This is a genomic window from Bacteroides sp. 11BF (assembly GCF_019633765.1).
Classification (GTDB): domain Bacteria; phylum Bacteroidota; class Bacteroidia; order Bacteroidales; family Bacteroidaceae; genus Bacteroides; species Bacteroides hominis.
Map to the genome: position 1 here is coordinate 230,687 of NZ_JAFKPJ010000002.1, position 57,671 is coordinate 288,357.

Below are 57,671 nucleotides of genomic sequence, written 5' to 3' on the forward strand. Positions count from 1 at the left end.
CCCACCATTTCTGTGTTGTCGATAAAACTTCGGAAATGATCTGTCCCTTCCTGCGGATAGTCTGGTCCTTCAAATTCGATAAATACTTCCCAGGCAAGATCCATCGCCATCCTTTTTTCTGATTGCGTTAACTTTTTGATTTCCATTTCATTTGTGCTTTGTAAAGTCAAGGTGCAACAAAAGTACAAATAAATCCGTGATTCGAAAGAACTTCTTTACTTTTGTGCCGTACAACAAGAATACATCCATAAAACAAACCCTGCTCCCCGCACAAAGGATATGAAAGAAGAAATAAGAAAGTTACTTGCCGGAAAAATACTTATGGTAAAACCAAGCCGGGATATGATACGGTGGATTGTAACCGATGCCGGACCATTTGTTCCATGCGGCTGGGACGTTAAAAGATCCACCAGAGTAGGAGTGCCAGTACTGCCAACACAGCCAGAAAGATCAGTGTGGAGCGGAGATAGTATTGCGTTTCCGCTTTCTCTTTTTCCCGGGTGGCTTTTTCTATCTTTTCCAGCTCCTCAATAGTAATATTCGGATTCTGAAGCGTTCCTTTCCGGTACATTTTACCTTGGAGGTCCTTCATCCGTTCCCGGCGCAAAGTAAGCAGATCCCTGTTTTCCTTATTGCGCCTGATCATATCAAAAACAAATCCCGAGAAGCTCATATACAGCAGTTTTTATTAGTGAAGTAGCATTACGAATACAAAAATAGAAAATAATTCGGGATTCTCTTTACTTATCCGTAACCTATTGCTTTTTAGGCCTTTTTAAATCTTGCTGTCTTTTTAAGGTTCGGCTGTCTTTTAGCCCTATTACCTTTTTAATTTAAGCTCTCTTGCTTTTTAAATCTCCTGCTTCTACTGCTTATCATTCTTTAATACCCAAATCTCTGTTGTCTCCTGTTATTTCTCCGCCCACTCCAGAATGGTCGGACTCTTTACATTCACCCCGAACAGGTGTGCTTTGGCGAGAATATTCCGTGCCAATTGCGCTTTATATTCTTCGGGTGCATACCTGAAATAAGCTTCTGCCGCACGTACATGCGCAGCGTCATGGATAGGAAACTCCCTCAACTCAGGAATACCGAACTCAGAGGTATCTAACTCTTTACGTTCATTGCTCGTCAGCTTATCGGACGGCTTTCGGATGAAATCGGACATAATACATAATAATAAGGATTTGATGTTAAACTTAGAGATAGTAACAAAAAAGAGAGGATTATGATTACATAGAGGTCGGGATTTACGGTTAATTTACTATGTCTGCAACCGTTAACTCTGAAAATCACTATCTTTGCGGTTCTTTATTAGACTTCATTATGGACAAAGCGAAAAAGATCAGATACGTCTTCTCTGCCTTCATGGTTATTCTGATGGTAGGTCTGGCGGAATGGGCAGGGGAGAAAGAAATTATTTTTCCGGAGATGGCAGCACTCACTATAGGTATGTGGGTGATTGATAAGAGAGTTTGGAAAGTCAGGCGTTGGCAAATGATATGGATGATGACGGCAGGAGCCGTTGCAGGAGTTTGTATCGTGCGTTATTCTCCTTTGCCGTTGCTCTGCAATTTATGTATGGCTTTTACCTTTGCTGCCTGTTGCCTGATGTTCAGCCGGACCACATTGATCCCATTGATTTCGGCTTGCATGCTGCCTGTGTTGCTGCATACTGAGACATGGATCTATCCGACAGCCGTATTTTTCCTTACCGTGATTCTTGTCAGCGGGCAGAGACTTATGGAAAAAGCTGGTTTGCGTAAAGAAACCAATTATGCCGTACCGGAGCGTGAGTGGAAAAAAGAGAGTTGTCGTTGGGGAGCTTTGCTATTTTTTGTTTCTCTGGTCGCTGCCTTTTCGCTTTTCTGCGGATATGCTTATTTCATTATTCCTCCGTTGATTGTCACCTTTACCGAGATTGTCAATTCTAAAGCGGGCTTCAGAAACCGTCCCATGCAGGTGTTTCTGTTTTTGGTGACCGGAGCCAGTCTGGGTACTGCCTTTCAGATCGTCGGACACTCTTATTTGCATTTGCCTGAAACGATTGTCGCCTTGTCTGTCATCTGTTGTTTGTTTGCCATCTTCGAATGGACCGGAAAGTATTTTGCTCCTGCCGGTGCGTTGGCACTGATACCGTTGATTATCCCACAGGAAGGAATACGTTGGTTACCTTTGCAGGCTGCCATAGGTGCCGCTTTGTTCATTACTATTGGCATGCTTGTTTTTCAGCAATGTTATAAATGGAGCAAGGCTCAGTTAGTGTTTTGCTTTACACCTACCCTGTTGCGGAGGTATCTGAACCGTAGAAGGAAGGAATGATGGGGGGATTGCAGGCCCGGTACGGACAATTATCGCCCCATCTTGTCACGGCGGCAAGCCAGCATTTCGGCAAAACGACGCATATGCTGCTGGTTAGTGCCGCAGCAGCCCCCGCAGATTTTTAACGGGAAATCCCACAAAAGTGTCATCAGCCTGTCTGCCAGTTCTTCCGGCGGAGAGGAAATCAGATGTTCACACCCGTTCAGTTCTTCCGGACTGAGGTTGGCCGCATTGGCCTGGATACCTTGGAAGCGCTGACGCACCAGAGGAGTGTCATTCCGGGGATGGAGCAATGCCTGATGCAGGATATCGGGGTGTATACAGTTGGCCATATAACATAGAGGCCGGGTGGAAGTCTCCTTTTCGATAGCATCAATGGCGTCATGGATAAAGGTTCCGTCTATCAGGCGTCCGTCACGGCATACCATAAAACTGATAATATAAGGTAACCCGGTTGCCGCCATGGCATTCGCCATTCCGATGGCTTCTGTCAGCTGAGGCATGATGCCGGCAAACAGATAGTCTACTCCTGCCTCCGCCATCATGCGGACTGCCGGAAAATGAAATTCCATCGCTTCTTCAACGGACAGGCAATAACGTCCGTCGTACGCGTCGCCGCGGCATCCGGCTAACCCACCGATGTAAACCGGAATGGAAGTTCCGGTGCGGAACCTGGAAAGGAAAGATACGTTATCTGCCAATACATTCTTATGCCGGTAGTCCGATTCTGCGATTTGTTCCATATTGGCTCTGCGGGTAGGAGTCATCAGCATCAGCGGCAGGCGGAAGTCTGCGGCAATTTGCAGATACTGGCGATAGATTTCCGCCAGTATCTCACGGTAAGAGTCGTTGTAAATCAGTGCGGCATGGACGATATGTTTGTCCAATGGGATCTGGAATTCGTGACGCAAACGTTCTACAATAGCGCCTTCGGTGAGAATGAAAGGAGAAGTCCGGAATGATTCTACAAAAGATAGCTGATCCATAAGAATGACTTTAGAAGTTTTACTTTACATCCGGAGACAAATATAGGATTAATCAGCTCATTCCGGTTATCTGTTCCTGCTGTGTTCACATCCTTTTGTAATCTTTCAGAAAAACAAGAGACTCGGCTTTATTTATAGTCCTTTATAAACCCTTCCATCAACCATTTGGCAAGTGCCTGCCGATTGGAAGGGATCACCAGACGACGCTGGTCGAGAGTATTCTGGATGTTGCCCAGCTCAACGAATACAGAGGCGGGTGTGGTGTGTGCCAGAACATACAGGTTGCGTCCGCTTACGGTGCCCGAGAAGCCACGGTTGGGTTGGTGCTTGCCGTATTTGGATTCGAAGGTTGCTTTCATATTCCTGGCGAGACGTTTGCTTTCGGCCTTGCGGTTGGAGTGATAGAAGAAGACGTCGGTTTGGGTGCCTTTGCTGCGGCTGTCTACATGGATGAAGATGGCCCGGCAGTACTTGAATTTCTTGCGATCCTTCCGGTAGAGGGTGTTGATTTTATCGCAACGCTGCTGAAGGCGTTGTACCTGGTTCAGAGGGATGGGAGAGCCCATGCAGGTTTCCCGTTTGCTGTTGGACAGGTAGGCCTCGTCGCGGATACCGTCTTTGGCATCCTGAATGATGATGCGTACCTCAGCACCTTCCTGCATCAGGTTGCGTGCCAGGCGCAGGGCGATGTCATAGGCATATTCGTCTTCGTGAAGTTCGTGTTTACCAACACGGCCTATGGCACCGGGGTCGGGGCCGCCGTGTCCGCTGACCACATAGAAACAGGCACCGGCAAGGCGGTCGGAGGTTACCTTGACATTAGCCAGCCATTTCCCGAACAGCGGTTCGTTGACTTCCGTACGTTTGGACCGGCGTGCAGACCCTGTTTCGGATTCTTTCTCAGGGGTGGTGTCCGATGCCTTTTTGACGGGAGGAATCAGATAAGTGACACCCATCTTCAGAGTTCTGCTTTTGCCTAATCGGGTTTTGTTGAGTTCGATAAAGTCATCATAATATTTCTTTGGAGCACGGTTGTGGCGCAGGAGGAAGGAAGAGATTCCCTCACCGGATTTAGGAGTGGCTTTCTGCTGTGCCCATAAAGCAGGGGCAGTAAATAAGGAACAGAAGAACAGGAGAAGACAGAGTTTCCTTTTCATATTGCTACGTATAAAAGATGCAGGCTTGGCTGCTGTACCTAATTGTTTGACTTCTATGGTGAATTTTTGCTTTTTCGCCCGCAAAGATAGCCTTTTAAACCAATAATTTTCTCTACTTTTGCGTCGATATAACTTTTTTAAGGCAATATAATCGTAAACTCAATAACATTATGGCAAAACAATTCAAGCCCGAAACCCTGTGTGTACAAGCAGGATGGACTCCGAAAAAGGGCGAGCCGCGCGTGCTGCCCATCTATCAAAGTACTACTTTTAAATACGAAACCAGTGAGCAGATGGCCCGTTTGTTCGATCTTGAAGAGAGCGGTTACTTCTATACCCGCCTGCAAAATCCGACGAACGATGCCGTAGCTGCCAAGATTGCCGCCCTTGAAGGAGGTGTGGGAGCCATGCTGACTTCCAGTGGCCAGGCTGCCAATTTCTATGCCATATTCAATATCTGCCAGGCAGGCGATCACTTCGTCTGTTCGTCGGCCATCTATGGCGGAACGTTCAACCTCTTTGGGGTGACAATGAAAAAACTGGGCATCGACGTCACATTCGTCAGCCCCGATGCCGGTGAAGAAGAGATTTCGGCTGCTTTCCGCCCGAACACGAAAGCGCTGTTTGGTGAGACAATTTCCAATCCATCGCTCGAAGTGCTCGACATTGAGAAGTTTGCCCGCATTGCCCATAGCCACGGAGTGCCCCTGATCGTTGATAATACCTTCCCGACACCGATCAACTGCCGTCCGTTCGAATGGGGAGCGGATATCGTGGTGCACTCTACCACCAAGTATATGGACGGACACGCCACCAGCGTAGGCGGCTGTATCGTGGACAGCGGAAACTTTGATTGGGAAGCCCATGCCGATAAGTTCCCGGGACTTTGCACACCGGATGAATCGTATCACGGACTGACTTATACAAAGGCTTTCGGCAAGGGTGCCTACATGACTAAGGCAACTGCTCAACTGATGCGTGACCTGGGCAGTATCCAGAGTCCGCAGAATGCCTTCTTGCTGAATTTGGGTCTGGAGACATTGCACCTGCGTATGCCCCAGCACTGCGGCAATGCACAGAAGGTGGCCGAATACCTTGCACAGAACGATAAGGTGGCTTGGGTGAACTATTGCGGTCTTCCGGGTAATAAATACTACGAACTGGCGCAGAAGTACATGCCGAATGGTTCTTGCGGTGTAATCTCTTTCGGGTTGAAAGGCGGACGCGAGTTGTCCATCAAGTTCATGGACTCGTTGAAACTGGCCGCCATCGTCACCCACGTGGCCGATGCGCGTACCTGTGTGCTCCATCCCGCCAGCCATACGCACCGGCAGCTGACAGACGAGCAGTTGATCGAAGCCGGTGTCCGTCCGGACCTGATCCGTCTGTCCGTAGGAATCGAAAATGCGGATGACATTATAGCGGACATCGAACAGGCACTGAACGCATAACCCCTTTTCCTTGTCTTTTTTTACATCCTGTTTTATCCCTGTCCGATGAAGCAGGATGTTTTTGTTTCTTCTTCTCTTTCCTTTTTACTGCTTCCTCACTTTCTTTATCGGGTCTTTACAAACATTCTTATCTCAGTGCCGTTGTTCTGAGACCACATGGCGTGGTGACTAAAAAACATAATTGATTTATGAATGCAATGAAGAAGAATGGAGAAGAGGGGAAGGTTGTTTCCCCAGAGAAGGGCTTGTCGCCGGAGGTTGGTCAGGCGGAAGCGTTTGGCGCGCGAACGGGAGCGAGGAACATTGCCCCGGAGGTTTGCACGCTCCCGGCAGCGGGAGCAACCGACCTGCCGGCTTACATGCAAGCGGTGATCGAGGGATTGGAGGAGAAGAAGAAGTATGCGGCGGTGCACACGTACCAGTGCACGCTGAACTCGTATACCCGCTTTGCGGGCGGGGAGGGGACGCCGATGCCGATGGAAGAAGTGTTCAGTGCGGGGCGGCTGAAGGGCTACGAGGAGTGGCTGGTGAGGGTGAACGAGCGGAGCTGGAACACGGTGTCGACGTATATGCGGACGCTGAGGGCGGTGTACAACCGGATTTCGCCGCCGGGAAGCGCGGGGCACGACCCGAAGCTGTTTGCCGACGTACATACGAAGGTGGAGTCGAGGACGAAGCGGGCACTGACGGGGCGGCAGGCACATGCGCTGATGAATGCCGACTTTGCGACGTTGCCGGAGGAGCAGCGCCGCGTGCTGGCTTATTTCTTGCTGATGTTCCTCTTCCGGGGGATGCCGTTCATCGACCTGGCGCACTTGCGGAAAAAGGATGTGCGAGGGGGCGTGATCGTCTACCAACGGCACAAGACGGGGCGGCAGATAACGGTGAGGATACCGAAGGAGGCCGTGCCGCTGATGAAGAGGTTCCGGGGGACGGGGGACGAGTCGGTCTACCTGTTCCCGATACTGCCGGGAGCGAAGGAGGAGGGCAGGGAGCTCTACCGGAGCTATCTGCTGGCGCTGAGGGAGTTCAACAAGGGATTGGCGAGGCTGGCGGCGGAGTTGCTGCCGGGGACGAAGGTCAGTTCGTACACCGCCCGGCATACGTGGGCGACGTTAGCTTACTATCAGGGCACGCCGGTGGGGATCATCAGTGAGGCGATGGGGCACTCTTCCGTCCGGGTGACGGAGACGTATCTGAAACCTTTCGGAAACAAGCGCATCGACAGGGAGAATAATAAATTAATTTCTTCTGTTGTCCGGTGGAAAGAGAAAGGAAGAGAGACACGCAGTGCTTTGTAAAGCAACGGATTGGACAAAAATTACTTTCTAAGTAACGGCAGACGTTGTCTGCAAAAGTGCTAAGATTATCGCATATGCACAAATATTATCGACATTTTTTGCTACGAACCATTAAAATTTATCGGAAAAGGTAACACCAGGAACGTTAGAACACATATTGATACAACACTTGCGCTGAAAAGCACACAGACGTTTCCCTCCATTTTTCAGAACTTAAAAACGGATAGCCACCTTATTGTGGAAATGAACCGGCACCGGTTCCGGATGCACGGTATTTTTGATACATCCCTCTTCATTTCTGCTTCATTCGTGCCGCCGGAAAACGCTTTTTCCCGCACGATGGCCTCCCCGTCTGCCGTTACTTAGAAAGTAATTTCCCGGAACGGTCAAAGATTTAGAATCATGAACCAACTCAAACAGTCTATCAGTAAAACCGCTTGCCGGCATCGCCCCCTTGCATTCCATCGGTTCCTTACCCCTCCGGTTGAACTCTCACAGACGCAGCATCCCATCAGTATAATGAACCTTTTAAAAACGACTTGAGACTTATGAAGACAAGAAACTACAAGATGGACTTGGCCCTGATGGCCTATCCAAACGAATTGACACCGGATATCGATACGGATTATATCGTAAAAGTAAAGACCCAGAGCCAGAGCCTGACGCTGGAAGACATAGCGGCGGATGTGGCCACCCGTTCGGGGAAATTCGAGGCCTCGGAGGTGAAAAGCCTTTTCGAGATGGGCTTTGAGGCCATAGCGCAAGCGGTGGCAAGCGGCTATTGTGTCTCCACCCCTCTCTGCTACGTGCGCCCGATGGCGAGCGGCGTGGTGATGGAAGAGGAGCTTTCCCTTTCCGTAGACCGGGAGAAGGTAAAAATCTACGCCAGTTTTAGCCAAGGCCCGGCCATGAAGGAGGCGATGGGGCAAGCGCATATCACTCTCTTTACGCAGCCGGCCGTGACCGGGCCGTACATCGCCGGCATGACGAGCACCGGCTATACGGACGCTGCCGCCACCACCCGCGCCCCGATGGAAGCCGGAAAGATGGTGGTCATCACCGGAGAGGGATTGAAGGTGGTGGGCACAGACCCGTCGGTGGGCATCACGCTGACTTCCGTCTCCACCCCGTCGAAATCGTTTACCATCAGCATGGCAGACATCAGCCCGAACACGGCAAAGAGATTGCAATTCGTCCTTCCCGCCGGGATTACGGACGGCGACTGGAAGGTGAAAGTCACCACCCAATATAGCAAAGGCAAGGTTCTGACGAAAACTCCACGTACTTTTGAGTTGGCACGCCCCATTACGGTGGGAGACGAAGGGTATGTAGAGGATCCTACAGCATAATGAACGCCCGGCTCTCAAGCGATAATCCGGTACGCCCCCAAACAGTACATCCACCTATACCCCCCTTTAGGCAGATATCGGGGGCGCGCCGGTTATTTATACGAAGCAGGTTCGCCGGGCTGTTTACACGAAGCAGGTTCGTCCGAGGCTACGAAGTAAGTTCGTCCGAGGCTACGAAGCAGGTTCGTCCGAGGCTACGAAGCAGGTTCGTCCGAGGCTACGAAGTAAGTTCGTCCGGGGCTACGAAGCAAATCCGTTTCTCCGCCCGTCGGCCGTTCGCGCAAATACACTTATTAAGCTACTAAAAACATATATCAAACCACTAAAAACATATATCAAACTACTGAAAGCCTATGTCAAACTTACCCCCCTTCCTCTTTCCCGCCGTGCTTTGCGCCGTCTTCATCCTGTCCGTCTTCCTGGTGCTGCTGGCCAGATGCCGCCGGCGTACGACCCGCGCCCTGAGGGAAGCCCAGGAAATACTGAACCTGCAAAAGCTGCGGACAGACACCATTTTTGGCGACCTCCCCGTCGGCATAGAAGTCTATTCGAAAGAAGGTATCCTGGTGTGGATGAACGAGCGCACGTGCCAGACTTTCGGAGTGGTGGACAAGAGGGCGGTCATCGGCTCCACGCCCATCATGGACAATCCCGTCATCCCCGACGCCGTAAAGAAGGCGTTCCAACGGCAGAGGAAGATACAGGTAGACTTCGACTACGACTTCTCCATCGTATGCCGGACGGGATTCTACAACACCCGGTGCACCTCGGAGGTGAAGCGGATCAGCTGCAAAGGCACACCCGTCTTCGGCTCCGACGGGAAGATGCAGAACTACGTTTTCATCATGAACGACATCAGCCGGGAGCACGAATACAGCGTGAAACTGAAGGAGAGCGCCCAACTGGCACACCAGGCCATACAGGCCTCAGGGCTGGTGCACTGGCGGTACGACAACCGCATCCGCCGCTTCTCGTCCTACAACGACCCGGTGACCAACTTCGACAGCAGCGTCTGGCTCACCCCCGAAGACTACCTCGGCACCGTCCATCCCGACGACCGGCCCGGGATCATGGACTACCTCCGGATGATGGACGATGGCGCCGACTTCTCCGACGAAGCCCCGATGCGGGTGAAGACCACCTACGACGACGGGTGGCAGGACTGCGTCGTCACCGGAACCTCTTTCCTGAAAGACCACGCCACGGGCAAAGTGCTGCTCTACACCGGCTTCCGCCGCAACGTCACGTCGTGGAAAAAGATGGTCAACGAACTGAGCGAAGCCAAGGAGCGCGCCGAACGCTCGGACAAGCTCAAATCGGCTTTCCTCGCCAATATCAGCCACGAGATACGCACGCCCCTCAACGCCATCATCGGCTTCTCGAACCTCCTCACCAATACGGACAAGAAGGAGGAGATAGCCGAATATCAGCGGATCATCGTGACGAACAGCGACCTGCTGCTCCGGCTGATAAACGATATACTCGACCTGTCGAAGATCGAAGCCGGGTTCATAGACCGGCAACTGAGCGAGTTCGACCTCTCGGTTTACTTCGACGAACTCTACGGCTCCGTCCGCCAGGCGATGGCCAATCCGTCCGTGGAGCTGGTCTGCGACAACCCCTACGAATCTTGCCTGGTGCGGATGGACGCCAACCGCCTGGCGCAGGTGGTGCTGAATTACGCCACGAACGCCATCAAATGCACCTATCGGGGAGAGATACGCATGGGCTACCGGCGTCAGGGAGAGGGCATTTACTTCTACGTTTCCGATACGGGTATCGGCATTCCGGACAAGGATAAGTCCCGCTTGTACCACCGTTTTGAGAAGCTGAACGAGTTTACCCAAGGCACGGGGCTGGGGCTGGCCATCTGCAAGGTGGTCACCGAATCCGCCGGCGGGCAGGTGGGATTTGAGTCGGAAGAAGGAGTCGGGTCTACGTTCTGGTCGTGGGTTCCCTGCGAGATCATGCGTGTATGCGGAGAGGCGGAAGCAGGCGGACAGGAAGCTGCGCAGCTTGATGCCGGTCTTGACAACGGTCTTGATGCCGGAGAGGGGACGGAAAACCTGTCCGCTTCCACCGACGAACCCTCGCCCGCGGATCCGGACAGCGAACCGTCGTCCGGCGGGCATACGGATAAAAAAACGATCCTCGTGGTTGAAGACATAGAAAGCAATTACCATCTGATGAGCGTCCTCCTGGGCAACTTGGGCTACCGGTTCACCCGTGCGGCAGATGGCGTAGAGGCGGTGGAAAAGGTCCTGTCGGAACACTTCGACCTGGTGCTGATGGACATCAAGATGCCCCGTCTGGGCGGCCTGGAAGCTACCCGTGAAATCAGGAAAACGAACCGGGAAGTTCCCATCATCGCCTTGACGGCACATGCCTTCAACTCTGATAAGGAGGCGGCGATAGCCGCCGGCTGCAACGGTTTCCTGGTGAAGCCCATCGACCGCAATGCCCTGGCCGGGACACTGCGCAGGTTTCTGTAAGGGGACGTAGAAAGACAAGTGTTAATAATGTGATAGAGTGAAATATAGGGAGAAGAGAAAAAGACGAGGGAAGAAGCGCTGAAGTACGTGATATATAGGGATGGAGCAAAGGACCGGGAGAAGAAGGCCGCGCTCATAGAGTTGAGACAGGATTTGTCGGGAGACACACCCTTGCGCCCCATCCCCTTCTCATCGGTCCGGCTCCATTAGCTTCTTTCCCTCGTTCTTGTTTCTCCCGTATTTTTTCACTACAGCGTAACACAGAGGGAGTCAAGCCGATAACCAACGGCTTGACTCCCTCTGTGTTACGCTGTGTTACTCTGTGGTGAGTTCCGCTTCTTAACTCCTCTCTCTTCCTCCCCCCAATGCCTGATACAAGGTGATGACCCCCTGGATTTCAGTAAACCGGTTGGCCACTTGCGAGAGTTGCGCATTGAGCAACGTCTGCTGTGCGGTGAGCACTTCCAGATAAGTCGTGTTGCCATGCTTCATCAGCAGTTGTGTGCTGCGGGCGGCGTTTTCGAGGGAAGCCACCTGCTTCTCGAAGTAGTTTGCCTTGTCCCGTGCCGTCTGATATTGCACCAGGGCATTGTTGACCTCGCTTCCGGCGTTGAGCAACGTCTGTTCGAAGCTGAGGCGTGCCTCCTCCTGTTGCGCTTTGGCTATGCGGAGCTGGGCGATGTTCGCTCCCCGGTTGAACAAAGGCTGTGTCAGCGAGGCCACGGCGGTGGCAAGGAACTTGCCCGGGTTGACGATCATCGCACCTGCCGAGTTTGTCCAGCCGGCGCTGCCGCTCAGCGTGATCGAGGGGTAGAAGGCGGAACGGGCGGCGTTGGTAGTGTAGAATGCCTGTGCCAACGACTGTTCGGCACTGCGCACGTCGGGGCGGTTGGCAAGCATCTGCAAGGGCACGCCCACCGAAAGGTTCTCCGGCAGGCGCTGCTCGGCGAGGCGTCCGCGGGGAAGGGTGCGGGGGACGTCGGCAAGGAGCAGCGAAAGGGCGTTCTCCACCTGGTTGAGCTGTTCGCGCAGGTCGAGCAGGGTGGTACATATATTGTAGTATGTGGCCTCAGTCTGCGAGAGGGCGGCTTCGGTCACCATTCCGGCAGCTTTCATGGCGCGGGTGGTGGCAACGCTCTCTTTCCAGGCGGCTTCGGTGGCGGTGGAGATCTCGATCTGGGCGTCGAGCATCAGCAACGTATAGTAGTTGTTGGCGACGGCGGCAATCAGTTGCGTCTGTACCGCCTGTTCATAGTCACGGCTCTGCGCCACGACAGCTTGTGCACGCCGCTTGGCGTTCGTCAGCCGGCCGAAGATGTCGATCTCCCAACTGGCGCTGACGGGCAGTGAGTAGGTTTGCGAGGCTTTCCCGCCGTCGAAGCTGCTGGCCGTTCCCTGCGGGGAGAGGGAGAAGGCGGGCAGATAGGAGAGTCGGACGGAGAGCAAGGTGGCTTCGGCCTCTTTCACACGGAGGTGGGCCGTACGCAGGTCGGTGTTGCGCACGAGGGCGGTGTCGATCAGCGTGCGGAGGCAAGGATCGGTGAAGACCTCCTGCCAGGGGAGGCTGCCGAGGTTGGAGGCGGAGTCGGAAGGATTCGCGCCTTCTTGGCCGTAAAGGCCGTCGGGAACCTCGGTAGCGGGTTTGTATTTGGAGTAAATGCCGCAACTGCTGAGTGCCAGCGTGGCGGCAAGGGATATGATTAACTTTTTCATGATTGCTTGTTTTATGGGAGCCTCCCTCCCCCGGTTCCTCCGGTGGAAGAGGAGGGGAGGGGGCTGCTAATGATAAATAGGGTTGAACGGGGGAAGAACTCTTTTCACCGCAGAGTAACACAGAGTATCACAGAGTGATATGGAGTGGTACGGAGTCATACAGAGCGATACGAAGTAAAGTATGGCGGAGTAGTACAGAGTATCACCGGGTAGAGTATCACCGGGTGAATCTTGCTCCTTTGATCGTTCATACCAATAACCTGTCTTCCTCTGTGTCACTCTGTGTTCCTCTGTGGTGAAAAGAGTCCTTTATTCCTTCAAAGCCCCTCCTTTCGCTTCCTTCTTTTCCCGGTCGCTCGCTACGATCTCTTCCTCGATCTGCCAGTCGTGCGTCGGTTCGGCCTGTACCGGACGAATGCGTTCCTGCAACCACTGGAAAGCGATGAAGAGCGACGGCACGATGAACAGCAGTGCCAGCGTACCGATGACCATACCGCCCACGGCGCCCGTTCCCAACGAACGGTTACCGTTTGCCCCTACGCCACTTGCCACCATCAGCGGGAACAACCCGAAGATCATCGTCAGTGCCGTCATCAATATCGGGCGCAGACGGGCTTTGGCGGCGCTCAGCGCGGAGGCTATCAGCCCCATGCCCGCTTTGCGGCGTTCGGCGGCATACTCGGTGAGCAGGATCGCCGTCTTGGCAAGCAGACCGATCAGCATAATCAGTCCCGTTTGCAGGTAGATGTTGTTCTCCAGACCGAACAGGCGGGCGAAGAGGAACGAACCCATCAGTCCGCACGGCACGCTCAGGAGCACCGCGAAGGGGATCAGGAAGCTCTCGTAGAGCGCGCTCAGAATCAGGTAGATCATCAGGAAGCAGATGCCGAAGATGATCGCCGTCGTGCCGCTCTGCTCCGTCTCCTCACGGGTGATGCCTCCGTAGTCGTAGCCGTAGCCCTTGGGCAGGGCGGTGGAGGCTGTCTCCTGTACGGCACGGATGGCGTCACCCGTACTGTAACCGTCGGCCGGCATGGCGTTCACGGCGATGGAGTTGTACATGTTGAAGCGGCTCAGCGACTCGGCTCCGTACGTGCGGGTCAGCGTCACGAACTGGCTCAGAGGCGCCATCTCGCCGTTCGACATCCGCACGAAGGTGTTGCCCAGCGAAGCTTCGTCGAGGCGGTATTGCGGGTCGGATTGGATCATCACCTTATATACTTTCGAGAAGCGGTTGAAGTTGGACACGTACTGCCCGCCGTAGTAGCCCGAGAGGGTGCTCAACACCTGGTCGGGGGTGATGCCCGAGCGCTTACATTTCGACGGGTCTATCTCGACCAGCCATTGCGGGTAGCGGACGTCGAACGTGGAGTAGGCCATGGCGATCTCCGGACGCTGGTTCAGCGCGCCCAGATACTGCTGCGTGGTCTGGAAGAAGGTGTTCACGTCGCCTCCCGTCTTGTCCTGCATGTGCATTTCGAGGGCGTTACCCATACCGTAGCCGGAGATCATTCCCGGTGAGATGGCAAATACGGTGGCGTCCTTGATGTCGCCCGTCCGCCCGTATACCTGGCCGATGACCGACTGCACGTTGTCTTCCTTTCCGGGGCGTTCGTCCCACGGTTTCAGCTTCAGAACCAGCATACCGAACGAGCTTCCCTGGCCCGCCAGCAGTCCGTAGCCCGTCACTTTCTGCACGTGCTCCACTTGCGGGATCTGTTCCATGCGCTGCTCGATGCGCTTCATCACCTCGTCCGTCGTGCGCAGCGAACTGCCGGCGGCGGTGCTGACGTTGACAAACACCACGCCCTGGTCTTCGTCGGGCACGAGGCTGGTCTTCGTCGTGTTCATCAGCACCACCAGCAGGGCGATACTTGCCACGAGGAGTCCGCCCGTCAGCCAACGGTGTTTGATGAAGAAGAGCACGATGCCCTTGTAACGGTCTATCACCACGTCGAACGCTGCGTTGAATGCTTTGCGGAAGCGGGCGGCGAAGTTCTGCTTCTGCGTGCCGTCCTCGTTGATGTACGGTTTCAGCAGCAGCGCGCAGAGGGCGGGGCTCAGTGTCAGGGCGTTCACGGCGGAGATACCTACCGCTACGGCCATCGTCAGTCCGAACTGCGTGTAGAACGTCCCCGATGTGCCGGACATGAACGATACGGGGATGAACACCGCCATGAACACCAGCGACGAGGTGATGACGGCATTCGAAATACCTTTCATGGCGTCGATGCTCGCCATGTAGGACGATTTGTAGCCCACGTCGAACCGTGCCTGCACGGCCTCGACCACCACGATGGCATCGTCCACCACCGTACCGATGACCAGTACCAGCGCGAACAGCGTGATCAGGTTGATACTGAATCCCGCCATCGCCATGAAGGCGAACGTACCGACGAGCGACACGATGATGCCCACCAGCGGGATCAGCGTCGAGCGGATGTCCTGCAAGAAGATGTATACGACGAGGATCACGAGCAGGATGGCTTCGAGCAGCGTCTTCACCACCTCGTGGATGGAGGCGTAGAGGAAGTCGTTGCTGGACATCAGTTGCGTCAGTTCCACTCCGCGGGGGAGGTCTTTGCGTGCCTCTTCAAGGAAGTCGTTGATGCGGTTGTTCACCTCCGTAGCATTGGAACCTGCAGTCTGGAAGAGCATGCACGAGATACCATTATGCCCGTCCGTCGTTCCGCTGTAGGCGTAGCTTTCCTGTCCTAACTCGATGGTGGCGATGTCCTTCAGTTTCAGCACCTGCCCGTCGTCGGTGGAGCGGATCACGATCTCGCCGAACTCTTCCGGGGTGATGCGGCGGCCTTTGTACTTCATGGTGTATTGGTACGTCTCGTCGGAGTTCTCGCCGAACGATCCGGTGGCAGACTCGATGTTCTGTTCCGCCAGCACCGCCGAAACGTCCGAGGGGATCAGGCGGTATTGCGCCATCACGTCCGGTTTCATCCAGATGCGCAGGCTGTAGTCGCCTCCCATGATCATCATGTCGCCCACGCCCGAGATGCGGAGAATCTCCGGCTTGAGGTTGATACTGATGTAGTTGGCCAGGAAAGCCTCGTCATAAGAGTCGTCCGGGCTGTGGAGCGAGAACATTTGCAGGATACTCGTCTGCCGCTTCGAGGTGGTGACACCCACCTGGTTCACCTCCGAGGGGAGCTGTCCCGTGGCTTTGGAGACCCGGTTCTGCACGTTCACCGCCGCCATGTCCGGGTCGGTTCCCTGTTTAAAGTAGACAGTGATGGAGACCGTTCCGGCGTTGGTGGCGCTGGAGGTCATATACGTCATGTCCTCCACTCCGTTGATGGCCTCTTCGAGCGGGGCGATGACACTCTTTTGCAACGTCTCCGCGCTGGCTCCGAAGTAGCTGGTGGAGACCATGATGGTTGGCGGGGCGATATCCGGGTATTGTTCGACGGGCAATGTAAACAGCCCGATGATCCCGACCACGACGATGGTGATGGAGATAACGGCCGATAGGACGGGCCGTTCGATGAATGTTCGTAAGTTCATAATTATAGGGTTATATGTTTCCTTTGTGCCACTCTGTGGTGAGCCTTGTTCTTTGTTTTATTGCATACGATGAGCGTTCACCGTTCCTCGTTCACCGCTTTGATCTCCGTTCCTTCCCGGAGCAGTCCGACGCCTTCGGCCACGATCACGTCACCGGTCTGTAGCCCGCTCTCCACGATGTACTCCTGTCCGCCGTTGACGCGCGTCACCTGTACCGGAGCCGATTGCGCCTTGCCGTCCACTACCTTATATACAAATACCTTGTCCTGTACTTCGAATGTGGCCGCTTGCGGAATCACCAGCGCTCCCGTCTTCTCCGTCGGCACGATCACGTTTCCGGCGCCGCCGCTATGCAGCAGCCCTTCCCGGTTGGGGAACACCGCCCGCAGGCTCACCGTTCCCGTCGTGCGGTCTATCACCCCGCTGATCGTCTCGATCCGTCCCGCCTGCGGATAGTCCGAACGGTCGTTCAGTTGCAGGCCGATTTCCGGCATCTGTTTCAAGGCTTCCTCCTTCGATCCGTAACGGCGGATCAGTCCTAAGAGCTGGTTCTCCGTCATCGAGAAGTAGACGTACATGTCCGAGTTGTCCGAAACGGTAGTCAGCGGTTCCGGCAGGCTGGCGCTCACCAGTGCTCCCACCCGGTAGGGCAGCGTGCCCACTACTCCGTCCGCCGGACTCTTCACCAGCGTATACGATAAGTTGTTGCGTGCGTTCACCTCCTGTGCCTTCATCTGCGCCAGTTGCGCCTGCGCTGCCAGGAGAGAGTTCTTTGCCGTGCTCAGGTCGAAGGCGGACACCACGTTCTGCCTGTACAATTCCTGCTTGCTGTCATACGTCAGTTGTGCCGTGGCCAGCGACGCCTTTGCCGCCTCCACGTTTGCCAGGGCAGTCTGCAAGGCAGCCTCGTAAGGCACTTGGTCGATGACGAACAGCGACTGTCCCCGTTTCACCCGTTCCCCCTCGCTGACACACACCTGCGTCAGCGTACCGCTTACCTGCGGATAGATCTCGATGTCTTGTCGTCCGCGTATCGTTGCCGAATACGTACTCGATAGCGTCCGGTCGGCAGGCGCGAGGGTCATCACTTTGTATCCCGACTCCACGTTTGCCTGTGGTGCTTGCTTGCATCCCCCGACGGCCAGACAGCAGGCCAGTATCACGGCCTGTTTCACTTTACTTACCTTTTCAATCATAGTTCCTATTTAATTTTGTCGCGGCAAAGGTAGAGCGTTTTCCCCTTCGGCAGCTTTTCATACCCACCTCACTATTGTTCATAATCGGAACAACTTTTCGCCTAATTCACTAAAAAGACCTACCTTTGCAGGCGAAATAAAGAACACGATATGGAAAAAAGTAATCTGCTCACTCTCACTCTCGACCAGCCCTTCGTGGCAGGAACCGACGACTTCGCCCCTTTCTACAACCGGTTGCACAAGCTCAACTGTGCCATCATTCTCTACTGCCGCAGCGGTCGTGCCACGCTTGCCATCGACCTGAAGAAATACGAGATCACCCCCAATACCCAGGTTGTCCTCCTGCCCGGCTCCGTCATCACCCTTGAAGAGAAGAGCGACGACCTGCAGATCTCCTTTTTCGCCTCCCACATCGAGATGTTCCGTGAAGCCTGCATCCGCTTCGAACCCTCCTTCTTCCGCTTCCTCAAGGAGAAGCCCTGCTATACGCTCCCTCCCGAATTTACCGCCCCCATCAATGGTCTTCTGCACGCCACCGGCGCCATCTTCGCCGACACCGACCACCGCTTCCGCAACCAGATAGCCCGCAACCACCTGCAAAGCTTCCTGCTCGATGTATACGACAAAGTGCACCGCCTTTTCACCCATAAAGAGATCGAAGGCGGCAACCGTCCGAACGAGCTTTTTCATAAGTTCGTCACCTTGGTGCACGAGCATTGTTGTTCGCAGCGCGACGTTGTCTTCTACGCCGACCGTCTCTGCATTTCTACCAAATACCTGACGAGCATCTGCCGCTCCCTTATGGGCGGCTCAGCCAAAAAAGTGATTGATGATTTCACGGCCTTGGAGATCAAAGTCTTCCTCCAGTCCACCGATCTCAGTATCCAGGAGATAGCCGACCGCCTGAACTTCCCCGACCAATCTTATCTTGGCCGGTATTTCAAACGTCACGAAGGGGTTTCGCCGATGGAGTACAGGGCGAGGTTGGCGGGTCTAAAATAGGAGTTCTCTGGGAAATGCGTAGTTGCGACATCCGTCCCGGTAATCTTGATAATCAGCAGATTGTATTTACCTATATTTTTCTTTCAATGTAAGACCGTTTACCCCGGCACGTAAAGCCATTTACCCCGGCATGTAAAACTGTTTACCCCGGCACGTAAAACCATTTACGCCGGCACGTAAAACCGGTTATCCCGGCACGTAAATGAAGTCGGCATTCAAGGTAACAGATGTCCCCCTGTAGGATGCGCATCCAAACGACGCATTCTCCGGATGGAACCGAAGTATCCGGCTCTTGTGTGTGATTGAATAAAAACAGGAAAGGCGGTTGCTTATGTATACCAGATCTCGTTATACACAGGCTTTGTCCGGCTTTCTGCCGGAGTCGCCTTCCATGCCTGTGAAGAGGCATCTCCACATCCTTTTTCAATTGGCGACTGTTCCAACAGAGTCGATTCCAGAACAACTTTTCTGCCCGGTACGCTGTTGATAATGACTTCGAAATGACTGAAACTGAAATTCCGTGTAGTTTTCATTCCGGAGAATGCTTTCATTTCCTGTGACATAAGAGGTAACTATTTATAGTATGGTAATGAATAACACCGGAGGTACGAAAGTGTTTGCTAAATGGCGTTGTTTTCTGTTAATTTAAAAGCAGGGATGCCGGTTTTGGGTTAAATCTATAAGGAAAGCATGACGTAGTCCGGTTTGTATTACCTTTGCCGGTGAACTAAAGAAATCAGGCTATGTCTGTATTGTCAGAACCTTTGGGCATATCCGATACCGCCTTGCAGCAATATGCCGACCAACTCCGGAAAGGGGGACATACGTTTGAGACTTATCAATAATATCCGTGCCTGAATGGACGGACGGCAGAAGAATAGGATACTGTGAAGGGATAATTGAAAAAAATACCCCTGTCCCTGTCACATAATTAAAAAGAAAGATGTAATTTTGCATGCCAAAAAACAACTTATCTTATGGCAGTTTACGTAGAAGAAGTATCAAGAACTTTCGGTGAATATTTACTTATTCCCGGTCTTACCACCAAACAGTGTGTACCTTCCAATGTATCTTTACGCACCCCGCTGGTGAAACATGCGGCAGGCACACAAGCAGCAATCGAATTGAACATTCCTTTCGTTTCGGCAATCATGCAGTCGGTTTCCGGTCCCGAACTGGCTATCGAGCTGGCACGCAACGGAGGACTCTCGTTTATCTTCGGCTCGCAACCCATCGCCAGTCAGGCGGAAATGGTGCGGAAAGTGAAGAAATTTAAAGCCGGTTTCGTGACCAGTGACTCGAACCTGACACCGGAACATACGTTGGATGATGTACTTCGCCTGCTTCGTCAGACCGGACACTCTACCATCGGAATCACGGATGACGGCACACCGAACGGGCATCTTCTGGGATTGGTAACCAGCCGCGACTATCGCCTTTCCAGAGATCCGCTGGACAAAAAGATCAAAGACTTCATGACCCCTTTCGACAAGCTGATTGTAGGCGAAGTGGGACTGACACTGAGCGAAGCGAACCAGATTATCTGGGACCACAAACTCAACACTCTTCCCATCATCGACAAGGACGGCCGTCTGGCTTATTTCGTTTTCCGCAAAGATTACGACAGCCACAAGGAAAACCCTAACGAGGTGTCAAGCCCCGACAAGAAATTGCTGGTGGGTGCCGGTATCAATACCCGTGACTATCAGGAACGTGTACCTGCTCTGGTAGAAGCAGGAGTGGATGTGCTTTGCATCGATTCTTCGGACGGCTATTCGGAATGGCAATGCGAGACTCTGCAATGGATCAAGCAGCAGTATGGGGATAAAGTACTGGTAGGTGCCGGTAACGTGGTAGATAAAGAAGGCTTCCTCTATCTGGCGGAAGCTGGTGCGGACTTCGTGAAAGTGGGTATTGGCGGTGGATCTATCTGCATCACCCGTGAACAGAAAGGTATCGGACGCGGACAGGCGACTGCTTTGCAGGACGTGGCTCGTGCCCGTGACGAATATCAGGCACGCACAGGCATCTATGTGCCTATTTGCAGCGACGGCGGACTGGTGCACGACTATCATATGGTGCTTGCCCTTGCCATGGGGGCCGATTTCCTGATGATGGGCCGTTACTTTGCCCGTTTCGACGAATCGCCTACGAAGAAGCTCTGCATCAAGAACAATTATGTGAAAGAGTACTGGGGAGAAGGTTCGAACCGTGCCCAGAACTGGCAGCGCTATGATATGGGCGGGACGGAATCTTTGAAGTTTGAAGAGGGAGTCGATAGTTACGTGCCTTATGCCGGTAAGATGAAAGATAATCTGGCTGCCACACTGAGCAAGATCAAAGCTACGATGTGCAGTTGCGGTGCCGTTACCATTCCCGATTTGCAGCAAAACGCCAAGATTACGTTGGTTTCGTCTACCAGTATCGTAGAAGGCGGGGCACACGACGTGATTCTGAAGGAAAAAGGATAATAAACTTTTCACTATCCGCACACAGACCATCCAATAAGTGCGACTAATATAGGACAGGCGGACGGATACGGGGTTTGAGATGACTGTATAGTTGTTGAAACTCGTTTCGGTCCGCCTGTTTCGTAGGTCTGACCTTATTTCTCTGCGTTCCGGAACTTCTGTGGGGTCATCCCCACTTGCTTCTTGAAAAACTTATTGAAGAACGCCGCATTGTTGAATCCCAGGTTCAGGGCGATGTCTTTCACCGGAGTGGGTGTGGTTCGCAGCAGGGTTCGGGCAGCCAGGATCAGGATACTGTTGATGATTTCCATTGCTGTCTGTCCGCCCGATTCTTTCTTTATGATGTGGCAGAGGGTAGTTGATTTCATTCCCATTTCGGCCGCATAAAACTGTACCTGATGTTGGTGGGCATGATTCTCCTGTACCAGTCGGACAAACTGGCGAAAGACGGCGGAATGTTTGTTGGCAGGCGCTACCTGCGACAACGCTTTTCGCTGACTGAGCTCTGTGAACCCCTGTAGGAGTGCTTCAAGCATAGACTTCAGTGTGGCATGGCTGAAGAGGAACGGTGCATCTTTATGGATGTGTGTCAGAAGCGCGAAAGTCTGGACGTAGATGCCGAAAATTCTCGGGGACAATGGGAGCAGGGGGTGTTCGTTGATGATGTAGAACGTATTGATGATCGATCTGTCCAAGTGGGTTTCGTGAATGAATGCAAGTGAAAAGAGTACCGCATGCATCTGCACATCGTCCGATGTCTTCTGCACTTGTATGAAACTTTCTGAGGGGATAGCGATCATCGTACCGGGACCGATATTGTATTGCACCAGGTTGATCATCGCTTTGACACGTCCCCGCATACAGAGGGCAAAAATAACAGCTTTCGTCTTTTTGAGTTCGGCGCAATATGTCCACAGTGTTTCGCTGCTGATGCGGTCGGCAGTGGTGAAATTGTCTGATATATGTAACTCCGGAGTAAGCATGTTCTTTTGTTTGCTATAACGCTGAGATCCCTTTTTGGTTGCAAAAGTCATTATATTACGGTCTATTATAGTTAATGACTTGTTAATTCTGTCCGGGGCTTTTCTTGTCATAGTTAAAAGTGGTCAATCCGTACATGATGGAATGTTTTGTGAGAATAATAGAATATCGTTTCCAACCCGATTCGTTGCCGGTGACTGATATTAGTACGATCTTTGTGTTCTGACACAACTGAATTTATATGAACCGATTTTCATTCAACACCTTTGTTTTTCCTGTCTTTTTTTCTTCTTTGGCTATTGGGGACAATAGTCTGATTACGGTTATTGTTTTGCTGCTTATTGTCGTGTTTGCCTTGTGTGTGGCGGTGAAGTGCCTCTACGGGCAGAGGCGGGCGCTCAAAAAGGCGCTGGTGGGAGATGCCATATGCAGGCAACTGTTTGATGTGTGGCCGCTGAGCATTCTTGTCCTCGGCGCTGACGGGAAGATAGAACGGATGAACAAGTTGTTGCTGGAAGAGCTGCAACTGGATTTGAAGCAGGTTGCCGGGCGACAGGCGGTTGAGATCATCGAACTGATCCAGGACAAGGAGAACCTTTTGCCCCGGTTTCTGAAAGAGATACAGAGCGGAAAGCGCAACATTTTGTTTTCTACCAATTGCTTCATTCGCGAGCCCCGTTCCAATATCAGCTTCCTGATTCAAGGCGGCATTGTGGGGATTTATGAAAGCGGCCGCTTGATCAAGATGATCGTCTACCTGCGCAATGTGCTTGAAGAACGGACGCAGCGGCATGTGCTGAATATCGCCCTGAGCAAAACACATATCTTTTCCTGGTCGTTCGACATGGAGCGGAACCTGATGGTGATTGACCCGCGTTATTTCGACTATCTGAAGATTCCGACCCGAGATTATACGTTGACCATGGAACAGTTTTCCGACTTGGTGCATCCCGATGACCGGAAGGTACTTTTCGACGCCCTTGCCGGGCAGTTGACGGGAAACTTGTACGAGGCGCCCGTACCTTATCGTCTGCGCCGGGGAGACGGGGGCTGGGAGTGGTTCGAGGGGCAGTCTACTTATGTGGGTCAGCTGTCGGATCTGCCGTTCCGTATTGTGGGTATCTGCATGAGTACACAGCGGTATAAAGATATAGAGGACAGGCTGAACGACGCCCTCCGGAAGGCACAGCGGAGCGACCGGTTGAAGAGTGCTTTCCTGGCCAATATGAGTCACGAGATCCGCACTCCACTGAATGCTATCGTGGGTTTTTCCACACTGCTGGTGAGCGAGCAATCCGATTTAAGGCCGGAGGACATCGAGGAGTATGCTGCGTTGATAGAGAAAAACGGGCAGTTGCTGATGTTCCTGATTTCGGATATTCTGGATCTTTCGAAGATTGAATCGAACACCATGGAGTTTAACGTTTCGGTTTTCTCACTGAACAAGATGTTTGCCGACATTGCCCGCATGCAGCGTCTGAACGTGAAGCCCGGTGTAGAACTGATTGCGGATCTGCCCGCAGAGGATGTGTCGATTACCGCAGACCCGGTAAGGCTGGAGCAGGTGGTGAATAATCTGATCAATAACGCGATAAAGTTTACGAGCCGGGGCAGCATCCGGATAGGTTATCGCCGGAGGGGGGAGAAGGATGTACAGCTGTTTGTCGAAGACACCGGGAAAGGAATGTCGGAGGAAGTGATTGCACATATTTTTGAGCGCTTTTATAAAGGAGATTCTTTTGTTCAAGGAACGGGGTTGGGACTTGCCATCTGTAAGACGATTGTGGAACATTTCGGCGGAGAGATTCGTGCGGAGTCCGAAGCGGGTGAGGGGGCGAGGTTTGAAGTCTGCCTGCCGATAGGAAGAAAATAGAAACGGGGGGTACCCAAATGAAACGAGGAAAGTCACGTTGCGCGTTGTCCCATAACCGCTTGTGATTTCCCCGTTTCTGTGTTTATTTTAAGAATGCCCTCGGGCATGGAGTCAATACACGCTTGCCCCCTTAATCACGATCTTTTCCAGCAATTCCTGCATCTTTCCGATCACCGGTTCCGCTTCCAGCCCGTATTCGGCCGCCATCACCTGCATCTGTGGGAAAGTGGCCCATACGCTGCCATTTTTATCCTCCCAAACGGAGATCTTCAGCGGCAATTCGATCGAGATGCTCGGATTATCCTGCATCAGCTTTGTGCCCACTTTCGGCGAACCGAAGACGATCACTTGGTTCGGGCGAAGCGTCAAGCCTACCTCTTCCGCATTCTTTCCGTGGTCGAATTTGGCGAAGACAGGGATTCCCATTGCCCGGAGCGTCTGCTCGATGCGTCCCATGGTTTCGTCTACGCTGAACTGGCTCTCGTAGGTGTACAGCAGGTTGTCGTTGGCTCCCGTGCCCATCTTGGCGCTGTCGAAAGCGGCGGCGATGCGCCGTCCCAGGTTCGTCAGGTCCACTCCCTCCTTGTTGGCGAGCAGGGTGACGCATACCAGTTCCGAAGCGTCGGTGAAACGGCTCAGGAAAGCTGAATGTCCCGATACGTCGCCTTTGATGTCCATCAGCCCGTTGTGGTTATAGAACTGCCAGCCTGTCATGGCGGGGACCACCTTGCCGTTGGCCAGCCGGGTGGGTTTGTACACGATGTCACGGTTTTCCGGTTTCTCGATCAAGGCGCTTCCCGCCAGTCCGATGTCCCAATGGGAAACGTTCTCCGCCGATGCCCAGATGTCGGAGAAACCTTTCAGTGCCGTAGGGCTGACAGCAGGCGCTGCGACGAGCCGGCCGTCTTTTTCAACGTATCCGGTCGTTGTTTCCGAGGGGTTGATATAGTCCCGGTCCTTCTTGAATGTCTGGTGCACGTTGCCCGTAGTGGTCACGTCCTCCTGTTTTACTTTCGCCAGGTCTTCTCCGAAGAAAGTCTGCCGCAGTCCCAAGTAGTCAATCTGATACTTCTTCACGAAATCGTGGTAAGGCATTTTGCCCGCCTTCTCGATGATGGAAGTCAGCAGCAGGAAGTTCGTGGCGCTCTGCTTCACGTCCGTTCCCGGTTCGAAGGTCAGTGGCAGTGCGGCTACGGTCTCGATCAGCTGTTCCGGACGATAATCGGCAGAGACGTCGAAACCCTTCTGCGCGCGGTAGTCGGCGATGCCCGAGCTGTGCTGCATCAACTGGAGGATGCTGACCGGTTTCCAGCTTTCCGGCACATCTTTCAGGTACTTGCCGACGGGGTCGTTCAGGTCGAGTTTGCCCCGTTCGTAGAGTTGCATCACCGCCACGGCAGCATATCCTTGCGAGATGGGGCCGATGGGCCAGAGCGTCTTGGCGGCGGCGAGGTTTCCTTTCGTGAAATCGGTCACTCCGTAGCCCACCACCCGGGGGATGTAAGGCGCCTGTACGATGGCAAGCGTCATGCCCGGTATTCCCTGTTCTTCCATAAAATCGTAAATCATCTGGTCGATGGCCTTGCCCTGGTAGGCAACGTGCACATTTCCCCTGCCGGCTTGCGGCAATTGGTTCTCATACTTCTTCATAATGGTTCCTCCGTTCTGTGCCGAGATCGTTGCCGAAGTCAGCAGTGCGACTAAAATTAATAAATTCTTTTTCATAACGTTCGCGGGATTGTTTTAGTTGTTTAAATCTGATGTTGCAAAGATAGGTGCTTATCGCTGCTCGGGAAAGAGCGATATCACACATTGAATAGGCAATTGTTCCCGAAGGCGGGGAAGAGTGGTGTTTCCACTCTCTAAAACCGGTTTGTTATAAGCCTTTTATATATAAATAGGTGTTTCCGTTCCCTCTTCTGATCCATTTCTTTTCCTCATAAGACAAGATAGCATGATTTCTTCTTGTTCGGGAAGAATTGCTAACTTATCCAGCCGTATGGCCCTTTCCCGCCCTGTGTGGAATGCCGATCTTTGCAAAGTCGGAAAACAAGCGGTACACCGACGCCGCACCCTGAGCTAAAAGGAGTATAAACATCTAAAAACAAAAAAAGATTATGGAAGGTATCAACACCCCGTTCGTCATTGACGAACACACAGCGATTGTAATGACAGACCCTCAGAACGATTTCCTGAGCGAGAACGGTCTGGGCTGGGGCGCTTTCGGAGAGAACATACAGAAGAATGGCACGGTGGAGAACCTCCGCCGCATCTTCGAGGTGGCAGCCGCAAAAGGCATGCTGGTATTCATCTCCCCGCACTATTACTATAAGCATGATCACCAATGGCTTTTCGAAGGCCCCATTGAGAAACTGATGCACGACACGGGCATGTTCGAACGCCGGGGACAGTTGACCGGCGAAGGCTTTGAAGGTTCGGGTGCCGACTGGCTGGAACTCTACAAACCCTATATCGATGGGGGCACGAATATCATCGTCACGGCACCCCACAAACTGTACGGGCCGGAAAACAATGACCTGATTCTTCAACTCCGCAAGCGTGGGGTGAACAAGGTAGTGGTGTGTGGCATGTCCGGCAACCTCTGCGCGGAGTCCCATCTGCGCGAGTTGCAGGAACGCGGATTCGAGGCAGCCGTCGTCTTTGACGCCACGGCCTCTGCCAAGCTCTCCGGACTGGATGCCGATACGGCAGCGTTCATCAACTTCACCCTGCTGGCAGAGAAGGTCTACACGACCGACGAGTTCGTGGCAGAGATGCGGCAGCGGTGAGTATACGGGGTTATATAGGCCGTTAATCGGGGGGCTCTCTCTGAGCGGAGTTCCTGAAAGGATATTCATCCCGGAAACGGCCTTCCGATAAACGGAAGATTCCCTTATCTCAACTTTCTCAATGGATGGGAAAAGCTGGGATAAGGGAATTTTTAGTATAAGTAATGACGGATTATGAACCGAATCTTACATTGGATAAACGATGACCCTGCTGTTGGGCAGGTCCGGAATATACATCGTTCCGGAGGCTACCGTGATATCTGCCGGGCCGGACAGCGGTTTCTCCGGGTTAATGTCGAGTGGCGTGATCTTTCGGGTATTCATGTCGACGGCACAAACTTGTGCGGGTGTCCAGTTGGTGATGTACATCGTTTTCTTGTCGGCAGAGAGGGCGATACCGTCATATTGTCCCGGGGTGGTGATGAACTTCTCTGGAACGGGGTTGCTCAGGTCGGTAATCTGATAGATGACATTGTTGTCCGTTGTCTTCCCGTCAGCGGAATAAGAGGCGACGTACATGGTTCCGTTTTCGATAATCAGCCCGTTAGGTCCGGCGATGCTCACCCATTCGGCAGGAATCCCCACTGCGTCTGGGTTACTGATATCGATGCTGAAGATTTTTCCTGTATTGGTGACAGAAGCATAAAGTGTATTCCCTTCCGCCACGAGGTCGTTTACGAAAAGATTGCCTTCGGGCAGCAGGACGACTTGCGGTGCTTTCTCCGGTGCTTGTAGGTTGTAGACTACGATTTTGTTGACGTCGCAGATGAACAGGTGCTCGTCACGAATAAACATTCCTTTCGGTCCGGAGAGGTTGCCGTCGGCAGGAATCAGGATTTCTGTCCGGTTGTCTTTATGGTAGGCGATGTATCCCCTGCCTTCCGTGTTGAGTGGATTGAGCTGCTCCGTTCCGAAGTTGGCGACCAGGATACCTCCCTGATAGGGGTACGTGCTTTCGCAGAAACGAATGCTGTCACTGATGATCGTTGTTTCCGGTTGCTGTGCCTCTTCCGCCGGCTGGTTTTGTTTTTTGCTTTGGCAACACAGAGCGGTAGCCGAGAAGGTGATCAATAGGATGGGAGTAAAGAATTTAGTTTTCATAAGCTGATCTTGTATTTCATAAGATGAATTTCATGCAGCAAAGATACAGGCAAACAGAGAACGGGTTGTTGCCCGTTTGGTTCAGTCTCCGGTCTGTTTGGTTCAGGGTACGTTTACGAATGCTTCGTCCCGGTAGCTTCCCACACCTTATGTATAGGTCTTCGATTATCTCCATTCCTCACTTCTCGTCCATCGTTCATCGCTTTTCGCCCATCATTCATTATTCCTCCCCCTATATTCAGTAGGTGTCATCTGATATTGCTCTTTAAAGAGCCGGGCAAAGTGTGCCGCACTCACAAATCCGCTCGCGTCCGTTACTTCTTCGATCGTTTTGTCCGACGTGTCGAGCAGATAAGCAGCGCGTTCCAGTTTTTTTCTGCGTATCCATCCGCGGGGAGCTTCACCATATTCCTGGGCAAACTCCCGCTTAAAGCTCGACAGACTTCTGCCGGAAAGCATAGCCAGTTCGTTGACGGTGGCCGGGGAATACAAATGCCGGTCGAGCACGACTGACAGTGCCGGGCTTTCGCTTCGTGCCGCATCCAGGAGGAAGGAAGCTATCAGTTGCCGGTAAGGACTGTCCAGAAGCAGGTATACCAGTTCGGTAAATTTCAGCCGGATCAGCTCGCACATAAACGGACTCTTACTCTTGCTGTATTCCTCCAACGAAGAAAACAGTTTCTCTATTTCCCGGTTGTGGGGAATGATCTTTACGGCTTCTCTTTTTGCCGGTATCCTTTCCGGTATACGTTCCGGCAAACATCCATTCAGTTGTTCGGTCAGTCCTTGCGCAACCCGTTTGCTGAAAAACAACATCAGGCTGCGGAACCCGTGTTCGCCGGTAATGTATTCCGACATCACGTACTCTCCCCTTGGTATCAGAAACAGTTCTCCGGGCCGGATGTCAAACTGATTGCTCCCTACCTTGATCTGCTTCACTCCGGAGAGGATGTATACCAGGGCATGGTGCGTCAGGAAAGCGTCGAAGTTTTCCTGTGTGGTAGAGTTGACGTATTGGAGCAGGCGTATGTTCTTGTCTTCACCCGGCTGTGCCGGGCGGAGAATGTCATCGGGGACGAAAAGGCGCTTAGTGGGCATAAGATGAAAGGTTTTGGAGTTAGCTGACGCAAATATAGGATAAAACTTCCTGAAAAATGCGGGGAGACGGGCGAAATCTTGTTCCGGTCGCCTTGCCCCCGCACATATACCCTCTCTGCTTGGTCCGCCTGCTGTGCCTACAGCGGCATGTTTCCGTGTTTCTTCGGCGGATTCGTCTGCATTTTGTTTTCCGTCATCTCCAATGCCTGTATCAAGCGTTTACGGGTCTGTTTCGGCAGGATGATCTCGTCGATGAATCCCAGTTCGGCAGCCTGGTATGGAGTGGCAAACTTCTCTTTGTAGGCATCCAGTTCTTTGGCTTTGCTCTCTGCGTCCGCCTTGCGGAACAGGATGTTTACAGCTCCTTCGGCACCCATCACGGCAATTTCCGCACTCGGGTAGGCAAAGTTCACGTCCGCCCCCGTCTGTTTGGAGTTCATCACGATGTAAGCGCCACCATAGGCCTTGCGGGTGATTACAGTCAGCTTGGGCACTGTGGCCTCGGCAAAGGCATACACAATTTTGGCACCGTGGCGGATGATGCCGTTGTTCTCCTGCGTATATCCCGGCAGGAAGCCCGGAACGTCTTCGAACGTAATCAGAGGAATGTTGAAACAGTCGCAGAAGCGGATGAAACGGCTTGCCTTGTCGCTGGCATCGATGTCGAGCACACCCGCCAGGTATGCCGGCTGGTTGGCCACGATACCTACCGAGCGTCCGGCTAAGCGGGCAAAACCGATGATGATGTTTTTGGCAAAGTTCTGCATCACTTCAAAGAAGTAGCCCTCGTCAACAACCCGTTCGATGATCTCTTTCATATCATACGGTATGTTCGGGTCGGCGGGGACAATGTTGCCGAGTGATGCATCTTCGCGGTTGATGTCATCAGTGCAGTTCTGCTTGCGCGTTTCGTCCATATTGTTTTGCGGGAGGAAGGAGAGCAGCTCGCGGATCGACATCAGCAATTCTTCCTCGGTGTTTGCTATGAAATGCGTTACACCGCTCTTGCTGCTGTGCGTCATGGCACCGCCCAGTTCTTCTTTGCTGACTTCTTCGTGGATCACCGTCTTTACCACATCCGGTCCGGTGACGAACATATGGCTTTTCTCCTTCACCATAAAGATGAAATCCGTCAGTGCCGGAGAGTAGCAGGCACCTCCGGCGCATGGACCGAGGATAGCCGAAATCTGCGGGATCACGCCGCTTGCCATCGTGTTCTGGTAAAAGATGTCGGCATAGCCCGACAGGCTTTCGATTCCTTCCTGGATACGTGCACCGCCCGAGTCGTTCAGTGCGATGATCGGCGCGCCATTCTTCAAAGCCAGTTGTTGTACCTTGACAATCTTCTTGGCATTCGATGCTGAGAGCGAACCACCGTAAACGGTGAAGTCGTAAGCGTAGACAAACACTTGACGGCCGTCGATCTTTCCGTAACCCGACACCACACCATCGCCCGGAACCTTGTTACGGTCCATGCCATAGTTGGTGCAGCGGTGCACCATCAGCTTGTCAAGTTCCACAAATGTTCCCTTGTCCAGTAACATATCGATGCGTTCGCGGGCAGTCATCTTTCCGCTCGCATGTTGTATTTCAATCTTGGCAGCGCCTCCGCCTTGGGAAGCGATACGGTCACGCTCTTCGAACGTGGCATAGGCTTTATTTACTTCTTCCATTGTCTTTCTATTATTCCTTATTCTAACGTTATCAACGTCTGGTCTCCGGCGATATTATCACCTTCCTGTACCAGAATCTCTTTAATCCGACAGTCCGAAGTCACCTTGTAGTTACTCTGCATCTTCATCGCTTCGATGACGATGACAGTTTCTCCGGCTTTCATCTCCTGTCCCACACTGACGGGGATTTTCACTACCTTGCCCGGCATGGGCGAAATGATGCGGTCGTTCTGTGTTTCTTCACCTTTCTTGCGCATCCGCAGATATTTTGCCTGACTGTCCACAATCTCGACATTGAAACTGCTGTAGTGTGTATTCACTTTGTAACTCTTTCCGTTCTCTTTGCGAATCAGTTGGGCGTTGGAGCTGCGTCCGTCCATCAGGATGTTGCAATTCCCGTTCTCTGCCATGACAACGTCCGCTTCGAACGTTTTTCCGTCGATGGTGAGTACCACTTTGTTATCTTCTTTGCTGACCAGTTCTATTTCGGCCACGCGATTTCCTATATGTATTTCCATGCTCTTCTATATTCTTAATACCCCTTTGTGCAGTCCGAATTCTTTCCATTTGCTGATCGGGCGGTTGTCCGCAGCCAGTCCGCTGTTATTCTCCTCCAGGTTCATCAGGTAATCCATGTAAGCGGCGATCAGTGCGATGTTCTCTGCACGTTCGCTGGTACGGGTGATGCAGTGTTGGAGCACTTCCCCGTTTTTGCTGATGAATCCCGTATCGTAATGCCCTTCTACAAAGTCGGGAGTATCCATGATGGCGCGCAGATAACTGATGTTGTTCTTTACTCCTGTCAGCTTATATTCGTGGAGTACACGGCGCATTCGTTCGATGGCGTATTCGCGTGTGGTTGCCCATACAATCAGCTTGCCGATCATCGGGTCATAATAAATCGGAATCTCGTAACCTTCGTATACATAGCTGTCGATGCGCACCCCGATGCCGTTTGGCTCCGTAATCTGCTTGATGACACCCGGGCTGGGCATGAAGTTCATTTCTGTATCTTCTGCGCAGATGCGGCATTCGATGGCATGTCCGCGTTGCTGGATATCTTCCTGTTTCAGTTGCAACACCTGTCCTTCGGCCACTTTAATCTGCTCTTTCACTAAATCTACGCCGACTACCTCTTCGGTAATCGGATGTTCCACTTGCAGGCGCGTGTTCATTTCCAGGAAGTAATAGTTGCGGTGCTTGTCCACCAGAAATTCGATGGTTCCCGCTCCGACATAGTTCACGGCTTTGGCGGCGGCCACTGCTTTTTCTCCCATATCCCGGCGTAGTTCAGGAGTGACGAACACCGAAGGGCTCTCTTCCACAATCTTCTGGTTGCGGCGTTGCACCGAACATTCACGTTCGCACAGATGAATCACGTTGCCATGCTTGTCGCCCAGAATCTGGAACTCGATGTGATGCGGTTCTTCTACAAATTTCTCCAGGTAAACTGTGTCGTCGCCGAATGACGAAAGTGATTCGCTCTTGGCGGTTGTGTAGGCCTCTTCCACTTCATCTGCACGATGAATCAGCCGCATACCCTTTCCGCCACCTCCCATCGAGGCTTTCAGCATTACCGGATAACCGATTTGATTGCAGAGTTCTACCGCTTCTTCAAGGCTCTTCAGGTTTTCTTGAGTACCCGGAACCACCGGTACACCGGCTTCTATCATCTTGATACGTGCCGAAATCTTATCTCCCATCGCCTCCATGGTTTCCGGGTCCGGACCGATGAAGATGATCCCCTCTTCACGACAACGACGGGCAAAGGTTGCATTTTCGGACAAGAACCCGTATCCCGGATGGATGGCGTCTGCGCGGCACGACTTTGCCACTTCGATAATCTTTTCTATATTCAGATAACTCTCTTTCGATGCTGCCGGGCCGATGCAGTAAGCTTCGTCGGCATAGAGCACATGCTTCGCTGTTCGGTCCGCTTCCGAGAAAACGGCAATGCTCGTTATTTCCATCTCCCGGCAGGAGCGCATCACCCTCACGGCTATTTCGCCGCGGTTGGCGACTAAGATTCTTTTAATCATATTCATTTCTCAATTAAATGGAATACACATATTCATGCTTTCCACCCTGCGGACATGAGTCCACCCGATGAAAACACAGTATTTCTACGATTTGGGGCTTAACAACGATGCTTTCTTTCCTAACCCACGAGGTAAAAAAGCTCTTATTCATTGAATGGCAGGTCTTCTGACTGACTCTACATCTTATCGGACCTTCCCGACGTTTCCTTTTCCGTCAGTGGTTTGTAATTGGTTTATTGATAAGATGTTATATAGAGCTTCACAGCAGCGGGACTGTCCGGGATTTACACCCGATTCCCTTTTAATCTTCGTCCGTTGACCACGGATTCCGAACCAATTCGGGGACAAATATAGAGAAATATTGGATAGAGTGGATACTTTTTGCACGAAAAGTTCAATTTTGTGCAATGACCAACGGTGCTTTGTTTCAAAATAAATGTCATATAGACGAAACACAAATAGACTGTCGATTGTTCTTTTTTACAAATAAAAGAGCATAAACGGAATGAATTACTAACGAAATATACATGCCATGTCACACTTACCTACCTTAATTGCCGACCTTGCCCTAATACTGATGTCCGCAAGTATCATTACCCTTTTGTTCAAATGGTTGAAACAACCCTTGGTACTGGGATATATCGTCGCAGGATTATTGGCGGGACCTTACGTGCAGATTTTCCCGACTGTAGGTGATATTGAGAACATCAATATCTGGGCTGAGATAGGAGTTGTTTTTTTACTTTTCGCCCTTGGGTTGGAGTTTAGTTTTAAGAAATTAATAAATGTCGGGTCAGCTGCCTTTATCACGGCAACCACCGAAGTTATCAGCATGTTGCTGATCGGTTATATGGTAGGACATCTGTTAGGCTGGAGCACAATGAATTCTATTTTTCTGGGGGGTATGTTGTCTATGTCGTCAACAACGATTATTATCAAAGCGTTTGATGATCTCGGCTTACGTAACCAACGCTTCACGGGTGTTGTATTCGGGACATTGGTAGTTGAAGATCTGATCGCTATCCTGATGATGGTCATCCTTTCTACAATGGCAGTGAGTAAGGAGTTTGTAGGTGAAGAGCTGTTGATGAGTGTGTTGAAGGTTGTTTTCTTTCTGATCCTATGGTTCCTGATTGGGATATTTATCCTTCCGTTCTTTTTGAAAAAAGCAAAACGGCTGATGAATAACGAAACCTTACTGATCGTTTCGCTGGGACTTTGTCTGGGAATGGTTGTGTTGGCTACCCGTACAGGATTCTCGGCTGCACTGGGTGCTTTCATTATGGGATCTATCCTTGCCGAGACGGTTGAGGCCGAACACATAGAACATATCATCCAGCCGGTGAAAGATCTTTTCGGAGCTATTTTCTTTGTCTCTGTCGGTATGTTGGTCAATCCGGCTGTCTTGGTGCAGTATGCCTGGCCGGTGGTCATCATTACTTTGGTAACTCTTGTGGGTAAATCTATATTTTCTTCATTGGGAGTTTTATTATCCGGTGAACCGTTGAAGGTTTCCGTCAAGTCAGGATTCAGCCTTGCCCAGATAGGAGAGTTCGCTTTCATTATCGCAGGGCTGGGGGCTTCACTTAAAGTACTGGATAGTTTTATCCCTCCAATTATTGTTGCGGTATCGGTGATTACTACATTCACAACTCCTTATTTTATCCGGTTGGCAAATCCGTTTGCCGAATGGCTTTATAAAATACTTCCGCCTAAAACCAGGGAAAGTCTGGACCGCTATGCTTCCGGTAAGAAGACGGTCAATCATGACAGCGATTGGAAGCGGTTGTTGAAGACGATTGTCGGAAGAGTGATTATCTATAGTGTCCTTCTCACGGCGATTTGGTTATTGTCTGTGCAAACTGTTTATCCCACGATAAATGAGATGTTCGATGCTCCCGGGCGATGGGTAAACATAGGGATGTGTCTGGTCACACTTCTGTTGATGACACCTTTCCTGTGGGCACTTGTTTCAGATAAGTATAATTCCCCGGATGTATTTTTAAAGTTGTGGAATGATGATAATTACAATCACGGACGGTTGGTCGCGCTGATTTTGTTCCGTGTGTCGGTTGCCGTCTTTTTCATTGCAGGGGTCGTTATCAGTTACTTCAGCCTCAATTATGGGATAGGCATTGTGATAGCCGTTGCCATATTGGCATTGATTCTTATTTTCAGGGAGAACCTCACGCAATATTCGCATCTGGAAACACACTTTCTGACCAATCTGAACGGAAGGGAAGAAGCTGCCCGCAAACGTTATCCTCTGAAAAGTCGTTTTAACAGTGAGTTTAATGACAAAGATGTTGAGCTGACTTCCGTTTGGGTGTCTCCTTATTCGTCTTATATCGGTAAGTCATTGGATGAACTCCCTTTCAGGCGGGAGTTTGGTGTCAATATAGTAAGTATTGTCAGAGGGGAGCGGAGAATATACATTCCACAAAGTTCCGAACGAATTTATCCGCAGGATAAGTTAGTGGTGGTCGGGACAGACGGACAGCTGCAAGAGTTCCGGACGGAACTTGAGAACAGACAGGATTTGCCGGATGAAAAGAATATAAAACAAGATGTGACGCTTCATTCATTTACGGTAGATGAAGATTTTCCGTTTCTGAACAAAAGCATTGCTCAGTCCCGGTTAGGAAAAAGATATGATAGTCTCGTCGTAGCCCTTGAACGGGAGGGTGAATTGGTTCCGGTGAATCAGGCTACAGTTTTCCAATTGGGAGATTTGGTTTGGGTGGTAGGAGACAGGGAGAAGATCAGGCAGTTTTTGGTGCGGAAGAAGTAAGAGTGGTAAAGAGCAGAGGAAAGGAAAACGGCTGAGGCGAAAATTTGCATTTTGACAGATACACAATGAAGTATCATTCTGTATTTTCAATACGGTCTGTATTCGTTTCTTTCTGGCCTCGTTTGCGACTGCTTCCGAAAAGGCTCTTATTTTCCCATCAGACAGAATCAAAATGATGTGATTTTACCTTTTTATCAAGCATATGGTTGGTGGTCCTTGTTTTTAGACATCTTCTGTCGTTGTAGGTCGGATTGAACCTTTAAAATGATAGTTGACACATATCCCTCTGAAGCCTCCGATAATTTCAGGAAACTTGTATTTTACGCCTTCTTTTGCGTTATTAACTTCTTTCGGACAAAAGATTAGCTTCTTCCGAACAAAAGACTAACTTCTTTTCGGGAAAACACTTACTTCTTTTTTGGAAAAGAGTAAGGTCTTTTGTTATATGAAATAGCATATTTACTCAATATGATGCAACTTTCTGTATGTAAATGTCATATCTATGCGTTGTATTCTTCTGCTGCACCGGTTTTTAATATAAAGTGTGTTGTTCAAAAAGGGAAAATAGTTTCTTTTTGATGTTAAAATAGAGATATATGCATCTGTTTGTTTTTAGGCTTTTAAAACTCTGACTTTCTATGAAAAGTTAGTAGATACTATAATATTATTATTAAGTATAAAAGTTAAGATGCCGGTTGTTGATTTCTACTTTCATTGGCTATATTTGTGTATGTCTAAAATATAAAGTACTATGAAGTCCATTTTATTATCTGTTATTTCATTCTTATTAGTCATGAATGTCTGTGGTAAGAATGATGTGGATATGAGAACTTATTTGAAAAAAGTTCTAAGTAATCTTGATAAGGTAGAATCAGCTTCTTACCATGAACAATCTCAGTCCTGGCAACCCGGTGATACGACTGCTATAACTAATTCTTTTCGGTTTATTAAAGAATACACTAATCCTTCTGATTCGACTATCGGTGCAAGTTATGTGGCTCTTAACGCCAAAGATACGACGCGATTTGAATTTGGTTATGATGGAAAAGTGAAAATGATAAGTTTTCATGAGCATAAAGGGATTATGATCGATGATTTCACGACCAGAAAACTTCCTTTCAGGTTGGTGGGTCCTCCGTTTTTCTGTTACAGCCGGAATATCATCGGATATGCTTTGAGTACGGGGGATAGCATCACAACCGAATGGAAGGATTTAGGAGAAGCGTATTACTTCAAGTTGGTGATACATGAAGACAGACAGGTTGAATTTTTTGGAAAAGCGTACTACATACCGAAGCCTCCTTTTGACTTGGGGGACCCGACCTCGATTTACGAACTGTGGATTAATAAATCGGATGATTTGCCTTATAAAGTCCGCAGGGAAATGTCGCATCAGATTTCTGCCAATATATGTTCGGATGTAGTGTTGAATCAATTGTCAATGGCCGATTTTAACTTATATGATTATTTGCCCCAAGACTATGAAATCCGCAAGTATGGTGAGAAAGGAAAGACTACCCAACTTTCGGCAAGAGAACTTATAGGGAAGAAAGCTCCCGACTGGATGTTGAAAGATATGTACGAGAATCCGGTGTCGTTATCTAATCTTAAGAGTAAAGTGCTTTTAGTGAATCTGACCGGTATCGGATGCGGTGCTTGTCATGCATCCATCCCCTTTCTGAACGGGCTGAAAGAGAAGTTTAATGCCGATGAATTTGAAGTGGTTTCTATAGAAACTTGGGGACGCAAACCTCATTCGCTGCGGACTTATGCGGATAAGAACCAGATAAACTATAGATTCTTATGTGGTGATGAAGGTATTGTCAAGTCATACCGGACATATGGCGCGGCACCTTTCTTCTTTATATTAGATCAGGACCGGGTGGTCAGAAAAGTCATTCAGGGATATGGAATGGAGAAAACCGATAAAGAGATAACGGACGCTATCAAAGCACTGTTATGATAAAATGCATTTGCGGTTGGAGTTTATTCCAGCCGCAAATCGTATAAACAGGCACGTACCTCTTCCGGGCTGCCGATATGTTTCCCTATGTCATCTGATAGTTTCACGCATTCGCGCCATTCCTGATTCAGGTTCATCTTGCACTGCGATAGCTTCATGACGATGTTTGATGGCTTGAATCCGGTATCATTAGTCAGATTTGTGCCGATACCGAATGAACAGCGGATTTTTCCCCGGCAATACTCCTGAATGTCCAGTGCTTTGTCAAAGTCCAGTGCATTGCTGAATACGATTGTCTTGGTAGTCGAGTCAATGCCTAACTCTTTGTAACGGGCAGTCAATCGGTCGATAAACCTGAATTCATCGCCTGAGTCACATCTTACACCATCAAACAATTTGGCTTGTTTGCGACTCAGGTTGCTTAAAAAGATGGCAGATGTATAGGTGTCGGACAAGGCGATGCCGAGGTCCCCGTCGTATACATTTACCCAATTTTCAAGAGCCATGTAATTAGCGTGTTTATAACCGAATTGTGCTCCATGAAACATGAACCATTCATGCGGATGTGTACCCATGGGTTTCATGCCGTATTTCATGGCGAAATGGCAGTTGGAGGTGCCGATGCAATAGCGGGCTGTTTGTCTCAGGTGTCCGATGACTTGATCCTGCACGTCGAATGAGAAGCGTCTCCGTGTTCCGAATTCAGAGAAAAACAGTTGATGCTTGTTGGATAGTTCTGCCTTTTCGGATAGTTTACACAAGATATCTCCCATACTGGCGATATTGCCGGATGATTGATTCTTTATCTCGGAAACGATGGCAAGTAAAGGTACTTCATAAAGCGTTGCCTTATAAAGGTAATCACTGATCTCTATGTGGAGGTGTCGATCTCCGTCCAAACGGACTTCTATTTTTTCCGGTTGGAAACGGAAAGAAGAGAGCCATTCCCAATAGACTCTGGGGAGGAAACGGCAGTTCTTCACCATGTACTCCAGTTCTTCTCCAGTCAGTGCTACATGCGATAAGCGACTGATTTCTGTTTTCAGTCTTTCTACAAACTCGTCGCTGTATTCAGTTTCATCCCTGTCTTTGAAACTGAAAGTGCCCATCGCATACGGGAATAGTTTAATGTAAGCATACGAGGTAGTGAATTTGTAAAGGTCTGTATCGAGTATGGTACGAATAATCATTGGATTCTTTTAATTGGTAAAACGATATTTCAGATTTAAAATGTAGGGCGAAGATACTAACAATTGTCCAAAGGTTTAGGTTTTATAAAAGGAAGTTTTTAGGGTATCAGTACTTCATGCAGATTTTTTCTTCGCGAGTAGGGCATTGGCTTGCTATATCCCATACGGAGTAAAACGCCCGGTATTTCAGTTTTTTTATTGTTTAGCAGTTCTCTTTGCATTTGTTCAGAGAGGATTTCCACTTCGCATGGTTGATTGATAAAAGCGGTGGACACACCGATTTCCGTTGTTTTCAGCAGAAAGCACTCTAAAGATCTTCCCAGATTAATCCAATCTTTCGGAGTATCTTTCTCGGCACAGAACAGCATGATGTGTGAAGACGATCGGAGCTTTTTTTCATCACTTTTATTTTGTATTTTGGGAGTCAGACAAGCATTCATGATGTGGCGAGATAACCATTGTGGTAAGTTAGGTGCACCAAAAACGGCATAACTTAAACCATCTTTAGTCGATTCTGCATGCTTCTTATTGAACCTCATCCAGTTTTTCAACTCATTCTTGAAGTGGAAGTCGGTCATCTGGATTGTATTCCCCCTCAGAACATAGTAACGAACTCTGTCGAACTCAGGCGTTCCGATTTTCCAGCAATGGAGGTGCACTGTTGCTGCTTTCGGTATTGAAAGCAACTTATGTATCATTTCTTCCGGAATCAGTTGTCCTGTATATATACTTCTGTTGGTTTGCCGCTTGCCAATTTGTCCAATGATAGAAGAAGGGGTAATTACGCCTGCATTGGGCTGGAGTTTTACTGTGATATTCCCATTATCTGCAATGTTTACTTGGGTTGAATATCCTTTAGTTTGTGCAGCCAGGCACAAATTTTCAGTTGCACATCCCAGGGAGATGAACATTTCACGCTGGTTTCCATCCACAATTGATAGTGTTTTAGTTTTATCCGGATGAATCTCAATACCTGCTTCTACGATACGAAATAACCAAGGTTGGGTGTTATGTCCCGAAGGAGCTTTAGTGGCTTGTTCTATCATGAATAAATAGTCATCTGTTATTGTTTCCATAATTAATAGATCGATCTGAGATCATTATTGCTGTATTCTATTATATCTTTATTGCATCCGTTGAGTAATATTGCCAGTATGCAAATTCCAAACGTTATCATCTTTTTCATTTTTTGTTATTGCTTTTCTAACCATAGGTCCACTAATATGTTGATTCCGTCTTCCAGTTCTTTCCAACCGCTCTCTTCCTGAAGTTTGAGACCATTGAGGGTAGAACAGTTTTCTTCCAGCAACGTGAGATAACTGATGGCTGCTGTAATGATAGTGGCAAGGGCTGCTATTTCTTTTTGCGGGTGTTTTGACAGTTTGCTTACAGCATCTATCAGCCAAATGCCTTTGGCTTCTCTTTTCTCGCGGAGGTCTTTTATAAAATTGTTGTCTGACGTGAGTTCCCATCTGTATAGCCGTTTCAAAGTGTAGCTTTTTCGCATTATTATGATTTGTTTCCGGAACATCTCTTTGATGAATTCACCAAGGTGGTTTTTATCCGGTAGTGCTCCGTCAAAGTTAATCCAATAATCATGTTGGCCGATATATGCTGCTATCAGACCTTCTAAAGAGTTGAAATAACGGTAGATCAACATTTTTGATACTCCGGCTTTTGCTGCTACTGCATTGATGCCTAATCCTTCGAAACCTTTCTCTTCGATTAATTCGTCTACTGCTTTGATGAGGATTAGTTCTGTTACCTGTCTGTTTTTGATAAACTCTTTTTCCATGGCTTTATATTATTGTTACTGATCGGTCACAAAAATATGTTTCTTATCGGTAACATCGAGAGGAAAAGAGAAATATTTTTCCCAAACAGCATTTTTCTACTGTTTGGGATATAATATTTTTGGGGTAAAAGGAGAATCTTTTATGCCAGGTTTACCGTTGGATTGTGTATGGTCAGCCCGCCGTCTACTACTATTGTTTGCCCGGTAATGTATCGCGCGTCTTCGGAAGCCAGAAAAGCAATTGTTGCGGCGATGTCTTGCGGTTCTCCTAAATATGGTGTCGCACATTGTCCGAGAAATACGTTCCGTATATCTTCATTCAGGTTGTTTAATGCTGCAGGTGTGAGAACCAGTCCCGGGGCTACAGCATTGCATCGTATGTTTTTCTTTCCTGTTTGTGTCGCAATGTATTTGGTCAGATTGATGACTCCTGCTTTGCTTGCTCCATAAAGAGTGCCGTTCGCATCAGCTGTAATTCCACTGACTGAGGCTACGTTCACAATATTGCCACCGCCATGTGCGTTCATTATGGGGATAACCAGTTGGGACAGGTACATGGTACAAGATAAATTAAGATGGAAAGCTTCGTCGAAGTAATCCATGTCCAGTGTCTCAATGTCGGTATCCCGTTTAGGATTTGTACCTCCTACGTTGTTTACCAATACATCTACCTGCCCGTATTCTTTTATGGCAAAGGCGATCAACTCTTTGCAACTCTGCAATTCTGTTGCAGAAAAATAGATCGGGCGTACATCTGCTCCTAAAGCATTGAGTTCGGCAGCAAGTTGTTCTGCTCTTTCTTTTGAGTGGTCGGCTATAACAACTTTCCCACCTTCGGATACAATGCGGCGTGTGGTTGCTTCGCCAATTCCACCGGCAGCGCCCGTGATAACGGCTGTTTTATTTTCAAATCTGTTCATATAGGATTATTTTTGAGGATTATTATCCTCAAAAACAGTTCATTGGGGAATTTGTTATCCGAATAAACCCTCTTTAGCACCATTTGCCTGACTTTAGCATCTATGTATCTTCTATTTCGCTAAATCTTTATAAGTCTGTTAAATGTTAACAAAAGAAAGGCTAAATGTTAACATCATGGCTCTTCTATTAAACCATGTTATAAGATATCCTGTTTTGCTTTGTAAATTTGCAAAATTACCAGAAGTCCGTATCTTTGCAATGTGTTTTTCATAGTATTAGATTTAAGGTTAACAAAAGATTGGCTGTCTGGGATAGATAGCCTTTTTTTATTGCCATATATGAAGCGGTTAGCATTAAAATACTTATTATTAAATTATTGGTGAATAGAGAATTAACCGGGTGAAAGGCAGGGATAAACAAAATAGTGGATAACCTCTATTCTAATGTAAGCTGTTATGTAGGCAAAAATTAGCCTACATAAGTTTTGGTACAATCTCAAACTATCGTTACTAATAAGGATTAATTGCTTTTTATCGGCTTCTATTTCCCGATGCAGCATATTTACATCACTGATTATCAGTGACTATTCATTTTAATCGGTACAACCTCTGTTTTTACAAGTACACAGAATGTAGGGACAAATGCAAATCATTGTGTTTCATAATTTTGCATATACATGTTGTACCGCCTCTTTTCAGTCCTTTTGTGGAATGTCCGCTATCAGATACAACGTGTTGAATGATAGTGGATTTCCGCATGGATGTTACAGAACGCTTGTTGAATGCAAAAGTAGTGTTTTTCTTGGAATTTCTGCGGTTTGCATCGGAATTTTTGCGCTCCGATTATTTTGGGTACTTGATTCGTTGTAAAAAGTGTAGCGAAACTAAATTATTCGCTTGAAAAAGTGTAGGATGGTGCTTGTGTACTTTAGTTTATATGGTTTTGAATCTTATTATACCTTGTCTGATATAATAATGTTGGTGATAAAATAAATTATACCTCTTGTGGTATAATGTGAGATATTTGTATTAATTTTGCACCCGAAAAGGTATAAATAAAGTGTAAACCGAGTGGAAAATTAAACTTATTTGATTTGTTCTGAGGTGCAGCCTTTATTGTAAAATTATGGATTTTAAACGTTGAATGCTTATGAACAATCTTTCTATTACAGTTAAGATGCTGCGAAAGCAGTATAATCTGACACAAGAAGAGCTCTCGTTGAAGTCGGGGGTTGGATTGCGCTTTGTGCGAGACCTTGAACAAGGAAAGGAAACGCTGCGCCTTGATAAGGTGAACCAGCTCCTTGACTTCTTCAATTATGAAATGGTTGCTACTGTAAAACATGATAATCAATGAGACAAGCCCGTATATTTTATAAAGACCAGTTGGCAGGGATTCTAACAGAAAACGATGCCGGATATGAGTTCCGTTATTTGTCGGAATATCTCTCTTTGGATACAGCAAAGGCTGTCAGTTTGACATTGCCATTGCAGGAAAAAGTATATACAAGTTCTGTACTATTCCCGTTTTTCGATGGTTTGATTCCTGAAGGATGGTTGCTGGATGTTGCATTGCGGAATACAGACATCAGTATTCTTGACCGAATGTCGTTGTTGCTGACATGCTGTAAGGATTGTATTGGAGCAGTAAGCGTTATTCCAATGGAAGAAAAGGAGGGAATCCATGTGTAATTGCTTATATTGTTATCGTCCGCTCCTGAAGGGGGAAAAGGATATGCACACGGCTTGCATAAAGAAGTTCTTCGGAACAACAACATTGCCCGTTCTTGATTACACAACAGAGCAATTTGACCAGCTTGCTCTGCAAATCATCCAAGACCAAACTTCTTTGACTGGTGTTCAGCCGAAGTTGTCCTTGCACCTAAATGAGCATGAGGGAAGCAAGCGATTGACTATTGTCGGGCTGTGGGGCGGTTATATATGTAAACCACAGACCTCGCAATATGAAATGATGCCGGAGGTGGAGGATTTGACCATGCACCTTGCAGAGATGGCACGTATTGAGGTGGTTCCTCATACACTGATGCGGATGGCAGATGATACATTATGCTATCTTACCCGCAGAATTGACAGAACTTCTGCCGGTGAGAAGATAGCAATGGAAGATATGTGCCAACTGACGGAAAGGCAAACGGAACATAAGTACAAGAGTAGCTATGAGCGTATCGGTAAGGCTGTTTTGAAATACTCGTCTTTGCCCAAAATGGATGTTACCAATTTCTTCGAGTTGGTGCTTTTTTCTTGGCTGACAGGAAATAACGATATGCACTTGAAAAATTTCTCTTTGTATGAAGTAGGGGATAAGATACGCTTGACACCTGCTTACGATTTGCTAAATGCAGCTATCATCAATCCCAAAGATGATGAAGAGTTGGCATTAACCTTGAATGGTCGGAAGAAAAAGCTTCAGAGGGAGGATTTTTTCAAATCAGCAGCTACTTTGGGTATAGAGAATGTGGTTATAGAACGATTGATAAATAAGTATATCAAACTATTGCCTAAGTTCGAGACTGTCATTCAAAACTCTTTTCTAAGTGCTGAATTGAAGGAAAAGTATAGCGAATTGTTGAAAGAACGGTTTGCGAGGCTTTCACAAGAACTATAAAACTGTCTGATGTTTACTTGGTTATATGGAAATTTAGATGTATTTTTGTTCATAATTTAACGAGTATAAATTGAATGAGCATGTTGAATAATCGACAAATAGTGATGAATAGGATTAAAGTGGTGCTTGCAGAAAAGCAAAGAACCAATAGATGGTTGGCGGAACAAATGGGCAAATCTGAGAATACAATTTCAAGATGGTGTTCGAATAAGTCGCAGCCTTCTATTGTGCAATTACAAGAGGTTGCCAACTTGTTAGATGTTGATGTTCGTGTATTATTAAAATCACAGAAAGAGTAATTTGTAATGTCAAAACGTATTGATTATATAATAGATGATATCAAGGAACAGTATCTTGAAAATGATAATAATATACCTTGGATTATCGGATTTAGCGGAGGTAAGGATAGTACGGTTGTCCTAACTTTGGTATGGAGAGCGTTGCTTGCTATACGAAAGGAGCTGGGAAACATTGCCCTTGTTCGACAAGTGTATGTTGTAAACAATGATACACTAGTTGAGAATCCGATCATCACTGATTATATTGTCGAGGTGATGGATAGAATTCAATCAGCCGCTATCGAACAGAAATTGCCAATCAATGTTCAAACAACAGTTCCGAAATTAGAGGATAGTTTTTGGATTAGTTTCTTGGGTAAGGGATACCCTGTACCTAATAACACTTTCAGATGGTGTACTGATAGATTAAAGATTAAGCCTACTACGCAATTTATATTGGATAAGGTGGATGCAATGGGAGAAGCAATTGTACTTATTGGTACACGTCTTACAGAGAGTGCTACTCGTGCCAAATCTATACGCCGCCATGAAATCAAGGGTAAACGTCTGACAAAACATCCTCTAAATCCCAATACTTATACATACCCTCCAATTAAGGATTTATATTTAGAGGAGGTTTGGTATATTCTTAATAACGAGCCTTCGCCTTGGGGATATGATAATAAGAAGTTGTTTCAAATTTATGCTGATGCAACAGCTGATGATTATGAGTGTCCAACTGTGATAACTGATAAAACTCAACCTTCTTGTGGTCAGAGTCGATTTGGTTGTTGGGTATGTACTGTTGTGAAGGAAGATAAATCAATGAAGGCTCTTATTAACAATGGCAACCAGTGGATGGCTCCTCTATTAAAGTATAGAGATGAAATGGTGGCAGGTCGTAACATATCGGAGAATCGATATGCAACACGCCGAAATGGACAAGCCGCACAAGATGCAGATGGACACAATCAAGGTAATTATACTTTTGAATATCGTTGTGAAATGCTTCGTAAATTATTGGAGTTACAGCGAGATATGCAGCAGGTTAAGCCACATATGGAGTTGATTTCAAACCAAGAATTAGTCGCAATTCAAATTAATTGGTATCGAGATGGTTTTTTCTCACCTAAAATAACAGACATTTATAATGAGGTATACAATCGAAATATGCCTTTTGAGAATATGCAATACCAAGAGCGTTTGATTCTTGAAAAGGTTTGTATAGAACATCCTGAAGATTATCATTTGATTAATGACCTAGTGTCGCTTCAAAAAAGTAAGACTATTTTAATGAATAACAATGGTCTTCAAGGAGATATAGAGAAACGATTAGATAACTACCTCAATCAACAATAAAATATGTTTATCGAGTCTATAATATTACATAATTACAGAGCGTATAGAGGGCATAACAAAACCTCTTTTAAGCCAGATACAAAGAATATATTTCTTGTAGCTGGCAATAATGGTTTTGGTAAGACGACATTCCTTACGTCACTTGTGTGGTGTCTATACGGTAAACTAATGGTAGATGTTGATGAGAAGTTTAGGAAAGACATCAACGATGCTCAAGGATATAAGAATTATGCTCGTCAGAGTCTACATAAGGAGCTAGCAAATGCTGTTAACGCATATGAAGTTAGTTTAGAAGAACGAAAACAAATTGTAAAGCACGGTTATTCTTCAGATAGCGAATACATAAAAGAAGATTCTCAGTACTATGTAGAAATCAGTCTAACGGATGTATTTATTCCATCTATACCTTGCCGAACTATAACCATTCGTAGAACCTATGATTATTTTCTTGACATAGAGTCTATTGAAGTTTTGATTGACGGTCAGGTTAATGAACTGGCCAAAGAGGTTGGCTATGATATTTTTATTAACGACTTTATTCTGTCAAAAGATATTGCAAAGTTCTTCTTCTTTGATGCCGAAAAGATTGTTAATCTTGCCGAAGTAAAGTCTATTGATGAGAAGCGTCGTTTGAGTACTGCATACAGTGAGGTTTTGGGTATTAGAAAGTATGAGGATATTAAACGAAATCTTGAAAATCTTCGACTTAAATTTAGACGAAGTGCCGGTTCAACCGCAAGTAAGGCTAAGTTGGATAAACTTACTAACAGTGTCGCTGATATAGAGGTTAAAATTAAAACCAAAGAAGCGGAGCGCGAAAATGTAGATAGTCAAATCCAACAATATAGAACCGAGTCTGCTCAATTGCAAGAACGATTGATTCGAGAAGGTAATGCAATAAGTGTCGAAGAACTGAAAAAACAAAAAGAATTGCTTGTTGCACTAAAAGACAAAGATACGAAACTAAAAAACCAATTACGTGACATGTTGGATATAGCACCTTTTGCTATATCAGGAAAATTATTTGCCAATTTGATGAGGCAAGTTGCAGTAGAGAAAGATGTCAAAATGTTTGCGGCAAGTTGTACTGCAATTAATTCAGCGTTGCAATCTACCCACACTCAAATTACAGAAGCTGTAGCCACTTTAAAATTTTCTACTTCACAAAAGCAAGCAATTGAGCATATAATAGCTGATGTGTTTGCTAAAAATATTCTTGACATAAGTGATGCTACTATTGATGATGTCAAGATGCTAGTTGATTATACTGATGATGAAGCTAATGAGTTCCAAGCGTTATTTGACAATATTAGATACTCTTTTAGTACCATATTCAAGCAATTAGTAAAGGATATTAAAAATAACGCATTGTTCCTAGCCAAAACACAACGTAAGATTGTGGAGGCTGAATATGATGATGGCAATGCAAATGTCAAAGAAATAAGAATGCGTAAGGCTGAGGTTGATGAATTGTTGGCACAGCTAGATATTCAAACACGCCAATTGTCTGAACAAATTGGAACACTCAATAAAGATATCAAAGTACTAAAGAAACAATTATCAGAGGTTACGAAAAATGTTAGAGTTGATAAATCTGATAAGGAGAAAGATATTATTGCAGAGCGACTTATTGGCGAATTGACTACTTTTTTATTTGAATTGCGAGCAAAACGTAAGTTCTCGTTAGAGCAGAAGATACTGGCTGGTATTGATGTGTTGATGCACAAAGCTGATTTTATACACAATGTGCGAATTGATTTGCAGGATGATATTATTGAAATTGAATTATTAGATAAAACAGGAGAAATTATTAGCAAAGAAAAGTTATCAAAGGGAGAGCAGCAGTTGTACGCAACTGCAATTCTTAATGCACTTGTTGAAGAATCAGGTATAGAGTTTCCTGTATTTATCGATAGCCCCTTGCAGAAGTTTGACAGCATTCACTCTCGCAATATTATAACAAAATTCTATCCTAGTATATCGAAGCAAGTAGTCATTTTTCCGTTGCTCGGCAAAGAGCTTTCGGAAGAGGAATATAATGCATTATTACCCAATGTTAATAGAGTTTACGTTATAGAGAATGAGGATGGTTGTTCTTCGTTCAAGAATATAGTTCCTAATAAATTATTTGAAACATTGTTATAGCTATGTTTACATCAATAAAAACATCCAGGACTAACAAAGATATTGTTACAGACCTAAGTCGAAAATTTAATCTGGGAGCTGAGAATATAATTGCTAGAATAGCATTAACATATTCTCTCTCTAAAGATCGTTTATTGTCTTTGACAGATATTGCAGATTCTCAGGGTAAGGAGTATAGTAAGAATGTTTTATTTGGAAATAACTTGCCATATTATATTGGACTTATTTGTGTAAAATATGGACTTTATAAAACGGATAAGGATATCCCTAAATACATTAAAATGCATATTGATGACGGACTGCAACTAATGAATAAAGAGTTACAAGATAATCCTAATTTAAATGGTTACGATTATCTTATAGATAAAATTACTAATGGCTTGGAAGATATAATATGTTAAGAGATGTGCATTTCAAACATAGTTATTCTTCAGGATATTATGAACCTAAGGATTTTTTCACTGAAGCACTAATTGAAAGTTCTACTTTCGATTTGGGCTTGGGATTCTTTTCATCAAGTGGAATAAGAAGTTTAGCATATGGTTTTGCCTTATTCATTGCGAATGGAGGTAAAATGCGTGTTGTTATGAACCATTTTCTTAGTAAAGAAGATAAAGAGGCAATAGAAAATGGTCAAAAGCATTTGGTTGAGAATTTTGAAAATCGTATTCTGTCAGATATTAAAAAATTGGCAAAAACACTTTCTAAGGAGGATGAACATTTTTTCCATTGTTTGTCATATCTAATTTCAATCAATAGAATTGAATTTATTGCAACTATTTCAACTAAAGGCGGGCTTGGTCACGATAAATATGGAATCTTTACTGATGATGAAGGGAATAAAGTTGCGTTTATAGGTTCTGCAAACTTTTCTCATTCTGCATTGGAACTTAATGGTGAAACTATCACTGTATTTACATCGCCAAATGACGATAAAAGAATATCAGAATACCAAACCTTGTTTGATAAATCTTGGGAAAATGATACGCCACATTTGATCCATATACCCATAGATGAGGTCAAAACTTATATTAGTGAGAATTTTTACAAAGAATCATTAAAACAGTTGCTTGGTACTAGCATAGATTTAAGAGAGGATAAATCTATCAATGATTTTTGTAAGCCTTTGTCTCAAAGGGTTCTTGACAAAATAGAATTAAAAGAGCAAGAACCTCGTTTCCCATTTCCTGAAGAAAGAACCATTCAAATAGATGCGTATAATGCGTGGATAAAAAATGGGAAAAATGGAGTATTTGCTATGGCTACCGGTTCTGGCAAAACTGTAACAGCTTTAAATTGTTTAAGGAAACAATTTAAAGAGAATGGATTCTATAAAGCAATTATTGTAGTTCCGACTCAGGCTTTAGCTATACAATGGAAACATGAAGCTGAGTCATTCAATTTCCAGAATATAATATCAACCCATACAGATAAGGATTGGAAAAATATATTAAGCCGTTATACAACAAGAAGTTTGTTGGATCAAACCAAAAATATAATTTTAATTACTACATATGCAACATTTAATCGCAGAGATATTCAGACCTTTATTGATAGAACAAAAGGAATAGAAACTTTCATTTATATTGCAGATGAAGCACATAATATAGGTTCGAAAAGTTCACTAAAACATTTGCCTGAAGCAATAAAATGGCGAATAGGGTTATCTGCAACGCCTGAGAGGGTTTATGATGATTTTGGATCTGAAAAGTTGTATGAGTTCTTTAAATCAAGACCTCCAGAGTATACGTTTCGTTATACAATGAAACAGGCTATTAATTCTGGAATTTTATGTCATTATGATTATTATCCTATTTTTGTAGAGTTGACAAGTTCTGAGATGGATGAGTATGAAAGGATATCTTCTCAGCTTAGAAAATTTATAGATTCTGATACAGGCAAGTATAAGCCTGAAGCTGAAAAATTATTATTGAAGCGCAAAAGAATTATTCATAAGGCAGAAAATAAAAAAGTTGCAATATCTGGGTTATTAGAAGATTTGAAACGGAAACGAAAACTTGATTATACTTTTGTTTTTGTGCCTGAAGGATATGAACCGGATTATTCTGAGAGTGATTCTTATCAGATTGAACAGGATGATATTCATATAATTGATGAATATGCTCAAATGTTTAAAGATCATGGATATAGTTATCACAAATATATTAGTGGTTTAGATGATGCACCTGATATACTAAAAAGTTTTGCAGATGGAGATATTCAAGTTTTGCTTTCTATGAAATGTTTAGATGAAGGAGTTGATATACCAAGAGCAGAACATGCAATTTTCTGTTCAAGTACAGGGAATCCTCGTCAATTTGTTCAGCGTCGAGGGCGTGTTTTAAGAAAAAGCAAAGAGAAGGAGAAAGCAAAAATTTGGGATTTAATAGTTACTCCACCTAATGTCGTTGAAGATGCAGAATGTATAGAGCGAAATATGTTTATTAGTGAAGTTAAAAGAATTATAAATTTTGCCGCACTTGCTGATAATCAAATAGACATATTATATGGAGAGTTAAAAGAGTATTGCGAAATATTAAGGATTGATTTATTTGCAATGCTTGAAGAAGAAAATAATAACTATAAATAATAATGCTATGGCTATACAAGACGAAATGTATAAGGCAATTGAGAAAGAAATTAATCAGACAGTTGAATCTGGAACTGAGAAAGTTTCTGTAAACTTTGAAAAAGCAAAAGAGGTTGCCAAAATGCTGACTGATCTATCAACTAGTGCTGGAGATGCAGATGCATTAACCAATCAGTATATTGCCAATATTAAAAATATATGTAACTCATAATACGTAAAATTATGATTATCAAAAATATTACTATCGAAAATTTCCAATCTTACCATGAAAGTCAGACTATGGATTTTTCTAATGGTTTGAATCTTATTATAGGTAATGGTGGAAAAGGAAAATCCAAATTATTTAATGCCTTTTATTGGGTGTTATTCGGTAAGATATATATCACTGGGATTGGTTGGTGTACAACTGACAGTCTGCCACAATCAGCAAAATTTGCAATGCAGCGTTATGAGTTCATCAATAAAAGAGCTTTATTTAAAGCACAAGTAAATGATGAAATTACTGCATCTGTACAAATAGAGATTGAAGATGATAGAGGTGTAAATTATATAATAGAACGTTCTGTCAGTGCATTAAGGCTTGACGAAAATGAGTGGGATTCTGATAATGCATGGCAAGTAAGACCTAATATGTTGAAAGTATCTTTTGATTCCAATACAGGGACAAAGGTACTTAACGATATGATGGCTGAGGATAAAATTAACGAATTATTCCCAGATGGTATAAGAAACTACATTTGGTTTCAGGGCGAATCACTTGAGAGCCTTATTAATTTTAGAAATAAAGAGACATTAAAAGCAGCCGTAAAACATATTTCTTATTTTCCTTACTATGAGAAACTTTCAGAAATAATCAGTAAGTCTAAATTGAAGATTACTGGAATTGAAAGTCGCAAATTGAAAGAAGTAAATAAGCATAATTCAAGTGTTAAAGGTTTATTGGCTGCTATTGATACTTTGAACTACAAAATTGCTAAAGAAGAAGAAAATAAAAAGCAACTTGAGACTAATATTGAAACTATCAAAATAGCTTTAGCTGATGGAGAGACAAAAATCTCAGGATTAGCGAGCTATTCAATGTTGGTAAAGAAATATAAGGATTGCGAAAATGAAATAAACAAATTCTTAACAGAAACGACTCGTGTAGATGAATTTCAGAGAGAAAAGCTTCCATCTTTATGGATTCTTCGTGGAATAGAACCGATGATTCAACAATGTAAAGACATTATTGAGAAGCATAAAGAGGAAGAATACACTGTACCCGAAAAGAAATATTTAGATAATCCTAGTCGCTCTAAGTTAGAAGAAATACTTAAGGATAAAAAATGCTTTGTGTGTGGTACTGAGTTTACAGAAGAAGATGCACCATATCATTATATAACAGAAAGACTAAGATTACAAGAAGAGTATTTAAAGGAGATGGAAGAATATACTAGCAATATGCAACTGTCTAAGCAGTTTAATATGTTTGTTGGTAAGATTCAGGATTATCCGGATTCCTTACTAATATCTTTATCAAAAATAGACAAGCAGTGGAAAGACAGTGAAGATGAACTAGAAAAATTTATGGCTCAGCGAAGAAGAAAGCAAGAGGAGAAACGCAAGTTAGACGAGCAAATAGAAGAGATAAAGAAGAGATATGGAGTGGACCCTGTAACTCAAGCAGAGACAGCAGGAATTATCAACTCTACGATACGAGCAAGTAGAAGTAATCTTGAGACTCAACAGAGGAAATTAGAAGCTTCCAAGCAGACTCTTAATAATTATCGAAGTGAATTGCGTACTGCAGAACGAGAGCTAGAAAAATTAGGAGTAAAAGATGCGACTGTTGCAAAAGTTCCAGAAACAGAATGGAAGCATATTTCAACATTCCTTGAAGATATATGTAAGAGGGTTCAGGAAAGTGCTAGAAAAGATTTGCTTCATAAAATTGAAGAAAGGGCAAACATCTTTTATGCCAAATTTACAGAACATGATAATGGATATAAAGGTAATGTAAGGATTGGTGAGGATTACTCTATTGAATTTGATGCTGGTCTTAATACTAGCCATGAGGATAGAAAAAAGATGAGCATAATAAATGCATTATTGTCTTTGAATCAAGAGGCAATGGGTATCTATTATCCATTTATAAGTGATGCTCCAACATCAAGTTTTGACTTAGAAACTACTCATAAATACTTACTTGGCATCAAGGATATATTTGGACAGTCTATAATACTGACTAAAGATGTAGATTTAGAAAGTGATAAATATCTTGATTTGCAAAGCCAAAATAATGTGTCAAGAATTTACAATTTAGAGAGTAAAATATATAGCGGAGGTTCTGATCGTGGTCAACATGAGGTCTCAACGCAAATAACAATCTTAAAATAAGGTTTATATGGAAAATATATTTGAAATTAAATTTTCATTTGAGCAAAATGTTAAGGATAATGTAATCCTTAAATTTTCTAATAAACAAGGTGGTGCTTACAATGTATTTTCATATCATTGGCAATGTTTTGTTTGGGCGGCAGTCGTTGGCTTTATACACAATGAACGTAGACCTCTGCAATCACCTATTGCTGATAGACCGTTTAGTTTGAATACAATGTGTAATAGCGGTGGCGAAAAAGATGCTGAAGCTTTATTGTGTATGTGTATCGCTAAGGTTGGTTCTCTTGACATTATGAAAGAGCCAACAAAAGCAATAGACTTGATAAATGAGTATGCTAATGGAGGTTTTTATTACATAATGAAAATGATGCAAGACCAATCAATCACAAATGATTTGGAGTGGGTTAAACAAGAAATTTTTATGAGGTAATTCATATGAAGAATAAATATACTATAATTGAAGCAGCAAAAAAAGTTCTATCTGTAACGAATAGCTTCATGTCTGTTACTGAGATTTATACACAAATTTTAGAGCATTCATTGTATGTTTTTCATGCACAGGATCCTATATCGGTTTTGAGAGGAGAACTAAGAAGTCATTCTATCGGTATAGATTTTCCTACAGCCTCTTCTAAAAAATATTTCCTTTATGATGAATCTCAGAGACGCTTTCGTTTGTTAGGAGATGAGAAGCAGGCTATTAAGAAGAATGGAAAAGAGCAAATATCATTGCGAACTGTACGGGAAATGCACCGGGAATATGTTGAAGTTTTTCGGTCGAAAATATTGAATCAACTAAAAGGTTTAAACCCATATGAATTTGAAAAATTTTGTATGAATCTTTTAGACGCATATGGTTTTATTGATTTATCTGTCACTCAGAAAAGTAGGGATGGTGGCATTGATGGGTTTGGAAAATTGAAGATAGGTTTAGCGTATATGAAAGTAGCATTTCAATGTAAAAGATGGAATGCTGGAGTTGTTGCAAGAAAAGAAATAGATGCTTTTAGAGGAGCAATTCAAGGGGAATATGAACAAGGTATCTTTTTCACGACATCCTCTTTTACGAAAGAAGCAATGAACTATTCTATCAAGCAAGGTGCAGTTCCTGTGATTCTTATAGATGGAAATATGATTGTTGATTTTATGATTGAAAAGCAATTTGGAATCGAACATGAAAATTTGCCTATTTACATAAATGCATTAGATCAAATTTTATCGTAAATAAATATGAATACTAATATTAATGTTATAGAAGGAAATCCTACAAAGAAATTTTTCATAGAAATGATTACAAGAGACATTTCTATAGAAGATGCTATTATTGATTTATTGGATAACTCTATAGATGGAGCTAATAGAATAAATCCCGAAAATTATACAGATCTTTGGATTAACTTGACAATTAACGATAAAGAGTTTGTTATTCAAGATAATTGTGGTGGCTTTTCGTTAGAAACAGCTCAAAAGTATGCTTTTAGGTTTGGGCGTCCAGAAGAAGCTCCTAAGGCTAATAATACAGTTGGGCGATTTGGTATTGGAATGAAACGTTCATTATTTAAAATAGGACGAGATTTTGCAGTAGAATCACAATGCCGAAATGACCATTTTAAAGTAGAAGTAAATGTTGATGAATGGAGTCGAAGAACCAAAAAAGTAACGACAGAAGATGGCGTAGAAACTACCATTGATGATTGGAGTTTTTCATATAAATATGTAGAAAAGCCTAATATGGCAGATGGTACTATAATTAAAATTTCAAATCTAAATAGTGAAGTTGTTGATTTATTTGCAGATGACAGTTTTCTAAACGACCTCTCTGATGATATTCAGAAATTATTAAATTTCAGTTTGTTGAAAGGAATTAAGATTACTCTTAATGGCAGAGAGCTTACAGGGAAACGTATTGATTTATTAATTTCTGAGTATAGTAAACCGTATTATGCAGATGGTATTATAGATGATGTGAATTATCGTATTATTGCTGGGTTAGGAGGTATTGGAGAACCAAAAAATTCAGGTTGGTATATATATTGTAATAATCGTCTAGTTCTTGAAGCTGACACTTCTAACATAACAGGTTGGGGAGTCCATCCACTCCCTCAATGGCATATAAATTATGTAATGTTTAGAGGAATTTTATTTCTAGATTCGGAGGAAACTTTAAATTTACCTTTAACTACTACAAAGAAAGGGGTTGATGCAACGTCTGAAGTCTATAAAGCTCTTTTACCTATAATGAAAAATGCTATGATTAAGGTATTTGAGTTTTTGAAGAAAATTCCCAAAATGGGGGATGAAGCTAATGATTATAGGCAAACTCTATGTGAGACTTTTGATAAAATTTCGGCTGTAGAACTCAAAGTATATGACTTTTCAGATTATCCTCAGAAGCAGTTTTATGCACCAGAATTGGATATGGATATTATTTCAAGGAAAAAGCAATATGTTCGGATTGCATATGATGCAAACAAAGATTTAGCTGAATTGGCAAAAGAACATGCGGAGGCTAAAAATTATAAAGAGTTAGGAAATACTACTTTCGAATATTATTTAAAAATGGAAGATATTAGAAATGAAGAGTCCAACTGTTCTGAATTATGAAATACGACCTTGTAAATTTGCCGAAAGGCGAATGCTTTTAGCATCATTTGCTCGTATTATTGGAGTATTCAAACAACAATACCAATATGTGGGGTTTGGTGGTCTGTCTTTTACAGACTTTAAGTTATTCCATCGTGAATTACACATTAATACAATGTATAGTATTGAAGGAGAGTATTGTAAGCCAAAATTGGAATTCAATAAACCATATTCGTGTATTTCAATTTTACATGGGCATTCATCAGATATGCTTTCATCGATAGATTTAAGTAAACCTAGTATCATTTGGTTGGATTATGACAATGTTTTATCTATGGATATATTTACAGATCTGGAGTTGGTTCTTCATGCAATACCTAGAGGCAGTATTTATATAATGTCATGTAATAGACAATTGCGTAAAGATAAAGAAACACCATATTCCAATGATGAATTAAGAGATTTGTACGGTAGCTTAGTACCTTTTGATATTCAAGAAAATTGTTGTACTGATGCAAATTCTTCTTATACCATAAAGAAAATGATAGATAATCATTGTAATAAAATATTAAGGGATAGGAATAAATTAGGTGAAAACTTGATGTACAAATCTTTATACAACATCAAATATAGCGAATATAGGGGAGCGAGAATGTTTACGTGTGGAGGAATAGTGCTAAATAAAAACGATCAAGATTTAAATTTAAACCTTGAAGATTTTGATTATATATCAACAGTACATCCATACGAAATTGATATTCCTAATTTGACGTATAGAGAAGCTAGTCATTTAAATCAGATTTTAGATGTTCCTGATAAGGAGTGCGATATAGTTCAGAAAGGTATTGTCTCATCAGAGGATGTTAGCAAATATAAAAAGATTTATAGATTTATTCCTAATTTTTACGATGTTAGAATATAGAAATAAAGATATTGAGCCATGTAGGTTAGAACTAAAGATTGAGTTTATTAGAATATAATTATGTCACAAGATATTCAATTTATATTATACAATCTTCCAGAAAAGGATGGGAAGGTGCAGGTAATCATCAGATATGAAACCCTTTGGTGTACTCAAAAGGCGATGGCTCAACTTTTTGGTGTGGATAGGACAGTCATTTCCAAACACCTCAAAAATATATTCGAGTCATCTGAGTTACAACAGGATTCAGTATGTGCAAAATTTGCACATACTGCTGAAGATGGCAAAATATATAACACACAGTTTTATAATCTTGATGCTGTTATCTCGGTTGGTTATCGGGTAAATTCGTTGCAAGCCACTCGCTTTCGTCAATGGGCTACTAAAATCTTGAATGAATACATTAAAAAGGGGTTTGTGCTTGACGATGATCGCTTAAAGCAAGGAACAGCAGTATTCGGAAAAGATTATTTCCGTGAATTGCTTGAAAGGGTTCGCTCTATCCGTACCAGTGAACGGCGTATATGGCAGCAGATTACCGACATATATGCAGAATGCAGTATTGACTATGACAAAAACTCGCCTACGACACACGATTTCTATGCTATGATACAAAACCGTTTTCATTATGCTATTACAGGGCAAACGGCTGCTGAAATCATCTATACTAAGGCAGACCATACCCAAGAACACATGGGACTGACCACATGGAAGAATGCGCCTGACGGGCGTATTTTGAAATCGGATGTATCAATAGCCAAAAACTATTTGCAGGAAAATGAAATCCGTCGGTTGGAACGTGCCGTAACGGGATATTTCGATTATATTGAGGATCTCATAGAGCGTGAGAATACGTTTAATATGGAGCAGTTTGCAGCCAGTGTCAATGAGTTCCTGACTTTCCGCAAATATCAGATATTGCCAGACAAAGGGCGAATATCTGCGGCACAAGCCAAGGCAAAGGCAGAAAGCGAATACGATATTTTCAATAAAACCCAACGGATTGATTCTGATTTTGATGAGCAAATTAAAAAGATGTTAGAATAAGGAGAGGAAAAAGACCTCTCCTTAACTCTAAACCCAAGTATCAGACATTCAAATCTTTCATCGCCAATCCATAGTTTTCCTGCCCGAACAAGTCTTGATGGATAAGTTTCAAGCCGAGCGTCTGGTAATACTTGTAGTCATCACCTTCGGTGCAGAGGTATTTGTAACCGTAGCGTGGCATGTACTCCTTGAAGAAACGAGCCAAGTCTTTCAGGCTTTCGGCTTGGTTCTTCTTGAAGTTGCTGCGCACAATGATGATGCTCCAGTCGGGGAAGTTGCCTCTTCCATCGCTGTACTCCCAAAAGCGGATGTAGCAGTCTAAATCACGCTCATGGATGTCCACACAGAAGCCATTGGCATTTTGCATCACGCTACAACTGTTTTTGTAGCCGAACTTCTCACACAAATAGAGGTTGAAATCAAGAATCAAATCGTTTTGTAACATAATTAATTGAATTTAAAAAGTTAATAAATAGTGAATTATAAATGAAAGCCTCGCTTGCGCTTAGCCTTTTTCTTTTTCATCAGGCGATTGAACTCAGCATCCTCTGCGGCAGTAGCATCGTATGA

48 protein-coding genes and 1 riboswitch (2 of these 49 running past the window's edge) are annotated in these 57,671 nt (G+C 45.7%); of the genes, 26 read left to right on the forward strand and 22 right to left on the reverse strand.

The window, feature by feature from the left end:
- The 3 genes from JZY04_RS02755 to JZY04_RS02765 form a co-directional block, all read right to left on the reverse strand.
- Positions 1 to 104 carry the start of a GNAT family N-acetyltransferase gene (locus tag JZY04_RS02755; protein ID WP_250711767.1) on the reverse strand. Its footprint begins 301 nt before the window's first position, so only the first 104 of its 405 coding nucleotides appear in the window; the start codon lies at positions 102 to 104; its stop codon lies beyond the left edge, outside the window.
- Between the two features lie 293 nt (positions 105 to 397).
- Positions 398 to 673 carry a hypothetical protein gene (locus JZY04_RS02760; RefSeq protein ID WP_032536727.1) on the reverse strand — a complete coding sequence of 92 codons (276 nt, stop codon included), beginning with the start codon at positions 671 to 673 and terminating at the stop codon, positions 398 to 400.
- Positions 674 to 910: 237 nt separating this feature from the next.
- Positions 911 to 1,168 (reverse strand): hypothetical protein, encoded by a 258-nt coding sequence (locus JZY04_RS02765; RefSeq protein ID WP_032536728.1) that lies wholly within the window; start codon positions 1,166 to 1,168, stop codon positions 911 to 913.
- A 158-nt stretch (positions 1,169 to 1,326) separates the two neighbouring features.
- On the opposite strand from JZY04_RS02765, the gene JZY04_RS02770 reads away from it, so the two are divergent.
- Positions 1,327 to 2,322, forward strand: a complete 996-nt coding sequence (locus JZY04_RS02770) for an HPP family protein (protein WP_122143131.1) — start codon at positions 1,327 to 1,329, stop codon at positions 2,320 to 2,322.
- 29 nt (positions 2,323 to 2,351) lie between these two features.
- Here the strand turns inward: JZY04_RS02770 and JZY04_RS02775 are convergent, their stop codons facing one another.
- Together JZY04_RS02775 and JZY04_RS02780 are read right to left on the reverse strand one after the other, a co-directional pair.
- Complete coding sequence (locus tag JZY04_RS02775; RefSeq protein WP_032539507.1) at positions 2,352 to 3,308, reverse strand: homocysteine S-methyltransferase family protein; 957 nt, start codon at positions 3,306 to 3,308, stop codon at positions 2,352 to 2,354.
- Positions 3,309 to 3,436: 128 nt separating this feature from the next.
- Complete coding sequence (locus JZY04_RS02780) at positions 3,437 to 4,465, reverse strand: N-acetylmuramoyl-L-alanine amidase (protein ID WP_122143140.1); 1,029 nt, start codon at positions 4,463 to 4,465, stop codon at positions 3,437 to 3,439.
- A gap of 170 nt (positions 4,466 to 4,635) precedes the next feature.
- Between JZY04_RS02780 and JZY04_RS02785 the strand changes: the two genes are divergently transcribed.
- The 4 genes from JZY04_RS02785 to JZY04_RS02800 all read left to right on the forward strand — a co-directional run bounded on the left by JZY04_RS02785 (position 4,636) and on the right by JZY04_RS02800 (position 11,058).
- Positions 4,636 to 5,916 (forward strand): O-acetylhomoserine aminocarboxypropyltransferase/cysteine synthase family protein, encoded by a 1,281-nt coding sequence (locus tag JZY04_RS02785; protein WP_122143130.1) that lies wholly within the window; start codon positions 4,636 to 4,638, stop codon positions 5,914 to 5,916.
- Positions 5,917 to 6,275: 359 nt separating this feature from the next.
- The gene (locus JZY04_RS02790) at positions 6,276 to 7,217 is read left to right on the forward strand and encodes a tyrosine-type recombinase/integrase (RefSeq protein WP_044300760.1); all 942 of its coding nucleotides are present in this window, start codon (positions 6,276 to 6,278) and stop codon (positions 7,215 to 7,217) included.
- 548 nt (positions 7,218 to 7,765) lie between these two features.
- The gene (locus JZY04_RS02795) at positions 7,766 to 8,566 is read left to right on the forward strand and encodes a DUF4469 domain-containing protein (RefSeq protein ID WP_122143128.1); all 801 of its coding nucleotides are present in this window, start codon (positions 7,766 to 7,768) and stop codon (positions 8,564 to 8,566) included.
- Positions 8,567 to 8,919: 353 nt separating this feature from the next.
- Positions 8,920 to 11,058 (forward strand): PAS domain-containing hybrid sensor histidine kinase/response regulator, encoded by a 2,139-nt coding sequence (locus tag JZY04_RS02800; protein ID WP_122143127.1) that lies wholly within the window; start codon positions 8,920 to 8,922, stop codon positions 11,056 to 11,058.
- A gap of 339 nt (positions 11,059 to 11,397) precedes the next feature.
- On the opposite strand, the gene JZY04_RS02805 is transcribed toward JZY04_RS02800, so the two are convergent.
- The 3 genes from JZY04_RS02805 to JZY04_RS02815 form a co-directional block, all read right to left on the reverse strand.
- On the reverse strand, positions 11,398 to 12,771 hold the full coding sequence (locus JZY04_RS02805; protein WP_122143126.1) for a TolC family protein: 1,374 nt from the start codon (positions 12,769 to 12,771) through the stop codon (positions 11,398 to 11,400).
- A gap of 309 nt (positions 12,772 to 13,080) precedes the next feature.
- Positions 13,081 to 16,290, reverse strand: coding sequence for an efflux RND transporter permease subunit (locus JZY04_RS02810; protein WP_122143125.1), 3,210 nt, complete (start codon positions 16,288 to 16,290; stop codon positions 13,081 to 13,083).
- A 77-nt stretch (positions 16,291 to 16,367) separates the two neighbouring features.
- On the reverse strand, positions 16,368 to 17,486 hold the full coding sequence (locus JZY04_RS02815) for an efflux RND transporter periplasmic adaptor subunit (RefSeq protein WP_122143124.1): 1,119 nt from the start codon (positions 17,484 to 17,486) through the stop codon (positions 16,368 to 16,370).
- Positions 17,487 to 17,636: 150 nt separating this feature from the next.
- Between JZY04_RS02815 and JZY04_RS02820 the strand changes: the two genes are divergently transcribed.
- Positions 17,637 to 18,488: a helix-turn-helix domain-containing protein gene (locus JZY04_RS02820; RefSeq protein ID WP_181996467.1), complete on the forward strand. Its 852-nt coding sequence runs from the start codon at positions 17,637 to 17,639 to the stop codon at positions 18,486 to 18,488.
- 329 nt (positions 18,489 to 18,817) lie between these two features.
- Here JZY04_RS02820 and JZY04_RS02825 read toward each other — a convergent pair whose 3' ends face one another.
- Positions 18,818 to 19,051, reverse strand: coding sequence for a hypothetical protein (locus JZY04_RS02825; protein ID WP_122143123.1), 234 nt, complete (start codon positions 19,049 to 19,051; stop codon positions 18,818 to 18,820).
- Between the two features lie 414 nt (positions 19,052 to 19,465).
- Here JZY04_RS02825 and JZY04_RS02830 point away from each other — a divergent pair, with 414 nt between their 5' ends.
- Positions 19,466 to 20,959 (forward strand): IMP dehydrogenase, encoded by a 1,494-nt coding sequence (locus tag JZY04_RS02830; protein ID WP_005782761.1) that lies wholly within the window; start codon positions 19,466 to 19,468, stop codon positions 20,957 to 20,959.
- 134 nt (positions 20,960 to 21,093) lie between these two features.
- On the opposite strand, the gene JZY04_RS02835 is transcribed toward JZY04_RS02830, so the two are convergent.
- Positions 21,094 to 22,053 (reverse strand): AraC family transcriptional regulator, encoded by a 960-nt coding sequence (locus tag JZY04_RS02835; RefSeq protein WP_250707121.1) that lies wholly within the window; start codon positions 22,051 to 22,053, stop codon positions 21,094 to 21,096.
- 128 nt (positions 22,054 to 22,181) lie between these two features.
- Here JZY04_RS02835 and JZY04_RS02840 point away from each other — a divergent pair, with 128 nt between their 5' ends.
- Positions 22,182 to 23,813, forward strand: coding sequence for a PAS domain-containing sensor histidine kinase (locus JZY04_RS02840; RefSeq protein WP_250707119.1), 1,632 nt, complete (start codon positions 22,182 to 22,184; stop codon positions 23,811 to 23,813).
- Positions 23,814 to 23,924: 111 nt separating this feature from the next.
- Here JZY04_RS02840 and JZY04_RS02845 read toward each other — a convergent pair whose 3' ends face one another.
- On the reverse strand, positions 23,925 to 25,538 hold the full coding sequence (locus tag JZY04_RS02845; RefSeq protein WP_122143122.1) for a serine hydrolase: 1,614 nt from the start codon (positions 25,536 to 25,538) through the stop codon (positions 23,925 to 23,927).
- Between the two features lie 392 nt (positions 25,539 to 25,930).
- Between JZY04_RS02845 and JZY04_RS02850 the strand changes: the two genes are divergently transcribed.
- Entirely contained in the window at positions 25,931 to 26,602 is a 672-nt protein-coding gene (locus JZY04_RS02850; RefSeq protein WP_122143121.1) for an isochorismatase family protein, read from the forward strand.
- A 186-nt stretch (positions 26,603 to 26,788) separates the two neighbouring features.
- Here JZY04_RS02850 and JZY04_RS02855 read toward each other — a convergent pair whose 3' ends face one another.
- The 5 genes from JZY04_RS02855 to accC all read right to left on the reverse strand — a co-directional run bounded on the left by JZY04_RS02855 (position 26,789) and on the right by accC (position 32,513).
- Positions 26,789 to 27,703, reverse strand: a complete 915-nt coding sequence (locus JZY04_RS02855) for a YncE family protein (RefSeq protein ID WP_122143120.1) — start codon at positions 27,701 to 27,703, stop codon at positions 26,789 to 26,791.
- Between the two features lie 213 nt (positions 27,704 to 27,916).
- Positions 27,917 to 28,801: an AraC family transcriptional regulator gene (locus JZY04_RS02860; protein WP_122143119.1), complete on the reverse strand. Its 885-nt coding sequence runs from the start codon at positions 28,799 to 28,801 to the stop codon at positions 27,917 to 27,919.
- Positions 28,802 to 28,938: 137 nt separating this feature from the next.
- Positions 28,939 to 30,474: an acyl-CoA carboxylase subunit beta gene (locus tag JZY04_RS02865; protein WP_005808010.1), complete on the reverse strand. Its 1,536-nt coding sequence runs from the start codon at positions 30,472 to 30,474 to the stop codon at positions 28,939 to 28,941.
- A gap of 17 nt (positions 30,475 to 30,491) precedes the next feature.
- Complete coding sequence (locus tag JZY04_RS02870) at positions 30,492 to 30,992, reverse strand: acetyl-CoA carboxylase biotin carboxyl carrier protein subunit (protein ID WP_005782744.1); 501 nt, start codon at positions 30,990 to 30,992, stop codon at positions 30,492 to 30,494.
- A 6-nt stretch (positions 30,993 to 30,998) separates the two neighbouring features.
- Positions 30,999 to 32,513, reverse strand: coding sequence for an acetyl-CoA carboxylase biotin carboxylase subunit (gene accC, locus JZY04_RS02875; protein WP_005808006.1), 1,515 nt, complete (start codon positions 32,511 to 32,513; stop codon positions 30,999 to 31,001).
- A gap of 138 nt (positions 32,514 to 32,651) precedes the next feature.
- Positions 32,652 to 32,866, reverse strand: a riboswitch (cobalamin riboswitch).
- Positions 32,867 to 33,045: 179 nt separating this feature from the next.
- On the opposite strand from accC, the gene JZY04_RS02880 reads away from it, so the two are divergent.
- Positions 33,046 to 35,304, forward strand: a complete 2,259-nt coding sequence (locus JZY04_RS02880) for a cation:proton antiporter (protein WP_122143118.1) — start codon at positions 33,046 to 33,048, stop codon at positions 35,302 to 35,304.
- A 751-nt stretch (positions 35,305 to 36,055) separates the two neighbouring features.
- Complete coding sequence (locus tag JZY04_RS02885; RefSeq protein ID WP_005782739.1) at positions 36,056 to 37,267, forward strand: peroxiredoxin; 1,212 nt, start codon at positions 36,056 to 36,058, stop codon at positions 37,265 to 37,267.
- 23 nt (positions 37,268 to 37,290) lie between these two features.
- Here the strand turns inward: JZY04_RS02885 and pncB are convergent, their stop codons facing one another.
- From pncB to JZY04_RS02905, 4 genes are all read right to left on the reverse strand, one after another.
- On the reverse strand, positions 37,291 to 38,457 hold the full coding sequence (gene pncB, locus JZY04_RS02890; protein WP_032536744.1) for a nicotinate phosphoribosyltransferase: 1,167 nt from the start codon (positions 38,455 to 38,457) through the stop codon (positions 37,291 to 37,293).
- Between the two features lie 98 nt (positions 38,458 to 38,555).
- Complete coding sequence (locus JZY04_RS02895) at positions 38,556 to 39,533, reverse strand: nitroreductase (protein WP_122143117.1); 978 nt, start codon at positions 39,531 to 39,533, stop codon at positions 38,556 to 38,558.
- Between the two features lie 116 nt (positions 39,534 to 39,649).
- Positions 39,650 to 40,252 (reverse strand): TetR/AcrR family transcriptional regulator, encoded by a 603-nt coding sequence (locus JZY04_RS02900; RefSeq protein WP_122143116.1) that lies wholly within the window; start codon positions 40,250 to 40,252, stop codon positions 39,650 to 39,652.
- A gap of 140 nt (positions 40,253 to 40,392) precedes the next feature.
- A complete protein-coding gene (locus JZY04_RS02905) occupies positions 40,393 to 41,172 on the reverse strand; it encodes an SDR family NAD(P)-dependent oxidoreductase (protein ID WP_122143115.1) in 780 nt (259 codons plus the stop codon).
- A 1,150-nt stretch (positions 41,173 to 42,322) separates the two neighbouring features.
- Here JZY04_RS02905 and JZY04_RS02910 point away from each other — a divergent pair.
- From JZY04_RS02910 to JZY04_RS02980, 15 genes are all read left to right on the forward strand, one after another.
- On the forward strand, positions 42,323 to 42,529 hold the full coding sequence (locus JZY04_RS02910) for a helix-turn-helix transcriptional regulator (protein WP_007766189.1): 207 nt from the start codon (positions 42,323 to 42,325) through the stop codon (positions 42,527 to 42,529).
- Positions 42,526 to 42,864, forward strand: a complete 339-nt coding sequence (locus tag JZY04_RS02915) for a HipA N-terminal domain-containing protein (RefSeq protein WP_220577401.1) — start codon at positions 42,526 to 42,528, stop codon at positions 42,862 to 42,864. Before JZY04_RS02910 ends, JZY04_RS02915 begins: the two co-directional genes overlap by 4 nt.
- Complete coding sequence (locus JZY04_RS02920; RefSeq protein WP_220577402.1) at positions 42,857 to 43,798, forward strand: HipA domain-containing protein; 942 nt, start codon at positions 42,857 to 42,859, stop codon at positions 43,796 to 43,798. Before JZY04_RS02915 ends, JZY04_RS02920 begins: the two co-directional genes overlap by 8 nt.
- A gap of 80 nt (positions 43,799 to 43,878) precedes the next feature.
- Positions 43,879 to 44,097, forward strand: coding sequence for a helix-turn-helix transcriptional regulator (locus JZY04_RS02925; protein WP_007766194.1), 219 nt, complete (start codon positions 43,879 to 43,881; stop codon positions 44,095 to 44,097).
- A 6-nt stretch (positions 44,098 to 44,103) separates the two neighbouring features.
- Positions 44,104 to 45,435: a DNA phosphorothioation system sulfurtransferase DndC gene (gene dndC / locus JZY04_RS02930; protein WP_007766197.1), complete on the forward strand. Its 1,332-nt coding sequence runs from the start codon at positions 44,104 to 44,106 to the stop codon at positions 45,433 to 45,435.
- 3 nt (positions 45,436 to 45,438) lie between these two features.
- Positions 45,439 to 47,580, forward strand: a complete 2,142-nt coding sequence (locus tag JZY04_RS02935) for an AAA family ATPase (RefSeq protein WP_220577403.1) — start codon at positions 45,439 to 45,441, stop codon at positions 47,578 to 47,580.
- Positions 47,581 to 47,582: 2 nt separating this feature from the next.
- Positions 47,583 to 47,981 (forward strand): DndE family protein, encoded by a 399-nt coding sequence (locus tag JZY04_RS02940; protein WP_007766204.1) that lies wholly within the window; start codon positions 47,583 to 47,585, stop codon positions 47,979 to 47,981.
- Positions 47,975 to 50,170, forward strand: coding sequence for a DEAD/DEAH box helicase family protein (locus tag JZY04_RS02945; protein ID WP_220577404.1), 2,196 nt, complete (start codon positions 47,975 to 47,977; stop codon positions 50,168 to 50,170). Before JZY04_RS02940 ends, JZY04_RS02945 begins: the two co-directional genes overlap by 7 nt.
- A gap of 7 nt (positions 50,171 to 50,177) precedes the next feature.
- Positions 50,178 to 50,381 carry a hypothetical protein gene (locus JZY04_RS02950; protein ID WP_007766212.1) on the forward strand — a complete coding sequence of 68 codons (204 nt, stop codon included), beginning with the start codon at positions 50,178 to 50,180 and terminating at the stop codon, positions 50,379 to 50,381.
- A gap of 11 nt (positions 50,382 to 50,392) precedes the next feature.
- Positions 50,393 to 52,546 (forward strand): AAA family ATPase, encoded by a 2,154-nt coding sequence (locus tag JZY04_RS02955; protein ID WP_195210930.1) that lies wholly within the window; start codon positions 50,393 to 50,395, stop codon positions 52,544 to 52,546.
- Between the two features lie 7 nt (positions 52,547 to 52,553).
- Positions 52,554 to 52,979 (forward strand): hypothetical protein, encoded by a 426-nt coding sequence (locus JZY04_RS02960; protein WP_007766220.1) that lies wholly within the window; start codon positions 52,554 to 52,556, stop codon positions 52,977 to 52,979.
- Between the two features lie 5 nt (positions 52,980 to 52,984).
- The gene (locus JZY04_RS02965; RefSeq protein ID WP_220577405.1) at positions 52,985 to 53,773 is read left to right on the forward strand and encodes a restriction endonuclease; all 789 of its coding nucleotides are present in this window, start codon (positions 52,985 to 52,987) and stop codon (positions 53,771 to 53,773) included.
- A gap of 6 nt (positions 53,774 to 53,779) precedes the next feature.
- Positions 53,780 to 55,153, forward strand: a complete 1,374-nt coding sequence (locus JZY04_RS02970) for an ATP-binding protein (RefSeq protein WP_220577406.1) — start codon at positions 53,780 to 53,782, stop codon at positions 55,151 to 55,153.
- Positions 55,125 to 56,054, forward strand: coding sequence for an O-methyltransferase (locus tag JZY04_RS02975; protein ID WP_007766223.1), 930 nt, complete (start codon positions 55,125 to 55,127; stop codon positions 56,052 to 56,054). Before JZY04_RS02970 ends, JZY04_RS02975 begins: the two co-directional genes overlap by 29 nt.
- Before the next feature lie 60 nt (positions 56,055 to 56,114).
- Positions 56,115 to 57,101 carry a virulence RhuM family protein gene (locus JZY04_RS02980; protein ID WP_007766224.1) on the forward strand — a complete coding sequence of 329 codons (987 nt, stop codon included), beginning with the start codon at positions 56,115 to 56,117 and terminating at the stop codon, positions 57,099 to 57,101.
- Between the two features lie 40 nt (positions 57,102 to 57,141).
- Here the strand turns inward: JZY04_RS02980 and JZY04_RS02985 are convergent, their stop codons facing one another.
- Both JZY04_RS02985 and JZY04_RS02990 read right to left on the reverse strand, forming a co-directional pair.
- Positions 57,142 to 57,546 (reverse strand): hypothetical protein, encoded by a 405-nt coding sequence (locus JZY04_RS02985; RefSeq protein WP_007766225.1) that lies wholly within the window; start codon positions 57,544 to 57,546, stop codon positions 57,142 to 57,144.
- Between the two features lie 35 nt (positions 57,547 to 57,581).
- Positions 57,582 to 57,671, reverse strand: the 3' portion of a protein-coding gene (locus JZY04_RS02990) for a relaxase/mobilization nuclease domain-containing protein (RefSeq protein ID WP_220577407.1). Its footprint extends 852 nt past the window's final position; 90 of the gene's 942 nt are visible here — the last part of the coding sequence; the start codon falls outside the window, past its right edge; the stop codon is at positions 57,582 to 57,584.

What these genes read in the sequence shown, in the direction of transcription:
- JZY04_RS02960 (WP_007766220.1), top strand. Translation starts at nt 52,554, where the DNA reads ATGGAAAATATATTTGAAATTAAATTTTCATTTGAGCAAAATGTTAAG.
- JZY04_RS02795 (WP_122143128.1), top strand. Translation starts at nt 7,766, where the DNA reads ATGAAGACAAGAAACTACAAGATGGACTTGGCCCTGATGGCCTATCCA.
- JZY04_RS02910 (WP_007766189.1), top strand. Translation starts at nt 42,323, where the DNA reads ATGAACAATCTTTCTATTACAGTTAAGATGCTGCGAAAGCAGTATAAT.
- JZY04_RS02900 (WP_122143116.1), bottom strand. Translation starts at nt 40,252, where the DNA reads ATGGAAAAAGAGTTTATCAAAAACAGACAGGTAACAGAACTAATCCTC.
- dndC (WP_007766197.1), top strand. Translation starts at nt 44,104, where the DNA reads ATGTCAAAACGTATTGATTATATAATAGATGATATCAAGGAACAGTAT.
- JZY04_RS02920 (WP_220577402.1), top strand. Translation starts at nt 42,857, where the DNA reads ATGTGTAATTGCTTATATTGTTATCGTCCGCTCCTGAAGGGGGAAAAG.
- JZY04_RS02925 (WP_007766194.1), top strand. Translation starts at nt 43,879, where the DNA reads ATGTTGAATAATCGACAAATAGTGATGAATAGGATTAAAGTGGTGCTT.
- JZY04_RS02805 (WP_122143126.1), bottom strand. Translation starts at nt 12,771, where the DNA reads ATGAAAAAGTTAATCATATCCCTTGCCGCCACGCTGGCACTCAGCAGT.
- JZY04_RS02775 (WP_032539507.1), bottom strand. Translation starts at nt 3,308, where the DNA reads ATGGATCAGCTATCTTTTGTAGAATCATTCCGGACTTCTCCTTTCATT.
- JZY04_RS02965 (WP_220577405.1), top strand. Translation starts at nt 52,985, where the DNA reads ATGAAGAATAAATATACTATAATTGAAGCAGCAAAAAAAGTTCTATCT.
- JZY04_RS02770 (WP_122143131.1), top strand. Translation starts at nt 1,327, where the DNA reads ATGGACAAAGCGAAAAAGATCAGATACGTCTTCTCTGCCTTCATGGTT.
- JZY04_RS02915 (WP_220577401.1), top strand. Translation starts at nt 42,526, where the DNA reads ATGAGACAAGCCCGTATATTTTATAAAGACCAGTTGGCAGGGATTCTA.
- JZY04_RS02800 (WP_122143127.1), top strand. Translation starts at nt 8,920, where the DNA reads ATGTCAAACTTACCCCCCTTCCTCTTTCCCGCCGTGCTTTGCGCCGTC.
- JZY04_RS02935 (WP_220577403.1), top strand. Translation starts at nt 45,439, where the DNA reads ATGTTTATCGAGTCTATAATATTACATAATTACAGAGCGTATAGAGGG.
- JZY04_RS02880 (WP_122143118.1), top strand. Translation starts at nt 33,046, where the DNA reads ATGTCACACTTACCTACCTTAATTGCCGACCTTGCCCTAATACTGATG.
- JZY04_RS02780 (WP_122143140.1), bottom strand. Translation starts at nt 4,465, where the DNA reads ATGAAAAGGAAACTCTGTCTTCTCCTGTTCTTCTGTTCCTTATTTACT.
- JZY04_RS02790 (WP_044300760.1), top strand. Translation starts at nt 6,276, where the DNA reads ATGCAAGCGGTGATCGAGGGATTGGAGGAGAAGAAGAAGTATGCGGCG.
- JZY04_RS02955 (WP_195210930.1), top strand. Translation starts at nt 50,393, where the DNA reads ATGATTATCAAAAATATTACTATCGAAAATTTCCAATCTTACCATGAA.
- JZY04_RS02905 (WP_122143115.1), bottom strand. Translation starts at nt 41,172, where the DNA reads ATGAACAGATTTGAAAATAAAACAGCCGTTATCACGGGCGCTGCCGGT.
- JZY04_RS02985 (WP_007766225.1), bottom strand. Translation starts at nt 57,546, where the DNA reads ATGTTACAAAACGATTTGATTCTTGATTTCAACCTCTATTTGTGTGAG.
- JZY04_RS02845 (WP_122143122.1), bottom strand. Translation starts at nt 25,538, where the DNA reads ATGAAAAAGAATTTATTAATTTTAGTCGCACTGCTGACTTCGGCAACG.
- JZY04_RS02840 (WP_250707119.1), top strand. Translation starts at nt 22,182, where the DNA reads ATGAACCGATTTTCATTCAACACCTTTGTTTTTCCTGTCTTTTTTTCT.
- JZY04_RS02950 (WP_007766212.1), top strand. Translation starts at nt 50,178, where the DNA reads ATGGCTATACAAGACGAAATGTATAAGGCAATTGAGAAAGAAATTAAT.
- accC (WP_005808006.1), bottom strand. Translation starts at nt 32,513, where the DNA reads ATGATTAAAAGAATCTTAGTCGCCAACCGCGGCGAAATAGCCGTGAGG.
- JZY04_RS02815 (WP_122143124.1), bottom strand. Translation starts at nt 17,486, where the DNA reads ATGATTGAAAAGGTAAGTAAAGTGAAACAGGCCGTGATACTGGCCTGC.
- JZY04_RS02835 (WP_250707121.1), bottom strand. Translation starts at nt 22,053, where the DNA reads ATGACAAGAAAAGCCCCGGACAGAATTAACAAGTCATTAACTATAATA.
- JZY04_RS02940 (WP_007766204.1), top strand. Translation starts at nt 47,583, where the DNA reads ATGTTTACATCAATAAAAACATCCAGGACTAACAAAGATATTGTTACA.
- JZY04_RS02860 (WP_122143119.1), bottom strand. Translation starts at nt 28,801, where the DNA reads ATGCCCACTAAGCGCCTTTTCGTCCCCGATGACATTCTCCGCCCGGCA.
- JZY04_RS02975 (WP_007766223.1), top strand. Translation starts at nt 55,125, where the DNA reads ATGAAGAGTCCAACTGTTCTGAATTATGAAATACGACCTTGTAAATTT.
- JZY04_RS02970 (WP_220577406.1), top strand. Translation starts at nt 53,780, where the DNA reads ATGAATACTAATATTAATGTTATAGAAGGAAATCCTACAAAGAAATTT.
- JZY04_RS02895 (WP_122143117.1), bottom strand. Translation starts at nt 39,533, where the DNA reads ATGGAAACAATAACAGATGACTATTTATTCATGATAGAACAAGCCACT.
- JZY04_RS02885 (WP_005782739.1), top strand. Translation starts at nt 36,056, where the DNA reads ATGAAGTCCATTTTATTATCTGTTATTTCATTCTTATTAGTCATGAAT.
- JZY04_RS02870 (WP_005782744.1), bottom strand. Translation starts at nt 30,992, where the DNA reads ATGGAAATACATATAGGAAATCGCGTGGCCGAAATAGAACTGGTCAGC.
- JZY04_RS02865 (WP_005808010.1), bottom strand. Translation starts at nt 30,474, where the DNA reads ATGGAAGAAGTAAATAAAGCCTATGCCACGTTCGAAGAGCGTGACCGT.
- JZY04_RS02980 (WP_007766224.1), top strand. Translation starts at nt 56,115, where the DNA reads ATGTCACAAGATATTCAATTTATATTATACAATCTTCCAGAAAAGGAT.
- JZY04_RS02765 (WP_032536728.1), bottom strand. Translation starts at nt 1,168, where the DNA reads ATGTCCGATTTCATCCGAAAGCCGTCCGATAAGCTGACGAGCAATGAA.
- JZY04_RS02945 (WP_220577404.1), top strand. Translation starts at nt 47,975, where the DNA reads ATGTTAAGAGATGTGCATTTCAAACATAGTTATTCTTCAGGATATTAT.
- JZY04_RS02810 (WP_122143125.1), bottom strand. Translation starts at nt 16,290, where the DNA reads ATGAACTTACGAACATTCATCGAACGGCCCGTCCTATCGGCCGTTATC.
- JZY04_RS02855 (WP_122143120.1), bottom strand. Translation starts at nt 27,703, where the DNA reads ATGAAAACTAAATTCTTTACTCCCATCCTATTGATCACCTTCTCGGCT.
- pncB (WP_032536744.1), bottom strand. Translation starts at nt 38,457, where the DNA reads ATGATTATTCGTACCATACTCGATACAGACCTTTACAAATTCACTACC.
- JZY04_RS02830 (WP_005782761.1), top strand. Translation starts at nt 19,466, where the DNA reads ATGGCAGTTTACGTAGAAGAAGTATCAAGAACTTTCGGTGAATATTTA.
- JZY04_RS02760 (WP_032536727.1), bottom strand. Translation starts at nt 673, where the DNA reads ATGAGCTTCTCGGGATTTGTTTTTGATATGATCAGGCGCAATAAGGAA.
- JZY04_RS02850 (WP_122143121.1), top strand. Translation starts at nt 25,931, where the DNA reads ATGGAAGGTATCAACACCCCGTTCGTCATTGACGAACACACAGCGATT.
- JZY04_RS02785 (WP_122143130.1), top strand. Translation starts at nt 4,636, where the DNA reads ATGGCAAAACAATTCAAGCCCGAAACCCTGTGTGTACAAGCAGGATGG.
- JZY04_RS02825 (WP_122143123.1), bottom strand. Translation starts at nt 19,051, where the DNA reads ATGTCACAGGAAATGAAAGCATTCTCCGGAATGAAAACTACACGGAAT.
- JZY04_RS02820 (WP_181996467.1), top strand. Translation starts at nt 17,637, where the DNA reads ATGGAAAAAAGTAATCTGCTCACTCTCACTCTCGACCAGCCCTTCGTG.